The 56,903-nt window shown below is 59.1% G+C and carries 55 protein-coding genes and 1 tRNA gene (1 of these 56 cut by a window edge); 32 read left to right on the forward strand and 24 right to left on the reverse strand.

The features are described from left to right. Positions 1-1,184 carry the 5' portion of a bifunctional 5-dehydro-2-deoxygluconokinase/5-dehydro-2-deoxyphosphogluconate aldolase gene (locus ED655_RS02575; RefSeq protein WP_122048853.1) on the reverse strand. Its footprint begins 742 nt before the window's first position, so 1,184 of the gene's 1,926 nt are visible here — the first part of the coding sequence; it begins with the start codon at positions 1,182-1,184; the stop codon falls past the left edge of the window. Positions 1,185-1,397: 213 nt separating this feature from the next. Here ED655_RS02575 and ED655_RS02580 point away from each other — a divergent pair, with 213 nt between their 5' ends. After that, positions 1,398-2,237 (forward strand): MurR/RpiR family transcriptional regulator, encoded by an 840-nt coding sequence (locus ED655_RS02580; protein ID WP_240993453.1) that lies wholly within the window; start codon positions 1,398-1,400, stop codon positions 2,235-2,237. A gap of 91 nt (positions 2,238-2,328) precedes the next feature. Here ED655_RS02580 and ED655_RS02585 read toward each other — a convergent pair whose 3' ends face one another. The 3 genes from ED655_RS02585 to ED655_RS02595 form a co-directional block, all read right to left on the reverse strand. Then, positions 2,329-3,057 carry a glycosyltransferase family 25 protein gene (locus ED655_RS02585; protein ID WP_162993354.1) on the reverse strand — a complete coding sequence of 243 codons (729 nt, stop codon included), beginning with the start codon at positions 3,055-3,057 and terminating at the stop codon, positions 2,329-2,331. 179 nt (positions 3,058-3,236) lie between these two features. After that, complete coding sequence (locus ED655_RS02590; RefSeq protein ID WP_122048855.1) at positions 3,237-4,187, reverse strand: 2-hydroxyacid dehydrogenase; 951 nt, start codon at positions 4,185-4,187, stop codon at positions 3,237-3,239. A 44-nt stretch (positions 4,188-4,231) separates the two neighbouring features. Next, positions 4,232-5,098, reverse strand: a complete 867-nt coding sequence (locus ED655_RS02595; protein WP_122048856.1) for a dimethylarginine dimethylaminohydrolase family protein — start codon at positions 5,096-5,098, stop codon at positions 4,232-4,234. A 326-nt stretch (positions 5,099-5,424) separates the two neighbouring features. Here ED655_RS02595 and ED655_RS02600 point away from each other — a divergent pair, with 326 nt between their 5' ends. From ED655_RS02600 to ED655_RS02630, 7 genes are all read left to right on the forward strand, one after another. Further along, the gene (locus tag ED655_RS02600) at positions 5,425-6,381 is read left to right on the forward strand and encodes a LysR family transcriptional regulator (RefSeq protein ID WP_122048857.1); all 957 of its coding nucleotides are present in this window, start codon (positions 5,425-5,427) and stop codon (positions 6,379-6,381) included. Continuing rightward, a complete protein-coding gene (locus tag ED655_RS02605; protein WP_122048965.1) occupies positions 6,381-7,982 on the forward strand; it encodes an ABC transporter substrate-binding protein/permease in 1,602 nt (533 codons plus the stop codon). The genes ED655_RS02600 and ED655_RS02605 overlap by 1 nt, the downstream gene beginning before the upstream one ends. Further along, the gene (locus tag ED655_RS02610) at positions 7,972-8,733 is read left to right on the forward strand and encodes an amino acid ABC transporter ATP-binding protein (RefSeq protein WP_122048858.1); all 762 of its coding nucleotides are present in this window, start codon (positions 7,972-7,974) and stop codon (positions 8,731-8,733) included. Before ED655_RS02605 ends, ED655_RS02610 begins: the two co-directional genes overlap by 11 nt. A gap of 266 nt (positions 8,734-8,999) precedes the next feature. Beyond that, positions 9,000-11,231, forward strand: coding sequence for a TonB-dependent receptor (locus tag ED655_RS02615; protein WP_122048966.1), 2,232 nt, complete (start codon positions 9,000-9,002; stop codon positions 11,229-11,231). A 12-nt stretch (positions 11,232-11,243) separates the two neighbouring features. After that, positions 11,244-12,119: a sugar phosphate isomerase/epimerase family protein gene (locus ED655_RS02620; protein WP_240993455.1), complete on the forward strand. Its 876-nt coding sequence runs from the start codon at positions 11,244-11,246 to the stop codon at positions 12,117-12,119. Between the two features lies 1 nt (position 12,120). Next, entirely contained in the window at positions 12,121-13,155 is a 1,035-nt protein-coding gene (locus ED655_RS02625; RefSeq protein WP_122048860.1) for an isopenicillin N synthase family dioxygenase, read from the forward strand. Next, entirely contained in the window at positions 13,152-13,886 is a 735-nt protein-coding gene (locus ED655_RS02630) for a class II aldolase/adducin family protein (RefSeq protein ID WP_122048861.1), read from the forward strand. The genes ED655_RS02625 and ED655_RS02630 overlap by 4 nt, the downstream gene beginning before the upstream one ends. Before the next feature lie 209 nt (positions 13,887-14,095). Here the strand turns inward: ED655_RS02630 and ED655_RS02635 are convergent, their stop codons facing one another. Together ED655_RS02635 and ED655_RS02640 are read right to left on the reverse strand one after the other, a co-directional pair. After that, entirely contained in the window at positions 14,096-17,095 is a 3,000-nt protein-coding gene (locus ED655_RS02635) for a TonB-dependent receptor plug domain-containing protein (RefSeq protein WP_122048967.1), read from the reverse strand. A 497-nt stretch (positions 17,096-17,592) separates the two neighbouring features. Continuing rightward, the gene (locus ED655_RS02640; protein WP_122048862.1) at positions 17,593-18,936 is read right to left on the reverse strand and encodes an MFS transporter; all 1,344 of its coding nucleotides are present in this window, start codon (positions 18,934-18,936) and stop codon (positions 17,593-17,595) included. 530 nt (positions 18,937-19,466) lie between these two features. Between ED655_RS02640 and tkt the strand changes: the two genes are divergently transcribed. Both tkt and ED655_RS02650 read left to right on the forward strand, forming a co-directional pair. Continuing rightward, positions 19,467-21,488: a transketolase gene (gene tkt, locus ED655_RS02645; protein WP_122048863.1), complete on the forward strand. Its 2,022-nt coding sequence runs from the start codon at positions 19,467-19,469 to the stop codon at positions 21,486-21,488. Positions 21,489-21,560: 72 nt separating this feature from the next. Then, positions 21,561-22,328, forward strand: a complete 768-nt coding sequence (locus ED655_RS02650) for an SDR family oxidoreductase (RefSeq protein ID WP_122038623.1) — start codon at positions 21,561-21,563, stop codon at positions 22,326-22,328. A gap of 279 nt (positions 22,329-22,607) precedes the next feature. Here ED655_RS02650 and ED655_RS02655 read toward each other — a convergent pair whose 3' ends face one another. Beyond that, positions 22,608-23,093, reverse strand: a complete 486-nt coding sequence (locus ED655_RS02655; RefSeq protein WP_240993457.1) for an Lrp/AsnC family transcriptional regulator — start codon at positions 23,091-23,093, stop codon at positions 22,608-22,610. A gap of 162 nt (positions 23,094-23,255) precedes the next feature. On the opposite strand from ED655_RS02655, the gene ED655_RS02660 reads away from it, so the two are divergent. Continuing rightward, positions 23,256-24,947, forward strand: coding sequence for a thiamine pyrophosphate-binding protein (locus ED655_RS02660; RefSeq protein WP_122048864.1), 1,692 nt, complete (start codon positions 23,256-23,258; stop codon positions 24,945-24,947). A 61-nt stretch (positions 24,948-25,008) separates the two neighbouring features. Here the strand turns inward: ED655_RS02660 and ED655_RS02665 are convergent, their stop codons facing one another. Then, positions 25,009-25,464 (reverse strand): GNAT family N-acetyltransferase, encoded by a 456-nt coding sequence (locus ED655_RS02665; RefSeq protein ID WP_122048969.1) that lies wholly within the window; start codon positions 25,462-25,464, stop codon positions 25,009-25,011. 454 nt (positions 25,465-25,918) lie between these two features. Between ED655_RS02665 and ED655_RS02670 the strand changes: the two genes are divergently transcribed. Continuing rightward, a complete protein-coding gene (locus ED655_RS02670) occupies positions 25,919-26,317 on the forward strand; it encodes a hypothetical protein (protein WP_162993355.1) in 399 nt (132 codons plus the stop codon). 44 nt (positions 26,318-26,361) lie between these two features. On the opposite strand, the gene ED655_RS02675 is transcribed toward ED655_RS02670, so the two are convergent. Beyond that, a complete protein-coding gene (locus ED655_RS02675; protein WP_122048866.1) occupies positions 26,362-26,808 on the reverse strand; it encodes a lysozyme inhibitor LprI family protein in 447 nt (148 codons plus the stop codon). Continuing rightward, positions 26,805-27,425, reverse strand: coding sequence for a class I SAM-dependent methyltransferase (locus ED655_RS02680; protein WP_122048867.1), 621 nt, complete (start codon positions 27,423-27,425; stop codon positions 26,805-26,807). Before ED655_RS02680 ends, ED655_RS02675 begins: the two co-directional genes overlap by 4 nt. Before the next feature lie 466 nt (positions 27,426-27,891). Here ED655_RS02680 and ED655_RS02685 point away from each other — a divergent pair, with 466 nt between their 5' ends. Then, the gene (locus ED655_RS02685; protein ID WP_240993458.1) at positions 27,892-29,136 is read left to right on the forward strand and encodes a phosphatidylinositol-specific phospholipase C1-like protein; all 1,245 of its coding nucleotides are present in this window, start codon (positions 27,892-27,894) and stop codon (positions 29,134-29,136) included. A 165-nt stretch (positions 29,137-29,301) separates the two neighbouring features. Next, a tRNA-Asp gene (locus ED655_RS02690) sits at positions 29,302-29,378 on the forward strand. Between the two features lie 127 nt (positions 29,379-29,505). On the opposite strand, the gene ED655_RS02695 is transcribed toward ED655_RS02690, so the two are convergent. Together ED655_RS02695 and ED655_RS02700 are read right to left on the reverse strand one after the other, a co-directional pair. Further along, on the reverse strand, positions 29,506-30,270 hold the full coding sequence (locus tag ED655_RS02695; protein ID WP_122048868.1) for an ABC transporter ATP-binding protein: 765 nt from the start codon (positions 30,268-30,270) through the stop codon (positions 29,506-29,508). Positions 30,271-30,272: 2 nt separating this feature from the next. Then, positions 30,273-31,124, reverse strand: coding sequence for an ABC transporter permease (locus ED655_RS02700; protein WP_122048971.1), 852 nt, complete (start codon positions 31,122-31,124; stop codon positions 30,273-30,275). 196 nt (positions 31,125-31,320) lie between these two features. On the opposite strand from ED655_RS02700, the gene ED655_RS15960 reads away from it, so the two are divergent. Next, positions 31,321-31,446 carry a hypothetical protein gene (locus ED655_RS15960; RefSeq protein WP_277302600.1) on the forward strand — a complete coding sequence of 42 codons (126 nt, stop codon included), beginning with the start codon at positions 31,321-31,323 and terminating at the stop codon, positions 31,444-31,446. A gap of 104 nt (positions 31,447-31,550) precedes the next feature. Here ED655_RS15960 and ED655_RS02705 read toward each other — a convergent pair whose 3' ends face one another. Then, a complete protein-coding gene (locus tag ED655_RS02705; protein ID WP_122048972.1) occupies positions 31,551-32,576 on the reverse strand; it encodes an MBL fold metallo-hydrolase in 1,026 nt (341 codons plus the stop codon). 277 nt (positions 32,577-32,853) lie between these two features. Here ED655_RS02705 and ED655_RS02710 point away from each other — a divergent pair, with 277 nt between their 5' ends. From ED655_RS02710 to ED655_RS02725, 4 genes are all read left to right on the forward strand, one after another. After that, positions 32,854-33,870 (forward strand): retropepsin-like aspartic protease, encoded by a 1,017-nt coding sequence (locus ED655_RS02710; protein ID WP_122048869.1) that lies wholly within the window; start codon positions 32,854-32,856, stop codon positions 33,868-33,870. Positions 33,871-33,936: 66 nt separating this feature from the next. Continuing rightward, positions 33,937-34,578, forward strand: coding sequence for a 7-carboxy-7-deazaguanine synthase (queE, locus tag ED655_RS02715; protein WP_122048870.1), 642 nt, complete (start codon positions 33,937-33,939; stop codon positions 34,576-34,578). Beyond that, the gene (queC, locus tag ED655_RS02720) at positions 34,578-35,279 is read left to right on the forward strand and encodes a 7-cyano-7-deazaguanine synthase QueC (protein ID WP_122048871.1); all 702 of its coding nucleotides are present in this window, start codon (positions 34,578-34,580) and stop codon (positions 35,277-35,279) included. The genes queE and queC overlap by 1 nt, the downstream gene beginning before the upstream one ends. Then, a complete protein-coding gene (locus tag ED655_RS02725) occupies positions 35,266-35,814 on the forward strand; it encodes a 6-pyruvoyl trahydropterin synthase family protein (protein ID WP_122048872.1) in 549 nt (182 codons plus the stop codon). The genes queC and ED655_RS02725 overlap by 14 nt, the downstream gene beginning before the upstream one ends. Positions 35,815-35,934: 120 nt before the next feature. On the opposite strand, the gene ED655_RS15440 is transcribed toward ED655_RS02725, so the two are convergent. Then, entirely contained in the window at positions 35,935-36,093 is a 159-nt protein-coding gene (locus tag ED655_RS15440) for a hypothetical protein (protein ID WP_162993357.1), read from the reverse strand. A gap of 239 nt (positions 36,094-36,332) precedes the next feature. Between ED655_RS15440 and ED655_RS02730 the strand changes: the two genes are divergently transcribed. Further along, positions 36,333-36,953, forward strand: a complete 621-nt coding sequence (locus tag ED655_RS02730; RefSeq protein ID WP_122048873.1) for a 3'-5' exonuclease — start codon at positions 36,333-36,335, stop codon at positions 36,951-36,953. 22 nt (positions 36,954-36,975) lie between these two features. Here the strand turns inward: ED655_RS02730 and ED655_RS02735 are convergent, their stop codons facing one another. Then, a complete protein-coding gene (locus tag ED655_RS02735) occupies positions 36,976-39,252 on the reverse strand; it encodes a Hint domain-containing protein (RefSeq protein ID WP_122048874.1) in 2,277 nt (758 codons plus the stop codon). Between the two features lie 295 nt (positions 39,253-39,547). Then, positions 39,548-40,138 carry a hypothetical protein gene (locus ED655_RS02740; protein ID WP_122048875.1) on the reverse strand — a complete coding sequence of 197 codons (591 nt, stop codon included), beginning with the start codon at positions 40,136-40,138 and terminating at the stop codon, positions 39,548-39,550. 98 nt (positions 40,139-40,236) lie between these two features. On the opposite strand from ED655_RS02740, the gene ED655_RS16010 reads away from it, so the two are divergent. The 3 genes from ED655_RS16010 (at position 40,237) to ED655_RS02750 (ending at position 41,856) form a co-directional block, all read left to right on the forward strand. Beyond that, positions 40,237-40,473: an SDR family NAD(P)-dependent oxidoreductase gene (locus ED655_RS16010; protein ID WP_205835970.1), complete on the forward strand. Its 237-nt coding sequence runs from the start codon at positions 40,237-40,239 to the stop codon at positions 40,471-40,473. Next, positions 40,410-41,015, forward strand: a complete 606-nt coding sequence (locus ED655_RS02745) for an SDR family NAD(P)-dependent oxidoreductase (RefSeq protein WP_346773203.1) — start codon at positions 40,410-40,412, stop codon at positions 41,013-41,015. The genes ED655_RS16010 and ED655_RS02745 overlap by 64 nt, the downstream gene beginning before the upstream one ends. Before the next feature lie 124 nt (positions 41,016-41,139). Beyond that, the gene (locus ED655_RS02750) at positions 41,140-41,856 is read left to right on the forward strand and encodes an MgtC/SapB family protein (protein ID WP_122048876.1); all 717 of its coding nucleotides are present in this window, start codon (positions 41,140-41,142) and stop codon (positions 41,854-41,856) included. A gap of 41 nt (positions 41,857-41,897) precedes the next feature. Here the strand turns inward: ED655_RS02750 and ED655_RS02755 are convergent, their stop codons facing one another. The 4 genes from ED655_RS02755 to folP all read right to left on the reverse strand — a co-directional run bounded on the left by ED655_RS02755 (position 41,898) and on the right by folP (position 45,567). Next, complete coding sequence (locus ED655_RS02755) at positions 41,898-43,076, reverse strand: SMP-30/gluconolactonase/LRE family protein (protein ID WP_122048877.1); 1,179 nt, start codon at positions 43,074-43,076, stop codon at positions 41,898-41,900. A gap of 66 nt (positions 43,077-43,142) precedes the next feature. Beyond that, complete coding sequence (gene folE, locus ED655_RS02760; protein ID WP_122038643.1) at positions 43,143-43,799, reverse strand: GTP cyclohydrolase I FolE; 657 nt, start codon at positions 43,797-43,799, stop codon at positions 43,143-43,145. Further along, positions 43,796-44,674: a 2-amino-4-hydroxy-6-hydroxymethyldihydropteridine diphosphokinase gene (gene folK, locus ED655_RS02765; RefSeq protein WP_122048878.1), complete on the reverse strand. Its 879-nt coding sequence runs from the start codon at positions 44,672-44,674 to the stop codon at positions 43,796-43,798. Before folK ends, folE begins: the two co-directional genes overlap by 4 nt. After that, complete coding sequence (gene folP / locus ED655_RS02770; RefSeq protein WP_122048879.1) at positions 44,671-45,567, reverse strand: dihydropteroate synthase; 897 nt, start codon at positions 45,565-45,567, stop codon at positions 44,671-44,673. The genes folK and folP overlap by 4 nt, the downstream gene beginning before the upstream one ends. Before the next feature lie 119 nt (positions 45,568-45,686). On the opposite strand from folP, the gene ED655_RS15685 reads away from it, so the two are divergent. Further along, a complete protein-coding gene (locus ED655_RS15685; RefSeq protein ID WP_062163822.1) occupies positions 45,687-45,998 on the forward strand; it encodes a hypothetical protein in 312 nt (103 codons plus the stop codon). A 141-nt stretch (positions 45,999-46,139) separates the two neighbouring features. Here ED655_RS15685 and ED655_RS02780 read toward each other — a convergent pair whose 3' ends face one another. Then, complete coding sequence (locus ED655_RS02780) at positions 46,140-47,237, reverse strand: branched-chain amino acid aminotransferase (protein WP_122048973.1); 1,098 nt, start codon at positions 47,235-47,237, stop codon at positions 46,140-46,142. A gap of 228 nt (positions 47,238-47,465) precedes the next feature. On the opposite strand from ED655_RS02780, the gene panB reads away from it, so the two are divergent. The 4 genes from panB (at position 47,466) to ED655_RS02800 (ending at position 51,806) form a co-directional block, all read left to right on the forward strand. Continuing rightward, positions 47,466-48,284 (forward strand): 3-methyl-2-oxobutanoate hydroxymethyltransferase, encoded by an 819-nt coding sequence (panB, locus tag ED655_RS02785; protein ID WP_122048880.1) that lies wholly within the window; start codon positions 47,466-47,468, stop codon positions 48,282-48,284. Next, positions 48,281-49,126, forward strand: a complete 846-nt coding sequence (gene panC, locus ED655_RS02790) for a pantoate--beta-alanine ligase (RefSeq protein ID WP_122048881.1) — start codon at positions 48,281-48,283, stop codon at positions 49,124-49,126. Before panB ends, panC begins: the two co-directional genes overlap by 4 nt. Before the next feature lie 110 nt (positions 49,127-49,236). Beyond that, positions 49,237-49,965, forward strand: a complete 729-nt coding sequence (locus tag ED655_RS02795; protein WP_023977913.1) for an SDR family oxidoreductase — start codon at positions 49,237-49,239, stop codon at positions 49,963-49,965. A gap of 611 nt (positions 49,966-50,576) precedes the next feature. Further along, positions 50,577-51,806 carry a PepSY-associated TM helix domain-containing protein gene (locus tag ED655_RS02800; protein ID WP_122048882.1) on the forward strand — a complete coding sequence of 410 codons (1,230 nt, stop codon included), beginning with the start codon at positions 50,577-50,579 and terminating at the stop codon, positions 51,804-51,806. A 54-nt stretch (positions 51,807-51,860) separates the two neighbouring features. Here ED655_RS02800 and ED655_RS02805 read toward each other — a convergent pair whose 3' ends face one another. Continuing rightward, on the reverse strand, positions 51,861-52,184 hold the full coding sequence (locus ED655_RS02805; RefSeq protein WP_162993358.1) for a hypothetical protein: 324 nt from the start codon (positions 52,182-52,184) through the stop codon (positions 51,861-51,863). Between the two features lie 575 nt (positions 52,185-52,759). Here ED655_RS02805 and ED655_RS02810 point away from each other — a divergent pair. From ED655_RS02810 to arsH, 3 genes are all read left to right on the forward strand, one after another. After that, complete coding sequence (locus ED655_RS02810) at positions 52,760-53,620, forward strand: glucose 1-dehydrogenase (protein ID WP_122048884.1); 861 nt, start codon at positions 52,760-52,762, stop codon at positions 53,618-53,620. Positions 53,621-53,736: 116 nt separating this feature from the next. Beyond that, a complete protein-coding gene (locus tag ED655_RS02815) occupies positions 53,737-54,090 on the forward strand; it encodes an ArsR/SmtB family transcription factor (RefSeq protein ID WP_122048885.1) in 354 nt (117 codons plus the stop codon). Between the two features lie 38 nt (positions 54,091-54,128). Continuing rightward, positions 54,129-54,821, forward strand: coding sequence for an arsenical resistance protein ArsH (arsH, locus tag ED655_RS02820; protein WP_122048886.1), 693 nt, complete (start codon positions 54,129-54,131; stop codon positions 54,819-54,821). 6 nt (positions 54,822-54,827) lie between these two features. Here the strand turns inward: arsH and ED655_RS02825 are convergent, their stop codons facing one another. Further along, positions 54,828-55,709, reverse strand: a complete 882-nt coding sequence (locus ED655_RS02825; RefSeq protein WP_122048887.1) for a sugar phosphate isomerase/epimerase family protein — start codon at positions 55,707-55,709, stop codon at positions 54,828-54,830. Next, positions 55,706-56,515 carry an alpha/beta fold hydrolase gene (locus ED655_RS02830; RefSeq protein ID WP_122048974.1) on the reverse strand — a complete coding sequence of 270 codons (810 nt, stop codon included), beginning with the start codon at positions 56,513-56,515 and terminating at the stop codon, positions 55,706-55,708. Before ED655_RS02830 ends, ED655_RS02825 begins: the two co-directional genes overlap by 4 nt. A gap of 175 nt (positions 56,516-56,690) precedes the next feature. Here ED655_RS02830 and ED655_RS02835 point away from each other — a divergent pair, with 175 nt between their 5' ends. Then, positions 56,691-56,882 carry a DUF2256 domain-containing protein gene (locus ED655_RS02835; RefSeq protein ID WP_122048888.1) on the forward strand — a complete coding sequence of 64 codons (192 nt, stop codon included), beginning with the start codon at positions 56,691-56,693 and terminating at the stop codon, positions 56,880-56,882. Positions 56,883-56,903: the final 21 nt, after the last annotated feature.

The raw sequence follows: 56,903 nt of genomic DNA on the forward strand, positions 1-56,903 counted from the left end.
TCGACAGCGAGTTTCTTGAATTTGGGAATACGGTCGAATGAGGCTCCCACCGCCGCGGCAATTTCCTCAAGCTGCAACCGGTGGTCGCATGCAAGCGCCATGATGGGCGTTGTCTGCTGACGGCGCGTCGTGACCCAGTGCAGGTGATTGATGGCAGCGTCCCTACGCAGGGCGCGCTCATTGCTGCCCTTTTCGAGGAAGTAGCTCAGCTCTTCCCATGTCGGAATTTCCGACGAGCACAGAAGGCGCGAGACAGCGAAGGCCCCGCAGGCATTGGCGAAGCGACAGCACTCGGCAATCTTCTCGCCCCTGACCCAGCCGCGCAGGAAGCCCGACATGAAGGCATCGCCCGCCCCAAGTGTATTATAGACCTCAACCGGAAAGCCGGGGCCCGAAATACCGTCTTCAAGCGTATCGGGAATGGCGCCATCGAACACAACACATCCCATCGGGCCACGCTTGCAGACGATCGTGCCACTGGACACAGCCCGGATAGCCCGAATGGCCTCAAGCGTATCCTCGCTGCCCCCGGCAATATGCAGCTCTTCCTCGGTACCGACGATCAGATCGCATTCCGGCAGGATTTCCATGAGATGCCGCGTGACATTCTCGGATTTCACATAGCGCGACTCACCATCGCCAATGCCGGCCAGACCCCACAGATTGGGGCGGTAATCCACATCGAACACCACCTTGCCGCCATGCGCATGCACAAGATCCATTGCCTTGCGCTGCGCCTTGGCCGAAGCCGGGCGTGAAAAATGCGTACCGGTCACGACAACTGCCCTGGTGCGGGCGATCAGTGCGGGATCGATATCGTTTTCGTCCAGCGCTGCATCGGCACAATCGGTGCGATAAAACAGAAGCGGGAAGTTTTCACGATCACGCACCCCCAGAATGGCGAGCGCCGTAAACCGATCGGGATCGACGCGCACGCCGTCGGTGCACACACCCTCACGCTGCAATTGCTCGGTGATGAAGCGCCCGAAATGCTCATGACCCACGCGGGTGATGATGGCCGATTTCAGGCCGAGCCGCGATGTGCCGATGGCGATATTGGCCGGGCAACCACCGACTGCCTTGCTGAAACTGGCCATATCTTCCAGCCGGCCACCAATCTGCTGCCCGTATAGATCGACTGAGGAACGTCCTATGGCGATGATATCGAGATCCTGTCCGCGCATCCCCGACTCCTGCAAGCATGTTACGTTGCGCATGATAAGAACATACATTCTGTTCTTGGTCACGCCATAGAACGTACATTCCCTAATTTTCTTTAACTTCGCACGCTGATGTGATTAACTGCGTGGCAAGGGCGTCATGAGCGACCGGGACACTTCGCCCGGATGCCCGGTTTTGCTATGGAATATCCATTCCCTTTTGCGGATCACCTTGCCTTGACCGATATTGCTGAAGACGCCGTGCCGACCCAGTCCGATTTTGACGCGTTCCACCATCGCCTGCGCCAATGCTATGCGCAGCTTCCCAAGAGGCTGGTCCAGCTTGCCGATTTCGTGACCGAGGATCCCGATGAAGTGGCGCTCGGCACGGTCAGCTCCCTGGCGCGACAGGCTGGCGTGCAGCCCTCGACCGTCGTGCGTTTTGCCCGCACGCTGGGTTTTGGCGGCTTTTCGGACATGCAGGCGGTTTTTCGTGACCGTTTGCGCGTGCGCAACGTGACCTATCGCGAGCGCGTCAATGCGTTGCATCGCGTCGATGGCGAGCCGCTTGAAGCCTCAGTGATCTTCAACGGTTTTTACGAGGCAGCGCATGACTCCCTGCGTGCCTTGCAGGCCCATTTGCTGCCCGAACGGCTGGAGGCTGCTGTCACCACCATGGCGCAGGCCAACTGCCTCTATCTTCTGGGGCTGCGCCGTTCCATGCCGGTCATACGCTATCTGTCCTATCTTCTGGCCAAGCTCGATATTCGCCATCAGATCATCGGGCTCGAAACCGGTATGGAAGAAGAAAGCTTTGCCCATGCCGGTGCAGAGGATGCCGCTCTGGTGCTGAGCTATACGGATTACGCACCCCGCACGATCGAGCTGTTTCAGGCGCTCGAGGCGCGTCATGTGCCGGTTATTGCCATGACGGACAGCGCCGCCAGCCCGGTTATCCCGCAGTCAGGCCTGTGGCTGGAAGTCCATGAAGCCGATTTTCAGGGATTTCGCTCCAACGCGGCCTCGCTGGTGCTCGTTTCAACCCTTGCCGCTGCCATTGCCGAACGACGAGGGTGATTGACCGCCTTATCGCATGCCAGACATCAAGGCCGTGATGGATACGGCATCCGGTCCAGAGAATGATTGCCCCCGGTCCGGCACTGATACGTCACAGAGACGGGCTGATTGTGGAGATTGTCTTGTCATTGGGCGAGAGGGCAATCGGTGGAAAAGCACCATAAGCCTCGAGCCGGGAGAAATAATAGGACGTCACGACGTCGATACCGACATTACGCACCATCCGATCCAGACCGAGTTGCTGATATTCCTGCGCCCGCAGCGGCAGGCAACATTCGAGCAACCGGCGCGCGCCCTTGGGCGACACGACATAGGCGCATAGACCGAACGCCTGAAGCAGACGATAGGCCACGCTTTGTCGATCCTGCGCCACAAACGATGCAGCGTTTTTCTGCATGCGCCGCTCATCAAACGTGATCACGCTGCGTGTTACGCCTGGCAGGGCGTCGATCGTGATCGGGGCATTGAAGTTATAGCCGAGCAGGGCAACGTCCCACTCGGGCGGGAGGGTCGCGATCAATCGTGCGGATTCCGCCTCGAAATTACGGCACAGCAGGGCGTCATCCTCGAAAATCATCAGCGCTTCGTTCTGATGCGCTGCATGGCTCCACAATCCCAGATGGGACAGGGCTGCCCCTATGGCGCCTGGCTTATAGACCAGCCCGGCATCGGCCATGCCACGCTCGACCAGTGAAGCGAGCGGGATATCGCGCCCCTCCGTTCCCTCAACGCGTTCGATATCGGGCATGTGGGCATTGGCAAGCCGAAATGCCTGCAGCCTCTCCGTATCACATGCCCTGTTGATGACGACCCTGCGCATAATACTCCCCTGCCATACCTGCCACCATTGCAGGAAAGCCATTCTAGCATAGTGCCGGGCGACGGGAAAAACGCAGGGGTAAAATCATCCCGGGACACTGACAGACAGCTGCCTTATGGGAAGAGCCACATACCCGTCAGGGCTTGCGCAGACCACCCAGCCGCACATGAGCGAAGCAGTCAGTACCCGCGCTGGTGGTCATAGAGAAGCGACGGTTTTCCCCCGCGTTCCATCTCACGAATGACCTCCGCCACATAACGGACCTGTTCCTCCCGTGAGGCTTCGGAGGCCACGTGGGGGGTCAGCGTGATGGCCGGGTGATCCCATAGCGGCGAATGGGAAGACAGGGGCTCCTCGGCCACCACGTCCAGCACGGCACCGCAGAGATGCCCCGCATCCAGCAGGGCCAGCAGATCAGCCTCTACCAGATGATCGCCACGACCGACATTGATAAGCCCTGCACCGCGCGGCAATTGCGTGAGGGTTGCCTCGTTCAGGAGATGTCGTGTCTGGGGTGTGCTGGGCAGGAGATTGACCAGCAGATCGGCCTGACCGAGAACGTGCTCAAGCCCTTGCGACCCGCTGAAAAGACTGACAGGCCCGTCTGCGGTTTCCCCTTGCGAGCGACGCCAGGCGCAGACTTCAAATCCGGTATGGGCAAGGCTTTGCGCCACCACCGCCCCGATCTGCCCATAACCGAGCACAGCGACGCGGGTACCGGTACTGGTACGAGAGACCAGATTGCGCACCCATTCATGCCGGGCCTGCTGCACGGCCCATGTCCGGGCGTCGCGCAAAAGGGTCATGCACGCCCATAAAACATAATCGGCCATCAGCCGTGCCGTATCACCACCCCCCATGCGCACGAGCGGCACATGACGGGGACAGGCCGAACTCCTGACGAGGTGATTGACGCCTGCACCCGTGCACAAGATACCGCGCAGATGCCCCATGGCGTGCAGATCGTCGTCATCGGCCTCCCAGACCAGCGCATACTGCGCCGCATCGCGGGGCGTGTCAGGGTCGAACCAGGAGAGGATCTCGATATCAGGCGCATGGGTGGCGAAGGAATCGCGCCAGCCTGCAAAGGCTTCCGGCCCATCAGCGCTGATGATCAGACGTGGTGCCATGACTACGCTCTCCTGCCTGCACCAAGAAACATGATGCTGTGTCGTCAGGCCAGACTGGCACGTCTGAGCGGCATCGTCATGCAGTGTATGCTGCCACCGCCTTGTGAAAACTCGTCAAGTTCAGGCTCGAGCACGGTCAGACCATGATCGCGCAACATGGCGTTGACGCGGCGCGAATGTCGGGGGCTCACCACACGCCCCTCACCCAGCGCCAGCACATTGCACGCCATATCGCGCATGGCCTCCTTGTAGGTTACGGGAAGAATACGGATGCCCTGCGCCTCGAACCAGGCAAGGTCTTCATCCTCCAGCACATCCGTCACGCCAATGGCGAGCCCTTCGGTCACCATCGTGAAAATCACATCCAGATGCAGGAAATGCTCGGGGAAATGGACCATGCGGCATGTCCAGCCTGCCGCCTCGAAAGGCTTGAGAAAGGCCTGCGCCCCCTCGACGGTTGTACGGCCGCCACTGACACCCACCACAACCAGGCCGGGACGGATGATATGGATATCACCCCCCTCGACATAACCCTCGGTGCAGTATCCGGTGATCTCATCTTCGGCGTAAAAGGCCTCGATACCCTCCTGCTCGGGCTGGCGTTCGGGGCGCATCAGGCGCGTGACGACCGTACCCCACGGGGTCGTTTGCGACGAATCGCGTGTATAGACCTGATAGGGCTGGCCCTCCCGCGGGGTGAGGAAATGGCAATGAACGCCCGCCTCTTCCAGCACGTGTACCAGCCCGGCAAATTGCGCTTTCAGCTTTGCGGGGTCCGGACGTGCGCCCGTGGCGAGGGTGCGTATGGCGATATCGTTACTCGGGTTCCAGGTGTAGAAATCAGGCGGGCAGAGCAGCACATCCGACAATGTTCCGGTTTCGCTATCAATGAACCAGCGATTGGCAGTCATGCACGGCGCTCCTGTTGAAGGCAGACCCGGCGGGGCAGGTTCTGCCGGCTGCGACCCTGCCTGACGCAAGGCCCGTTGAGGCATCTGGCAGGCCATCAACGCCTGTCAGGTAGGAGCGAGGCTAGAAGCCACCGGATCATTTCTCAATTACAATGAGATGGAGTTTGGTTTGGCGTTTCATAAATTATCGCCTGCGCCCCACCCGGCATACTCCCTGTAACCGACCCGGCTTTTGCCAGAGCCCGACAGAAGGCTGGCAGATGAACGGTTGATCGTGTCGCGAGGGGAGATATCATCACGTGTTTGCTGAAGCAGGATTCCCGCCTTTGTCACGTATCCGCCCCAACGCCACGCCACGACGCCCACCTCGCGCCAGCGGGTTTCAGGGGCGTATCGCCGAGGTCGATCTGCGCCTGCTGCGTGTTTTTGCCTGCGTGGCCCAGCATGGCGGTTTCGCTGCGGCAGAACTGGCGCTGGGCAAGAGCAAATCCTCGATCAGCATTGATATTGCCGCCCTTGAAAACCGGCTGAGCATGGTGTTGTGCCACCGTGGGCGCGCGGGTTTTGCCCTGACGAATGAGGGCCAGGGGGTACTCGATGCCACGACGCGCCTCTTTACCGATATCGATCTGTTCCAGCAGCGCATCAATGATGTCAGCGGAACGCTCTCGGGGCGGTTCTGCCTCTATCTGCCTGACAACATCCAGTTTCATGGCGAAACCGCCCTGTTGCGGGCCATCCAGATCTTTACCAGCCGCTATCCTGCGGTCGAGATGGATGTGCGCTCGGCCTCGACACGCGATGTGGAATTTGCCGTGCGTAACGGGACGGCAACAGCCGGGATTACGCTCTATCCGCATCAGCAGCCGGAAATGGAAGCAACCGCCCTCTTCAGCGAGCGGTCCAATCTTTATTGCGGCGCCCGCCATCCTCTTTTCGACTGCCCGGAAGACACGATCGATATCGCCGCCCTCGCCGAGGCACGCATGATCAGTGTCAGCGATGCCGCATCTTCACCGCGATGGGATGAACTGCGCCCCTCCATGAATTTTGCGGCGCGCGCCGATAATATCGACTCACGCGCCCTGCTGATCCTGTCAGGCATGTATGTCGGTTTTCTGCCCGAGCTGTTCGTCACGCAGATGGTCCAGCAGGAGAGGTTGCGCCATATCGTGTTCAACGACCTGCATCTGGTGAATCATTTCTACTTCTTGATACGTCCCACCCCGGAAAACGGGCTCATGGCCGAAACCTTTCGCGCCATTCTGGAAGAAACATGCTGATGCGCCGCCTCATCGCCTGCCTTGCACTGCTGGTCGCGTTCCTCTCATCCGCCTCCGGCTTTGCCCAGGAACGCCCGGCCTTCATCGAAAACGGAACGCTGCGTATCTGCACCAATCCGACCCTGCCCCCCATGACATTCGTCAACGGGGCAGATCTCTCGGCGCTGGACGGGTTCGATATCGCGCTGGCGCGTGAACTAGGCGCCTATTGGCATGTCCCCGTTCAGTTCGACACGATGGATTTCACAGGGCTTTTCCCGAGCCTCGGGGCGGGGCGGTGCAGTCTGGTCATAAGTGGGGTGCTCAAACAGGCGTCACGCGAGCGGCTGTTTGATGCGGTTGCCTATCTCGAAACATCCCCCGTTGTGGTGGCCCCCAGCCAGATCGCTCCGGTGAGCAGTTTCGACGCTCTTGCGGGGCAGAGCCTCGCCGTTGAATCAGGGACGAGCTATGCCGCCCGTATCGAGGAAATCAACCAGGGTCTGGCTGCACGTGGCAAGGCCCCGATCATGCTTCAGCAATACCCGAGCGAAGATCAGGTAGTGCAGCAGGTTCTGGTTGGACGGTCACAGAATTTTCTGAGTCAGGATGTCGAGCTTTTCTATCGACAGGCCCAGCTGGGCAGCAAGCTACATGTCATCTTCACCCCGTCCCTGCCGGGCTATTCCGAATTCGCGATCTATCTGCGCCGCACCGGGCAGGACAAGGCGCTGCTGGATGGGGCCATCGCCACGCTGAAGCAGCAGGGCAAGATCGCAGCCCTTGAGAAAAAATGGAATGTCGGCCCGGCTGCACGGGCAGCGCTCGGTGTGCAGAGTGAAAGACCGCGCTTCAACACAACCACATTTTTCTCAGCCCTTTTTTCGATGGCATTCCTCAATGGCGCCGTCATGACGCTGGCGATTGCGCTGGCCTCCCATGCGGCGGCCATCGTCATTTCCATTCCCATAGCCCTGAAACTCAATGCCCCGCGCTCGCTCTGGCATCCTTTCCTGCGGGCCTATGTCGCCGTTTTTCGTGGTGCGCCGACATTGCTGCAGCTTCTCTTCATCTGGAATGCGCTGCCGCAATTCTTTCCGGTGTTTCGCGAAAGCTGGTTCTCGCCTTTTCTGGCCACATGGATCTGCCTGTCGATCAATGAGTCGGCCTATCAGGTCGAGATCAATCGGGCGGCGCTGAGCGCCATCGACCCCGGGCAGCTGGCAGGGGGGCAGGCACTGGGCATGAGCCAGGCACAGATCTACCGCCATGTGATCTTCCCCCAGGCCCTGCGCGTGGCGCTGCCGCCCACCATCAATGAGTTCATTTCACTGCTCAAGACAACCTCGCTGGCTTCGGTCATCTCCCTGCAGGAACTGCTGTTCATCACGCAGGTCCAGGTGGCGCGCAGCTTCGAGTTTACCGAATATTACGCTGCGGCGCTGGTCTATTATCTCGTGATGGTGTTCGCCTTCCTGCACCTGCAAAAGCGCATCGAAACACGGTTTGTCTGGGCAAGCCGCGCCAGCAGCGCCGCCAGACCCGGCGTGACCACGGAAAACCCCGCAGGCAGGGCGGCGGCTGGTACCGCAGAGGCGGAGACATTAAACCATGTTGCATAATCTGCCCCCCAACCCTGATTGCGCCCTCAGCCTGCGCAAGCTCAGCAAATTCTATGGCGAGTTTCTCGCGCTGGACCGGGTGAGCCTCGATATCGATCATGGCGAGAAAATTGTCGTTCTGGGGCCATCAGGATCCGGGAAATCGACCTTTATCCGCACACTGAACCGTATCGAGCCCCATGATAGCGGGGTGCTCATGATCGATGGTGAGGTGATCGACAACAAGACAAGCCTGCCCCTGCTGCGCGGGGCAGTGGGGATGGTGTTTCAAAATTATAATCTCTTTCCGCATCTTACCGTGCTTGAAAACTGCACACTTGCCCCGCGGCTTGTCCGCAAGGCCCATCGCGATGCAACGGAATCGCTTGCCCGAGGCTATCTGGAGCAGGTGGGTATCGGCGAACAGGCCGATAAATACCCGATCCAGCTTTCAGGAGGGCAACAGCAGCGTGTCGCGATTGCCCGCGCCCTGTGCATGGCGCCCGATGTCATTCTCTTCGACGAACCTACTGCGGCTCTGGACCCGGAAGCCATCAAGGGTGTGATCAGCATTATCAACGCCCTGGCTGAGCGACGCATCACTACGATCTGCGTCACGCATGAAATGGGGTTTGCGCGCCATATTGCCGACCGTGTGGTATTCATGGACAAGGGCGTCGTGCTGGAGGCTTCCCCCCCGGAGAAGTTTTTCACAGCACCCGATACGCCCCGTGCGCGCCAGTTTCTGGACCAGATGATTCACCACACGTGACAAAGGCGTCTCAAAGCGCATGATCCCGGAAGATTTTCCATAAATTCCATGGATGATGCGATATGGGTAACGATCTGACAAAGTGAGGTTTGGTTTTTTTCAATCGAACATAAGGTCGTTTCGCCTCTTCAATGACAGGGAAGCCACTGACGGGAGTCCTTTTCATGATGACGCGCCTGCCCAAAGGATTTCGCCGCCTCACCAGCACGGCGCTTTCGCTCTCTGCCGGGATCGTTCTGGCTGGCTCGGGATTGGACGGGTCCTGTATGGGCGGTGTGGCCCATGCAGCAGCAAGCCCGTACACCACGACACCCCATCATCCCCTTCATGGCGCTGCCCCATCCCGCGCCATCCATACGCCGCGTAGCAGCACCCATGCCCGACGCCATGCAGCACCCCATTCCGGCCCGGAGGCCATTCAGGTCACGGGCTCACGCGCCCAGCGCTTCCTCACCACGGCAGCCACGGTCAACGTGCTGAGTGGCCGCGAGTTGCAGGAACTGCACATCACCAGCCCCAAGGATATTGCGGCCTACACGCCGGGCCTTACCGCCGTGAATGCGACGTCTGGTAGCACGCCTGTCTTCTCGATCCGAGGCATCGGGCTTGATGACTATACCGGCAACAACATGGGCGGGATCGGCATCTATCAGGATGGCGTTTTTGCCCCCTACCCCGTGTTCTATACAGGGCAGATGTTCGATACCCAGTCTGTCGCCGTCGAGAAAGGGCCACAGGGCTTCGATTACGGGCGCAGCTCCACGGGCGGGAACATCGCGGTCGAGACGGTCAAACCCGACGGAAAATTCGGCGGTTATGTGGATTGGGGCTATAGCAGCTATGGTACCAATACGGCGAGTGCAGCCGTCAATGTGCCGATCACCGACCGTATCCAGAACCGCACCGCCTTTTCCTATATCAATGGCGATGGCTGGCAGCGCGATATCCACACCAACAAACGCTATGGCTCGCAGGATCAGCTGGGCTTGCGCAATCTCACGCGCTTTCTGATCGATGACCGTTCCAGCCTGCTGCTAAACATCCACTATACGCGCGACAAGGGCATTTCAATGTCGCCGCAGGATACGGATGGCGATGCGGTCAATGGTTTTCCGACAGGAACGGTGGGTGTGGGGCCGAATGCATCCTATAACGCAGTCAATGTGGGCACGAACCGCGTAGGCCGTAACGAGAATGGCGGCGGCGTCTCGATCAATTACACCCATGATTTCAACTGGGGGCAGTTCGTCTCGACCACCGCGTTCGACGCCTTCCGTCGCAGCGACTACGATAATTACGATGGTGAATCAATCAATGTCGGTGATTATCACTGGAATGACACGTCCCTCGCCCAGTCCCATGACATGCATATCAAGATGGATCTGGCGAAACGTTTTCACCTGACGGTGGGGGTCTATGAATCCTGGGACAAGATCAACGGTGCCTATACGAGCTACCGTTCCTTTCTGCTCGGCGTGCCCAATGGCAATCTGACGGATCGCTTCGTGCAGCAGAATGTCTCGACGGGGCTCTATATCAACACGGTCACCAATGTGCTGCGTAATCTCGATTTCATCGCCTCGGGCCGTTTCTCCTGGGATGATCGTGGCTTCAATGGCGGGACGATCGATGATGCTGGCGCGCTGACGAGCAAGGGCGCCTATCTCTCACGCCTCGACACCACCCATTCCTATGCCCGCCTGACAGGGCGCGTGGGGCTGCGTTACACCATCATGCCCGGCACACAGGTCTATGCCACCATTTCCAACGGCTACAAGGCGGGCGCCTATTTTGCGGCCCCCGTTTCTGCCCCTCAGGCGCTCGATTATGTGCGTCCTGAAAACATGATCGCTTACGAAGTCGGCGCCAAGACCAGCCTGCTGCACAACCATGTGCAGATCGAAGGCGCACTGTTCGATTACGAATATCACAACCGCCAGACGCTGTTCGTGGCTGAAATGCCCATGAACATCACCTCGCTCAGCCTTGGGCCTATCCCCCGTGCCCGTACCCGCGGCGGCGAATTGTCGAGCACATTGCATGATCTGATCCCCAATCTCGATCTGCGCGGCTCCTTTGCCTATCTCGACGCGCAGGCCACCAATGCGGTGAATGATATCGGCGGTCTGCCGCTGCTTTCCTCGGTCACCGCTCATTCGGTGCTGCCTTTCGCCCCGCGCTTTTCCTGGAATGCCGTGGCACGTTATGGCATCGACCTGCCGCGCGCCTATCGCATGACGCTCCAGACCAGCTACACCTGGAAGGACAATATGCTGGTGGCCTTGGGTGACCCCAATGGCGTGACCGACAAGATCAGCTCTTTCGGGATGCGGATGGAGGTGGGGCCCAAAACCGGCAAATGGACGGCCGCCGTGTATGTGGACAACATGCTCAACAAGCACGGCAATACCTATTCCTTCACAGGCTCGGATAATTCACGCGTGCAGTTCCTTCAGACGCCACGCTGGATCGGCTGCGATCTGCGCTATAATTTCTGATCCGACACAAGCATGACGGGAGACGACACGCCGATGCGCCTCGACAGCTTCCTGACACTCTGGGGCGATACGCGTCCCTGGGTTGAGGCCATCGCCGATGCCCATCGTCGGGGTTATGACGGAATCGAGGCGCGTATTCCGGAACCGGAAAACCTCTCATCCTGTCGCATGGCCCTGCGCGATGCGGATTGCCCCTATATCGCCATCGCCCTGACCGGCGGCGGGGTCATCCCCCGCCAGTGCGCGACGCTGGACGACCATCTGGCCGATCTGGATGAGGCCCTCGGGCGCGCCGTGCTCCTCTCCCCCCGCTTCGTAAACGTGCTGGGCGGCAATGATCGCTGGAATACCGCGCTTCAGGCCGAATTCATCGGTCGTGCCCTGCATCTGGGACGGAAGCACGGGCTGACGCTCAGCTTCGAGACCCATCGTGCCCGGCTCTGCGCCACGCCCTGGATCACGCGCGATGTTATCGCGCAAATACCCGAAGCGCTTTTTACCGCCGATATCAGCCATTGGGTGGTGAGCTGCGAAAGACTGCTCGATGACCCCTGCGATGACTTTAGTGAATTCATCGCGCGTGTGCATCACGTTCAGGCACGCGTAGGCTATGATCAGGGCCCGCAGGTCTCGCATCCGGCGGCACCTGAAAATCGCGCCGCACTCGATTTTCACCGTGATTTCTGGCGCCGAATCTGGGTGTCACAGCGCGCGCGGGGTTACGATGTCACGACGCTGACACCGGAATGTGGCCCCGATGGCTACACCCATACCTTGCCCTTCACCGATCTGCCCCTTGCCGACCGCCATGCCATGAATGACTGGCTCAGGCAGGATCAGGTCAGATCCTTTGCGGGGTGCTTCCCCGCCTCAGCAGGAGAGTCCTGACATGACAGAAGAGACGTTCACGTCCATTCCGGTGATCGATATTGCCGGGCTGTATTCGGCGGACAAGACCGATCGTCAGAAAGTGGCGGCGGCGCTGCACGAAGCGGCCAGCAGGATCGGGTTTTTCTATATTGCCGGTCATCGCGTCGCGCCCGAACTCATCGCCGATCTGCGCCAGGCGGCGAAGGATTTCTTCTCCCAGCCTCTGGAGGAGAAAATGAAGCGCTATATTGGCAGTTCCGCCTCTCATAAGGGCTTCGTTCCGGAAGGGGAGGAAATCTATAACAAATCCCGACCCGACCATAAGGAAGCCTTCGATATCGGCTTTGAAGTTCCTGCCGATCATCCTCTGGTTCAGGCCGGAACGCCGCTTCTCGGTCCTAATAACTGGCCCGAAATCCCGCTGTTCCGCGAGCGGGCGAGCGCCTATTACAAGGCCGTTTTCGAGCTGGGGCGTGTGTTGTTTCGTGGTTTCGCCCTCGCGCTGGGGCTCGATGAACATAGTTTCGACGATGTGGCGCAATTCCCTCCCTCAAAGCTGCGCATGATCCATTATCCCTTCGATGGTGAGGCTCATGATGCACCGGGCATTGGCGCGCATACCGATTATGAGTGCTTCACCATCCTGCTGGCCGATCAGCCGGGTCTGGAAGTGTTGAATGGCAAGGGTGAGTGGATCGACGCACCGCCCATTTCGGGGAGCTTTGTGGTCAATATCGGCGATATGCTCGAAATGATGACGGCGGGGGCTTTTGTCGCCACCGCCCATCGCGTGCGCAGCGTGAAGGAGGAACGCTATTCCTTCCCGCTTTTCTATGCCTGCGATTATCATCACGAAATCCGCCCCCTCCCCGCCTTCGAGAAGGGCGACACCGCCTATGAGGCCGTGAAAATCGGCGATCACATGTGGGCGCAGGCCATGCAGACCTATTCCTACCTCATCGCCAAACGCGAGCGCGGTGAAATTGCCTTGCCTGAGGGAACACGACGCACCAATACATTCGGGCATTTCAGCAAGACCGGAGTGACCGCATGACCGCCCAGACCGAAAAGGAATTGCGCGAGGAACTGGCCGCCGCCTATCGGCTCTACGCGCAGTTCGGCCTGACCGACATGGTCTACACCCATCTCTCCGTGCGTCTGCCCGGAGAGGGGCATCGCTTTCTGGTCAATCCCTACGGGCTGCTTTTCGAGGAGATCACGGCAAGCTCGCTCGTGGTGGTCGATTCAGAAGGGCACCCCCAGCAGGAGACGAGCTGGCCGGTCAATCCGGCTGGGTTCGTGATCCATTCCGCCGTGCACCGGGCCCATCCCGAGGCAGACTGCGTGATGCACAGCCACACGCTCGCGGGCATGGCCATTGCCGCGCAGGAGGAGGGTATCCTGCCCCTGAATCAGATCAATATGGAGTTCTACGGGCGCATCGGCTTTCACCCCTATGAGGGCATTGCGGCAGACGACAATCTAAGCGAGCGCGAGCGTCTGGTGCGCGATCTGGGCGACAATATGGGGCTGATTCTGCAAAATCACGGTCTGCTGACCATTGGAAGCACTGTGGCTCAGGCCTTTTACCGCATGTATTATCTGGAACAGGCCTGCCGCGTGCAGCTGGCCGCGCAATCGACCGGGGCCAGGCTGCATTGCCCGAGCGAGGCCGAGGTGCTGCGTGCGCGCCAGCAATTCGAGACAGACCCCGATCAGGGTCAGATGATCTGGAAGGCCCTGCGCCGCAAGCTGGATCGTGAACAACCGGATTACAAGAACTGAGTCAGGGAACGCGCCCTTTGCAGGGCATAAGGCAACCGCTCGAAAGTTAGTCGCCCTCACAAGACGCCCATCCGGAAGTCCATTCCATGGGGCGCTTCCCATGGCTCTTATCCGGGCCTTGCGCCCGGAGCTTGAGAGCGGCCCAGAATGTAAAAAACCCTCCGGGCCGCGAAGTCCGGAGGGTTTTCCATGTCAGACGAGCGGGAGGATCAGAGAACGACCTTCACGCCGAACTGGAAGGAGCGAAGAACGACACCGTTCTGGGTCCAGGAAGAGTTGTAGAGGTAACCGCCATAGGTGCCGAAATCGTAAGGCGATTTGAAGCCAAGCAGGTTGTAGACGTTGGCATAGGCGCTCCAACGGCGGTTGAACTGATAGTTCACCGTCAGGTCGACATCCCAGAAGCCCTTGACCTTGCACTGACCCAGCGGAACGAAGCTGCTCGACTGGAGCGCATCCGCGCAATTACCTGCCGTGCCAGATCCGGTCTGGTCTTCAGCCGTCGTACGATAGCCGCTGGTGTAATAGACCGTCGGCGTGACAGCCAGCTTGCGCCATGACAGCGTGTTGGACCAGTTGGCGCGCCAGCGGGGCGTTCCCGAGGCCGAAACCGCACCATACGGCCCAAGCGTTCCGGCAAAGCGATAGACCGAGCCATCCGGATTGGTCAGGTTCATGCGACGAACGAAGGTCGCTGTGCCCTTGCTGTACCAGTGGACTTCATGAAACACGCCAGGAAGCTGCGTATTGGCTTCGAAGGACAGGTCGAATCCGTCAGTCACGAGCTTGTTCGTGTTCACGTAGCCCAGATTGATGATGCCGGGGCGCAGCTGGCCTGTGGGGTTCTGCGGATCGGCAATATCCGGCGTAACCGTCACACCTGTCGGGAGGGCTTCGCCTGCGAGATAGGCATTGGCCACGTTGGTGGTGCCAACGGGGTTAGGCGCGATGTAGTGGTTCTTGCGGATATAATAGTAATCCGCCATCAGGGTCAGCCAGCGGGTCGGACGGAAGATCGGCCCACCCGAGAAGTTGGTTGATGTCTCAGGACGCAAATTCGGATTACCGGCTGTGTTCGAGCCAATATAGTAGTTCTGCGCGTAGTTGTTGGGCGTGCCGTTGGCGTTCAGATGCTGGCTGATGAAGTTGGCATTATTGGGCGTGTAGGTGGTGTAGCCCACATTCGACCCGCCTGTTTCAGCAAAGCTGGGGACGCGGAAGCCCTTCTGGAACGTACCACGGAGGGTCAGCTTTTCGGTCGGCTTGAACTGCACACCAAATTTCGGTGAGAAATGGCTGAAGCCTTCGGAATAATGATCGTAACGGCCCGAAGCATCGGCGCTCAGCATCTTCACGATCGGCGCCTCAGCCTGGAAGAAGGCTGATTCAACCCAGCGGCTGCCCTGGGCGTTCACCGGATTGATATAGCCTGTGTACTGGTTAGCGGGATTGGCCGTATCAAGCGGGTTGGCATTCGGATCGTTCAGGGCTTCGTAACGGACGTTGCCGCCGATGGCGAGCTTGGCCATACCACCCGGCAGATGGAACAGCCCCTTGCTGAGCGTGGCTTCGCCTGAATATTCCTGTGTGCGCGCATTGATGACATTGCGCGGCGCGATGGCGTTCAGCACCGATTGCGAATTCTGCGACGGATCCACGAAATTGTAGCTGCCGCTGGTGATCGCGTTCTGAATGCCGGAAATGGTCGGCACGCCCGTGATCGTCTGGTTCAGCAGCGTGTTCATACCAACGAAGTTGACGTCGTAATTCCAGTCCGAACCCCAGCGCGACGGATGCCAGCCATTGTAGCGCACCGAACCACGGAAGTTCTGGCTCGTATCCATGGTGGTCGGAATCAGATCGCCAAAGCGGTAATTGACCTGAGCCTGCTCACCCTGTGCGGCATAGGGGTTGTTCGGGTTGAGCGAGCCATCAGCCAGATAGACAGGTAGATAGGTGTTCTGCGCCGTCGCCAGCTTCGCCTGGCTGTAAGACGTGCTGCCATAGGTCGAATAGGGCGTACCAGTAATGATGGAACGCGCCTGCGACCAGGTGAACATGGCTGTCAGCTGTGAACGCTCGGTGACATTGGCCGTGAAATGAGCCGTGGCACTGACGCGACGCAGATCAGGCGCGACCTGTGCGTATTTCTGTGTGTTCCACGAGCAGGCCTGGCTTATGCCGGTGCTTCCGCCAACAGTTCCCGAGACCAGGCCATCGAGGCCACGGCAGCCTGCCTGCTGGTTCAGAAGCGACCACGGTGCAGTATTCGTGCCACTACCCGAAACAGGGCGGACGATCGCTACGGTCGACGGTGCGAAATTGGTGATCGAGCCACCCGAGACGATGTTATCGTTACCGTTGCTGCCACCAATTCCTGTCAGATCACCATTGTTATACGGTGAATTGAGCTGACGGTAATAGAGCGGATCGTCCTGCTGATATTCCGAGTTGATGTAGAAGTTATAGCCGTCCTTGTGCAGGTCACCATGCCCCCAGGTGGCATAGAGGCGCTGATGCCCCGCATCGCCACGCTGTGTCAGGCCACCTTCGGCGTTACCCTCGAAACCCTTGATTTCCTTGCGGGTAATCATGTTGACCACACCGGCAACGGCGTCAGCACCATAGGTTGCCGAGCCGCCATCCTGCAGCACGTCCACGCCCTGCATGATGGATTGGGGCATCCAGTTGGTGTCGACAAAGTTGCGCTCGCCGTCATCGGCCAGCGGATAGTACGACAGGCGCTGCCCATCCATGAGGACCAGGGTCGAATCCGTGCTGAGACCGCGGAGCGACGGAGCCGATGCACCGGCGGCAAAGCCACCACCCGCCGACCAGGCATTGGTCAGATTACCTGCACCGTTGGAAGACAGAAGCTGCAGCGCATCGGTCACGGTCTTGATGCCGCGCTGCTGCATGTCCTTCATGGTGATGTGCGTGATCGGTGACGCACTGGTCGTGTTCGGATCGCGGAACAGCGAGCCCGTCACCATGATGGTTTCGGGGCGCGAGGTCGCAGGAGCGTCCCCAACCGGTGCGGAAACAGCCCTGGCGCGCGTCGAGCGGCTCTGGGCATTGACCTTCACCTTGCTTTTGGCAGGAGCCTTGGCGGCGTTGGCAGGGATTGTCGATGTTTCAGGGGCCGAAACACTCTGTGCCCGTGCGTCACTGACAAAATGCAACAGAGCGACACAGGCTGTGGCACTCATGAGACCGGCGGCAAGCGGTCGCTTGCGTCGGGTTGACGGGGCGACGAGCGGGTCATGGCGACCCGAATCGTGCGTCTCTCTTGGGAGCAGCGTCATGGAACGTTCCGTCAAAATGGGTTAATTCGCGATATTACGCATCGCAACGTTCCCAAGCCGTAACGGAAGATTGTTAACGCCCGCAAGGCGCGTTACATTTATATTACATAGTTCGAGCAATGCTGTGCAACAAAGTCACACTGCCTGAAGCACCGTTACCAATCAGAAATCATTTTCTGTCAGTTACTTACAACGATCACAGATCATCGGGCTCTCGGGTGGCTCAGCTCTATTTCGAGAAAAACCGAAATTTTTGGGAACCATTAATCTTTAACCATTGACAGGAGCACACATCATTCCCCTGCGCGACCATCAGCATGAATGGGGGTCGCATGAAACAAAAAAGGCGGGGGTTCGCGCCCCGCCTTTTTCTCCTTCGTCTCAAGAAGGAAACCGGTCACTCAGTGGGAGAAACCCTTGGCTGAAGCGCGGGTGGAGTGGAGATGGGCTTCCACTTCCGGGTCCAGCTTCAGGAAGTAGGTCAGAACCGCACTGAGGAAGTAGATGATGGAGTAGACAACCATCACACCAAACACCCCGAAGGCAGGCTCGAAGATGTAGACGATGGCCGGGCCGATCCAGACACTGGCACCTGCACCAAGGTTCAGCAGCGACATGGCGGCTGCCTTGTTCTCGGGAGCGAGGTAAGGCATCAGGGCCGACAGCGGCACATAGCCAGCCAGGGTCATGCCATAGAAGGCGCCGGCGATCATGACGATGAACAGATGGTCAGGGCCCAGCAGCGTCGGGGCGAAATACAGTGCCATGGTGCTCAGCGTCGAGCCGATACCACCCATGATCAGCACCGTGTAGCGCCAGCTCAGCTTGTCACTGATGATACCCAGGAACAGGTTGAAGAAGATGTTGCTGATGAAGATGGCCTGAAGAACAGCCAGCCACTGCCCCATGGTGAAGCCGAGCGTATGGGTGAAGTAGAGCGGCATGAACACCAGGAAGCCGAACTCGGCAGAGGTGTTGATGGCGCGCACAATGCAGCCAATACCCACTTTCGGACGCTGCCAGCCGATGGCCAGCGACATGAACAGGGTCTTGATGGCTCCCTTGTTGCCGGTTTCAACGCGAGGCACGCGGTTCATGCCGAGCAGGGCCAGCGCACCACCGAAGACGACGAAGCTCAGGGCGACCCAGAGAGTTGCATAACCACCGATGATGGGCAGCAGGACACCGGCAATCGTCGTACCCAGCGTGGGCAGACCTGCCGTGAAGCAGAACCAGAACCAGCCAACGGCGGAGCCCAGTTTCTGCACGGGCGCCGTGTTCACAACCCAGACGAGAAAGCCGAAGGCGAAGAGCGGATAGCCAAAGCCACGCAGACCGTAGAACAGCGTGATCAATGTCCAGGACTTGGACGGCAGGGCGAAACCCAGGAACCCGATCTGGAACAGGATCCAGATGGCCAGACCGACAAGCATGACCTTGCGGCTGCCCCACATGTCGGAAAGGGCACCCGAGGCCCAGGCCGACACAGCTGCCGTCAGGCCATAGATGGTGAACAGGCCGGCAACGTCATGCTCCTGAAAGCCGAGCGAGACGAGATAGGGAGAGAGGTAACCACTCTCTACGCCGTCACCGATCATGAAGAGCAGGGTGCCGATAAAGCCCCAGATCATGATCGGTGGAATGCCGGCCCATGAGATGAACCGTCCGAAAGCCGTCTGTGGCTCAATGTCTGGCAAAGTGTCGGTTGCGGACCGTGCCCCGCCGACGAATGTCCCGCCTGCCATTGTGTTTCTCCTGAGTCTCAAAAAAGGCATCTTGCTGCCCTGCAGCGTGCCTGGCCCGTCCTCCTTTGCGCGGGTTGCCCCCCTCCGGCAAATCACAAAAAAGAGTTATAGTTACCAGACGGTCTGTTCGTATGAGACATTCAGGCTGTCAGAATTGGTATGGTAAACGTTTTTTAATGATATCATACGAGAACTTTTGTAGAACGAAATTCGTATTCCAACCACTAAGTGACAGAAATTTGAATTGTCCCCCCATGAAACCCTGTATTACACAGATATAAGATTCACGCTTATACATAGACCACACTCCAACTATCTATCACGTCATCGTGCATGGATTGCACAAAAATCCTATTGTCATAGATTTTTATTCAGTGACTACATTAGTCCAGCAGTATTCGCTTGATGCAACAAAACGGGTATTATTCATGCTTCGTAAAACAAGCTTCATGAACTGAGTTTAATACATATCATTTCATCAGCCGAATCTAACATTTCGGCCACTGGCCGGATCAGACCGAGGGCTTCTCATGACAACCCGCAAGCAACGTGCCAACGCCATCCGTATCCTGGCCATAGATGCCATCTTCAAGGCCCAGTCCGGCCATCCCGGCACGCCAATGGGCATGGCTGATATCTCTGAAGTGCTGTGGCGTGACGTGATGCGCTACAACCCGGCCAACCCTGGCTGGTGCAACCGTGACCGCTTTGTCTATTCCAACGGCCACGGCTCGATGCTGCTCTATGCCCTGCTTCATCTGAGCGGGTTCGACCTGACAATCGAGGATATCAGGCAGTTCCGCCAACTCCATTCCAGAACGCCCGGACACCCCGAGTTCGGCTATGCACCCGGGATCGAAACCACTACCGGCCCGCTGGGCCAGGGCATCGCCAACGCTGTCGGGATGGCGCTGGCAGAAAAGACCCTCGCCGCCCAGTTCAATCGCCCCGGTCTGCCCATCGTCGATCACCATACCTATGCCTATGTGGGCGAAGGTTGCCTGATGGAGGGCATCTCGCATGAAGCCTGCGCTCTGGCGGGCACGCTCGGGCTCGGCAAGCTGATCACCCTCTATGATCGCAATATGGTCACCAATGATGGGCCGATCGACGGGGTTTATACCGATGATACGCGCAAGCGTTTCGAGGCCTATGACTGGCAGGTGATCGGCGAAATTGACGGGCATGACCCCGATGCTGTGCTCGGCGCACTCAACGCAGCGCGCGCCGAAACCACGCGCCCGAGCCTGATCATCTGCCGTACCACCATCGGTCAGGGTTGCTCCGAAGGCTATGCCGGCACCAACAAGGTGCATGGCGGTGTTCTTCCCGCCGATGAAATCGCCAGAATTCGCGAGCGTCTGGATTGGACCAGTCCGGCTTTCGAGATTCCTGACGCCATCTATCGCGATTGGGATCATCGCCCTGCCGGTGAGGTGGCCGAGGCCGCCTGGAACGATCTGTTCTCCCGCTATCGTGATGCCTATCCGGATCTGGCTGCCGAATTCACCCGCCGTCAGACCGGCGCCTTCCCCGCAGACTGGGCAACCCTGTCGCGTGATTTCGTCGCCACCCTGCAGGCAGCCCCGAGGGATATTCCCTCGCGCAAGGCATCGCAGAACGCCATTGAGGCCTTTGCTCCCCATCTGCCCGAAATGTTTGGCGGCTGCGCCGATATAACCCCGAGTTGCCTCACACGCTGGTCAGGGTCTTCCTCTGTCTGCTTCGACGCAGCCGGCAATTACGTCGATTACGGCGTGCGCGAATTCGGCATGGTCGCCATGGCCAATGGCATCGCCCTGCATGGCGGCCTCATTCCCTACACCGCGACCTTCCTGATGTTCATGGAATATGCGCGCAATGCCGTGCGCATGGCAGCGCTCATGAAACAGCGTCAGATTCTGGTCTATACGCATGATTCCATTGGTCTGGGCGAGGACGGGCCCACCCATCAGCCTGTCGAGCAGCTCGCGAGCCTGCGCCAGACACCCAATATGGTAACCTGGCGCCCCTGCGATCAGGTCGAAACGGCCATCGCCTGGGTCAGCGCGCTTGAACGTCGTGACGGACCCACCGCCTTTTCGCTCTCGCGCCTGCCGCTCAAGCAACACAGCCGCAGCGAGGAACAACTGCGCAATGCCTGGCGCGGTGGCTACGTCCTTTCCGACTGCGCGAGCATCCCTGACCTCATCCTGATTGCTACAGGCTCGGAGGTCACACTGGCCATGGAATCCGCCGCCATTCTGCGCAACCGGAATCTCGCGGTCCGCGTGGTCTCCCTGCCCTCACCCGAAACCTTCGATGCCCAGGACGCAGACTATCGCGAAAGCGTCCTGCCCGATGGCGTGCGCACCCGTCTGGCCATCGAGGCCGCAAGCACGATGTACTGGTCGCGTTATGTGGGGCTCGATGGTGATGTCGTGGGCATGACAGGCTTTGGTGAATCCGGCCCGGCACAGGATCTGTTCCGCCATTTCGGCTTCACGACGGCCAATGTCGTCACGCGCGCCGAAGCCCTTCTCACCCGTCACGCCAGACGCCGTAGCGCCTGACAAAACGCCCTTTCCCGGCATTTTTGTGGGCGGCACCCGACCATGCCGCCCCCACCCATACTGGATAAATTCATGGACCTTTTCGATCTCTCCGGCGATGTCGCTTTTGTCACCGGGGCCGGAAGCGGCATCGGGCAACAGATCGCCATCGGCCTTGCCGAAGCCGGTGCTTCGGTTGCCTGTTTCGACCTCCCCGGCTCGCGTCAGGGCCTCGACGAGACTGCCGACCGTATCCGCGGCCTCAAACGTGCCGCGCTGGTCTGCACCGGTGATGCAACCGACGAAACCAGCCTGGCCGATGCCATTGCGGCCACACAGGCCGAACTCGGCCTGCTTTCGGTTGCCGTCAATGCCGCAGGCATCGCCAATGCCGCCCCGGCCGAGGAGATGGGACGCGACCAGTGGCAGCGCGTGCTCGATATCAATACGACAGGCGTCTTTCTCTCCTCTCAGGCCGAGGGGCGCGCCATGCTGGCCAATGGTCGTGGATCGATTGTCAACATCGCCTCCATGTCCGGCGTGATCGTCAATCGCGGCCTGATGCAGGCGCATTACAATGCGTCCAAAGCCGCCGTCATCCATCTGAGCAAAAGCCTTGCAATGGAATGGGCGACGCGCGGCGTACGTGTGAACACCATCAGCCCCGGCTATACTGCTACCCCCATGAACACACGCCCCGAATGGGCCGAGCGTGTGAAAGTGTTCGAGAACGACACCCCCATGAACCGCATTGCCGCCCCGCGCGAAATGGTGGGGCCCGCCATTTTCCTCTCCTCCCGCGCTGCGTCCTTCTGCACCGGGGTCGACCTGCTTGTGGATGGCGGTTTCTGCTGCTGGTAAGAATGCGCAGGGCTCTGCCCTGAGACCTCCAGAGGGGTGGAAGCCTGAGGTGCCTGTTTTGCGTCACCCTGCCTTTCGCCCGTTCCACAGGTCGTCTGCAGATGGGGAAATCTCTGTTGCTGGCACGGCTCTTCAGGGCGCTGCCCTGAGACCCGCAAAGGGGCGTTAGCCCCTTTGATCCCGGATTGTTATGCCGTTCACGCCTTGTCCTGCGTCACTGCGTCCCGTGTCGCAGATGATCTGCGCGCTCGGCCTCGAAAACAGGCTTATTTTCGGCCTTCAGGAGGCGAGACGCTCTATGGGAAGTTCGAGCGTATGCTTGATTTCCGACAGAGCCACCATTGAATTGACCTCCTGTATCCCCGGGATCAGGGCCAGTCTTTTCAGAAAGAACTGCTCGTAGGATTCGATATCCCGCGTCACGATGCGCAGGATGAAATCGACCGAGCCAAGCAGAACATAGCAATCCTGCACCTCAGGGAATTCGCGTATAGCCTCTTCAAACGCAGCCAGATTGGCGCGGGCATGGGCTGTGAGCTTCACCAGAGCATAAACCTGCGCGTTCAGCCCGATCTTGCGCCGATCCACCAGATAGACCTGTTTTTGCAGGATTCCCGACTCCCTGAGGCGCTGTATGCGACGCCAGCATGGCGCCTGCGAAAGCCCGACAGACTCGGCCAGCTCAGCCGTCGGGCGTGATGCATCCTGCTGGAGCAACTGCAGCAGATGGCGGTCAATCGCATCCAGATCCTCAAGCATCTTCATACCTCAAAAATGATCTCTTAACGCATATTTTATGCACTAAAGCCGCATTAATGAAGCTGAAAACGCAATTTTTATCAGAAGATCGCATGATACCGTTCCGGCAAAGGGATATTGGCTCAACTGGCCAACATCCCGCAAAAACGCCCTTACTGGAGCCAGACCATGTCAGCCAGCTTCGCCAAGACAAGCACGCTCGACGCCCGCAGTGGTGCCGATATCCTGCTCGAAATCCTCGCAAGCGAGGGGGTCGAGTATATCTTCGGCAACCCCGGCACGACGGAGCTTCCTCTTATGGACAGTCTGCTGCGCCGGCCCGATATCAGCTACATCCTCGCCCTGCAGGAGGCGAGCGCTGTGGCCATGGCCGATGGCTATGCCCAGGCAGCGGGCCGACCGGGTTTTCTCAACCTGCATACAGCAGGCGGCCTGGGTCATGGCATGGGTAATCTGCTCAACGCCCATGTCTCGCAAACACCTCTTGTCGTCACGGCAGGGCAGCAGGATCTGCGCCACGCCGTTACCGATCCGCTCCTGTTTGGTGATCTTCTGAAAATTGCCGAGCCTGCGGTGAAATGGGGCAAGGAAGTTGCCTCTGCCGAGCAACTTCCCACGCTGGTTCGGCGCGCCTTTCATGACGCCGATGCCGCACCTTCCGGCCCGGTCTTTCTGTCCTTGCCCATGGACGTGATGGAAGAGATGAGCACCGTCAGTGCCGGGGCCCCTTCACGCATCGACCGCAATGCCATTGCCGGCGCCCTGCCAGAACTGGCAAATGCCCTTGCCGCCATTGCGCCCGGGCGCCTTGCCCTGATTGCAGGTGACGAAATCCACACCAGCCGCGCCGCTGCTGAAACGGCCAGCCTGGCCGAGACACTGGGTGCACCCGTCTATGGCTCTTCGTGGCCCTCGCGCGTCCCTTTCCCGACCGCCCATCCGCTATGGCGTGGCAACCTGCCCACCACGGCGCGCGGTATTGCCGAAGTGCTCTCCCAGTATGACGCCATTTTCGCCATTGGCGGCAAATCGCTCATTACCATTCTCTATACGGAAGGCTCGGCGATACCGGAGGGGTGTACCGTCTATCAGCTTTCTGCCGATGTGAACGATCTGGGGCGCACCTATCCCACGGCGCTCTCGACCTGCGGGCATCTGAAAGCATCGCTCAACGTGCTTCAGTCGCTGGTGGAAAACGCCTCGCTTGCCCATGCCCCCGCCTATGACGCCCTGCGCCGCAAAGCGGCCACACAGCGCGCCTCGGAACGCGCCACCCTTCATGGCCGCGCTGATGCGGCCATGAATGAGGCAGTTATCCCACCCATTCTTGCTGCGCGTGAAGCCGTACGGGCCATCGGCCCCGACACTCCCATCGTGGATGAGGCCATTGCAACATCGGGTTTTGTTCGCAGCTTTCTCGAAAGCAGTGATCCGTCCCAATACTCCTTTCTGCGCGGTGGGGCTTTGGGGTGGGGCATGCCCGCTGCCATCGGCTGCTCACTCGGCCTGAAGCGCGAGCCTGTCGTGTGCCTCGTCGGTGATGGCGCGGCGCTTTATTCGCCTCAGGCGCTCTGGACGGCTGCTCACGAAAACCTCCCCATCACCTTCGTTGTCATGAATAACTGCGAATATAATGTGCTGAAAAACTTTATGCGTGGTCAGCAGAATTACACGGCGGCACAGACCGGGCGCTTCATCGCAATGGATATCGTCAACCCCACCATTGATTATCAGGCACTCGCCACCTCCATGGGCCTGCCTGCCCAGCGCCTGACACGCGCTGGCGATATCGCCCCCGCCATTCAGGCTGGTATTGCGAGCGGCAAGGCCAATCTGATCGAGATCATGATCAGCCGCTGAATGTTGCGGCGAGGGTTCTGCCCTCGCCCCCACACGGGGCCTCGCTGCACTAAACCCGCTTTTACAACGCCAGATGGAAGAACTGGTTATGCGCGGTGGCCTTATACGGGCCGAAGGGCGGACCACTCTCGAACCCGTAGCGGCGATAGAGCCTTATCGCAGCCTCGAACGATGGTGACGTCCCGGTTTCGAGGCTCAACCGCATCAGACCACGCGCTCTCGCAGCCTTGATAAGCGTGCCCAGTATGGCCGCTCCAGCGCCACGCCCGAGAAAATCGGGGTGGGTCCGCATGGATTTGACCTCGCCCACACCCTCACCGAACTGCTTCAGCGCCCCAATGGCGGCGACACGCCCCTCGATACGTGCAGTCCATACCGTTACCTCGGGCGCGGTCAGTCCTGAGAGATCAAGGGCAAAGCGAAACGCCTCTGGCGTGCTTTCCGCCATGCCCGACAAATGCAAGGCCAGCAGCGCCCGACTTTCCGCGCTGGAGAGATCGTCGATCCCTATCTCCATGGGCCAATATCCCTTTCCTGTTGCCTGAGCCGCTTCAGAGCGGGAGAAAATGATCGCAAAGTCGTACGCGGCCCCTGCGCTCTCCTGCATTTGCCTGATGATGGGCACACCTTCCCAAGGATCGTTGCCTTTGTCAGCCATTTCCCGCATAGCGTTCTCGATCGGGCCGAGGCGTATCTGGCCTCGCAGCCAATTCAGGGTGGAGGCACCTTGCTCGATGCGTCCGGCGCCGTCCTCTATAGCGATGTCATGACCTTTGTACCGGGTCCGGTCTATTTCCTTGGGCTTAATCCCGAGGGGTGCCCTGATAATAACCGTGACAGGACCACTCGACACGCACTGGCTGCCACCCGGTCAGGGAAAATGCGTTTCTGGACCAGTCATGGGGTGATCCGCCAAAAACCTGCCCTCAGGAGAGGCGCCATTACAGCGCCGTATATGCAAACTATTTACGATGATGAGGCTGGAGACACGCAAAATTGCCGCGAGCAATCTGGTATTCACCCGCTCGCGCAATCTGCGTTTGCATATGAATTTTGAGAACGCCATCGTGCAATGCCGCCCCGTTCATGAATTATTTATCGACGCAATCCAGCTGGAATCAATCCTCACGCACGGCAACCGCGATACATTCAGACAGGGAATACGCCCGCATTTTACCGAAAATCACGCGGCGCATCATGCTGGCTGGAAAATTCATTTGGGAACATGCACGATTGCCGGCCGGAACATTCCTGTAATGAACATGCCTCACCTTTCATTCTGGGCCATCAACGCGGAAACACGAAAAGCCGAGCGACGACGTGCCATTCTTCGCACTCTTTTCAACGAATATGGTTTTCCACCACGATAACCCGCCATCAATGACGCGCTCCGCAATCAGAGCCATTCGCCTGTTCAAGGCACGTCAAATTTGGTTAGAAGCCAGCCATAGCCAGCCAACAGATCCTCGTGATGCCGGCGAGTCAGTGCGGCCAGACAGGCGACATGCTCGAGGGGCCCCGCTGTTCCACCGCCATAGAGCCCATATTCGGCATGGCAGAGTTGGTCCCGGTAAACCAGCCACGCGCGCTCAGCCTGCCTCAGCGCGTCACGATCATTTAATCGCGGCTGATCACTACGCTGAAAAAGGGCAATAATTCGTTGATAATCCCTGTTGAGCGCAGCGTCCTCCTGTCGTCTGACCTTTTCAAAACAGTCATAAGTTCCAGCCTGTCCCATTTGCCCATCCTGGCTCCTACAGGCTGCCATGAGCGGCTTGTCCTTGTTCATCCTCTGGGCATGGGCGCCAGGGGAAATGCCGCAAAGAACAGCGACGGCGAACTGGCGTACGATCTTCTTCATTGTTCATGATTTCTTGAGAAAACATTGAACTGAAACGCCTGAGTCGTGCCGTTCGGCGTTTCATGTAAGTGATCGACCGTTCGGAGCAGGGTGAAATCACTCCCCAGCAAAGCACACAACGATGCGCTGTCATGACGCATGACAGGCAGGCCGGAACAGCGACGGGGCCCATCCGGGGAAAAACCGCCTATGACTGCAATACCACCGGGTACGAGAGCTGATCGCAAGGCGGCAACGTAGCGTGCCTGATCGGCGGCTCCTGTCAGGAAATGCAGCGCCGCGCGGTCGTGCCAGACCGTGTAGTGCCTGTCCGGCGACCATGCCGTGACATCGGCGACGATCACATAATACCGCGTGCCGAAAGGTGCGAGGCGTCTGGCAACACCAGACAGGGCGACAGCAGAAAGATCGAGGCTCGTGACCTCGGCAAATCCGGCATCGAGAAGCCTGTCCGGCAAGAATGAGGCCCCGCCCCCGATATCGATCACCAGCCCCTTCCCGGGGGCAGCTTCCATAATCAGGTCAAGCGACAGGGTCGGAGAGGGTTCGTACCAGCTACAGCCTGTCCAGGGTTTGTCCGTATAGACCCTGTCCCAGTAATCCTGACGACGCTCCATGCTCTCTTGCCCTTCATACTGCCCGCGGCTCCCTGCTCTGCCGACCGGCGCCATAAAACCCCGGCATCCGGTTCTGTCCGATACCCTGAACATGCGCGACGATCCACTTTCTCGCCTGCCAGCCTTGATGGGCCTATACAGACCGCGCCAAAGACACCCCATCCTGCGGGATGATCATCCCTACCAAGTTCCTGCACGGCCCCTCGGACTCTCGTTGTGCATCCGCAAGAACGCTGATTGTGAAAGTGCTAATCCAAGCTCTCCCCTACCTTTCAGTCCGCAACAATAAGCGTTCTCGCGGTTCCGGACAAAATGGTATCCCTGAATTTATCCGTATAGAGCCGACATATATGTCGAATATACTTCGGTTTTATGAATTCTTCATGACCGATGTATTTTGATTGGTGGGATATTATTTGTCGATCTCTAATACAAAGAATCACTCCCTGCTTTTCAGGAATTGTCGATGCGACTTCACCATATACTTCATTCATTTACCATTCTCAGCGTCACCATGCTTGCTGCAGGACTTGCCTCGTCCTCCACATCATGGGCGCAGGATACCGCCTCCTCAGCAACACACGATGTCTCAAAAACCTTCGACGAGACGGTTCACCTCAACCAGATTCAGATAATTGGCACCCATAATTCCTATCGTGCCGCCATGTCGCCCGTCACCATGCAGTGGCTTTCCAAGGTCGCTCCGGAAGCCGCGATCACACTTGACTATCATCATGCGCCGCTTGCTGTGCAGCTCGATCACGGAGTCAGGCAAGTCGAGCTCGACCTCTATGCTGACATGCAGGGCGGTCGTTACGCCCATCCCAAGGGCCCGGACTGGCTACGCAAGGCAGGCCTCACCCCGGAAACCGATCCTGTCGATCCAGCGATCATGCAAGGCAATGACTTCAAGGTCATGCATATCGTCGATATCGACCAGCGTTCGACCTGTCAGCCGCTCAAGGCCTGTCTTTCCATCATTCGCAACTGGTCGGACGCCCATCCTGGGCATTTGCCGATCTTCATTGATCTGGAGACGAAGCAATCGGCGCCACCAGGAAAAGCCCCGTTCACGCAGCCTGAGATCTTTACCCCTGCCACCTATGACCGACTGGACGCTGAACTGCTGGATGTCTTCGGGCGAAACCGTATTCTGACGCCGGACGATGTCCGTGGCGACGCCCCTGACCTGAACACGGCCATACGCAGCAAGGGCTGGCCCAGCCTTGCCAGGGCCCGGGGCAAGATCGTCCTTGTATTCGAGCGCCCCCATGACACTGCGCGCTATCTGGTAGGGCACCCGGCGCTCAAGGGACGGCTGATCTTTCCCAATGGCAGGCCGGGCGAGCCGACATGTGCCTTTACTGAAATCAATGAAGGTTTTGTGGGCAAGAAGATCGGTGAGTTCGAAGCAGTGGATAATGCCAAGGCGGCAAAGATCGTCCCCGATCTGGTCCGACAGGGTTATCTCATCCGGACCCGTGCAGATGGAGACACGCTCGAAGCGCGTCATAACGACCTTGCGCGTCGTCAGACGGCGTTCGAAGATGGCGCGCAGCTGATCAGCACGGATTATCCGCTCTATGCCCCTGCCCGCTGGCACGATTACAGCGTGTCCTTTCCAGGCGGGGCCATGATGCGATGCAATCCGGTCAACGCCCCCGACGCCTGCCGCGATTCGGCGCTGGAACCCACGACACCCAAACTGTGAGCGCTGTCCTGGAGCACAAGAAAACAGGGGCAAGTGGAAGAAAATACAAAATTCTTTCTTTCCCCCTGTTGCCAAACACAATGAGGACTGGTAGTTCCCCCTTCACCGAAGACGAGGTCGCCACAAGCCTCCTCCGATGCGGTCGCCGGAGCGGAAACGCTCCATGCGGGTGTAGCTCAGTTGGTTAGAGCGCCGGCCTGTCACGCCGGAGGTCGCGGGTTCGAGCCCCGTCACTCGCGCCACTTTCCCATAAAAAATATGAGAAACTGGTGCGCTGCGCCGCGATAATGCGCATATCATCCTTTGATCGACTTATCTTGCCGGGCCGAGGCTCCTCGCCCCTGCCCTGAGCCTTCCCACGGTTTTGCCTCAGGTCGCGAGATAGGCATCCAGCACCGTGCTGGACGGTCCATCAAGACGAATACGTCCCTGCTCAAGCCATATCAGGCGCGTACACCATTTACGCATCACGTCGGGCTGATGGGACGACATGACAAGCACATCGGCATCCTGCACGAGTGCTTCCAGCCGCATCTTTGCCTTTTCCATGAAGGTGATATCACCCGCCATGAACCACTCATCCATCAGCAGCACATCAGGCGTGATTGCCGTGGCGAGGCCGAAAGCAAGGCGGACCAGCATACCACTGCTATAGGTCTTGACCGGCAGGGCAATGAAGTCGCCCAATTCTGCGAATTCCGACACGTTCTCCAGCACGGATTTCGTGTCAGCGCGGCTCATGCCATGAGACAGGCAGCGCAGACGCACGTTTTCCATGCCTGTCAGTTCCATGTTCATGCCAAGCTGGGTATCGAGAAGTGTCCCGATCGTACCTCTTATGCGTACCCGACCGGCAACAGGCTCATAAATGCCCGCCAGAGCCCGCAGAAGAGTGGTCTTGCCGGCTCCATTACCGCCAATCAGGCCAAGTCTCTCACCGCTTTGCAAACTGAAGCTGATATCCCTGAGCACGTCTACCGTAACACGATGACGGTCATCCTCGATCAAGGCGCTTCCTGCGCGATTGACCGAACGGCTGGCCACAGCACGCGCCATGGAGCGCTTCAGGGTACGGCTATCGGCATGATAGACCGGAAAGCTGAGCGAGAGGCCATCTACAAGAATTCTGCTCATGATCAGACCCAGTACGCGATACGTGCGCGAAAGCGTGTAAAGACGAAAATCGCAAACCCGATCAGAACAGCACTATGGGCCAGCGCAACCTCCCAAAGGGCAAGCGGCGTCGGTTCACCCAGCAGCGGCGTACGCATGATGGCAATCAGCGAATAGAACGGATCGAGCAATATCCAGTGCTGCAACGTTCCCACCAGTTCCGGACGCCAGATGATCGGGGTAATGAAAAAGAACACCTGAAGCAGGGACTGCACGATAGGCGGGATATCGCGAAACCGTGCGCCAAGCAGGCCCAGACAGAGCATGAGCGCAAAGCTGTCCACCAGCCACAAGGCCAATGCTGGTACGACCAGCCAGATATGCAGGGGTGTCACATGAAAAATGAGAAACACGACAAGGACGACCACCGCGTTATGCAGCAGCACGAGAATATTGCGTGTGATGGCCTGCAACGCAAAAACACTGAAAGGCATGCGGGCCGCCTGGATCATGCGGCTTTCCTGCGAGAATACTGTCGTGCTTTCGGCAATCAATGTTGAGATATATCCCCACAGGACCATCGAAAGCGCGAGAAATGGCAGGTAATCCTTGATGACCATATTGAAGAGTTCGGCATAGAGAACACCGAGCGCCGCCACCATGACCGCCGTCGTGATGGTCAGCCAGAACGGGCCCAGCATCGAGCCGCGATATCGCATCTTGATATCGAGCCAGCCAAGAGTCATCGCGAGGGGCAGTAGCCGCAGGCCGGCGCGCACGTCTGCCAGTGATGCCCGGAAACGCCCTGCAACGTTAAGGGGAAACAGATCGAGGATGGGTTCCCGCTGACCTGACTCTGCCTTGATTGTATTCATGCTTCTTGCTCTTCGCTGGATCAGGAGAAAATCTCTACCTGCTCCGCGCCCTTCCTCCAAGAGCAGGGAAGATGAAGCCTGCATCGTCCCGGACAGAAACCGGCGTTTCGACATGCGCTGATGCAGCACGATTATGGATTCACCTCCATGGATCCGTCTATGATCAATGCCCATTGCGCAGGACAAGCACTCAGGAATGAATAGCGGCGATTACTTCATGATCGGTTTCGTCTTTGCGTCATACGCGATCGGCCCCCTTCTGGCTGCCTTTCTGGTAAGACGCATCAATCGCTCCGGCCTGTTCGGAGAGCGGGACGACTAGGCCCTTCATGGCCCTCCATGGCCCTTCTGACCACAAAACCTGGCCCGGATTGCTTGCAAACAGGGACAGGCACGCGCTCTGCATCATGATTTCCATATTGGCTTTCACATACGTATCGTCAGGCCCTGTCTTGCCAGAATGAAACGAAATCCCAGCTTGTTCCCCCTGCTCAATTCATCGCCGATACGCTTTTGTGCCGTTGCACCAGCTTCCAGCAGCGGCTTGATATGCGAGACCACAACCGGGAACCCCGTCATTGATACACCCGCCTGTCCCTGAAGCGCAGCGAGTTCAGACAACAGCCATCTTGGCGTGAGGTGACCGAAGAGCTGCCGGTCCGTCCGGCTGTTATCATACGAACACTCAATGATAATCCCATGCAGATGCCCTGCCCTTATCAGCGGTGCCACCACCTGCCACAGCGCGGCCAGCCGCCCTCCCGGTTCAATGGCATCAGGACCCGTATCTCCCAGATAGAGAAGGGCATCCTGTCCTGAGTGAAGGAGGAATGCCGTCGATTCCACCCCACCATGACTTAGTGGATAGGCAGTAACGCTCAACTGGGTGCCGGCAAGCCCTGTCATGTGACCCGGTATGAGGTCATGATAATGAAGTAATCCGAAGGCAGGCTTCACCCCCCGATCTCCCAGATTGGGCCAGACGCGGTGATTGAACAGGTCATCCTCCAGCACCGACAGAACCGAGGGGAGCGCATAGACAGGCTTGCCCGGATCCTCGGGGGAAATGGCAACCAGACCTGCCACATGATCAAGATGGGCGTGGCTTAGAAGATACCCCTTGATCATATGATGCAGGATCGCTCCGCTGCGCGAGGCCGACGGGTTCTGGCCAATCTCGATGCCATCGAATGCGTGTGCTGCATCGGCCTTCTCGATACCGTTGAGAACCGTGCCGGCATCGAGAAGCACGCCAGATGATGCTCCGGCTTCACGCACCAGATAGGCACTCAGATTGCCATCTTCGAGCCCACCAGCCGCCCCCAATATGGTCACGTCGAATTCATGTGCCTGAACGACGGTCGGGGCCAGCAGGGCCAGGAGCAGAAAAGATCTGATCAGGCACCGCGGCAACAAGGGTGAAAGAAGGGCGGACAGTCGGGAACGGGTCATCGGGCCTCCAGCATCATACATACCTTTTAACATGACGGGCTCTCGTGAGGCGAGGGAACGGGATAACCCAAAGCGAGGCACAGACCATTGCGAGATGGATCGATAACGGAGCGATGAAACGTGAAAGACCAGGAAAAGGGAGGAGTCGCAGCATCCCATGGTCACCCGCCCAAAGGCGGTCCATATCCGTATCTGAAGCCTTGATCTCGACTGCAACTGGCAAAAGACCGCACCGCGTGTAACATTCAGGCCCAAAGCCCCGTTAGAGAGCGTCAGGATGTCCTGCAAAAAACCCCTTATGCGCGTTTTTCCATTTATGATTGGTCTTGTGCTGCTGACAGGCTGCGATGACCAGCCGCCGCTCCAGCCTGGCCAGTGTGAGATCCGGACGCTGGGCCGCCTGAGGCTGCGCAGCTTCGACGCCATTCCGGTCGTCGAGGCCAGAATTGATGGAAAGCCCGTCTTGTTCATGGTCGATACCGGCGCTTTCAACTCAGTCATCTTCAAGAAAAATGCCAGCATGCTCAGCCTGAACTACATAGGCGCGACAGCTCAGGTGAGGGGTGTGCATGGCATGGAAAGCAGCGCCGTTGTCCGCGTCGACAGGCTCGATCTGGGCTCCGGTGCCACAACCGACCATGCGTTTGTCCTCACAGAGTCGATGGCGCCCCGTACGCCCAAAGGGTTACCCCCCATTGTCGGCCTGCTCGGCGCGGAGCTGCTGATGGCGTCCGATCTGGTGATCGATATGCCGCATCATGCGATGTACATGCTCGACATGCGCCGGTGCCCCTATATCACCCCCTACTGGCAGGGAACGGTTCACAAGATACCGATTGAACGGGACTGGGACGACAACAAGGTTCGCCTGACATTCACCATCAATGGCAGCAAACCGATCCCGGCTATTTTCGACACAGGCTCATCGAACGTTCTGCTGCCCTACCCTCTTGCGCATGACAAACTGGGAATTACCCGCCGCGACCTCCGAAAAGACCCTTCGAGCACGGACAGCATGGCAGTAGGTGAGGATAAGGTCACAAGCTATCATCAGCAATTCGATCATCTTGATCTGGGGGATTTCCGTATCAACAATGCCTGGGTGACCATTGATGATGCGGATAATATTGACCATGCCCTGTTCGGAGCGCGATTCCTGCATCACACCCGCATCTGGCTGACCACGAAGGATGTGATGTATGTGCAGCATGTTTCGGAAATGAAAGATGCGCCGCCCATTCCCATCACCCCGGTCGCAACACCCACCGCTGGCGCTACACCGGTGACGAAATAGCCCGACCGCCCCTTATTCGTTGTTTTTTCACTTGCATATACAGCCCGCCTCGCCGACATGCGGAGCATGCCATACGCTGTGAAGGAAATGTTTGCGACATTGCAGGGAGAAGGCGCCCATACCGGGCGCGCCTCCGTGTTCTGCCGCTTTACCGGATGCAATCTCTGGTCGGGCCGTGAGGAAGATCGCCACAAGGCGGCCTGTCAGTTCTGTGATACCGATTTCATCGGAACGGACGGTGAAGGTGGCGGGCGTTTCGCAACAGCCGACGCTCTGGCTGAGGCGCTCGTGCAATGCTGGCAGAGCGAGGCGGGCGACAGGGCGGGACGCTATGTCGTGTTCACAGGCGGCGAACCGCTCTTGCAGATCGATCCCGCGCTGATCGCTGCTGTCAAGGCAGCGGACTTTGAGATTGCAATCGAGAGCAATGGCACGATCAACGCCCCGCAGGGGATCGACTGGATCTGCGTGAGTCCCAAGCCGTCCAGCACTGTCACGCAACAGACCGGGCAGGAACTCAAACTGGTTTTTCCGCAGGAAAGCCTGCCGCCCGAGCTGTTTGAGGGCTGGGATTTCGAGCATTTCTGGCTGCAGCCCATGGATGGGCCGGATCGCATCGCCAATACCGCTAAGGCCGTCGACTATTGCCTGAAGCACCCGCGCTGGCGTCTGTCCCTGCAAACCCACAAGCTGATCGGGATTCCCTGATGCTCTCTGATGACACGGCCATCGTTCTTTTTTCAGGTGGGCAGGATTCGGCGACCTGTCTTGCCTGGGCACTCGACCGCTTTGCCCATGTCGAGACTCTCGGTTTCGCCTATGGCCAGCGTCATGCGATCGAACTGGAATGCCGCGATACCTTGCGCGATGCCATGACGCGTCAGAACCCGCAATGGCATGAGCGTCTTGGACCTGACCATACGCTTGATCTCTCGGTGCTGGGGCAGATCTCGGAAACGGCCCTGACACGCGAAGCGGCGATCGAGATGAATGAGAACGGCTTGCCCTCGACCTTTGTGCCGGGGCGCAATCTGCTTTTCCTGAGCTTCGCCGCGACACTCGGCGTTCGGCGCAACGCCCGCCATATCGTGACAGGCGTGTGCGAAACCGACTATTCCGGTTATCCTGATTGCCGCGATGACACCATCAAGGCCCTGCAAGTCGCGCTCAATCTGGGCATGGAAACACGCTTTGTGCTGCATACGCCCCTGATGTGGCTCGACAAGGCCGAAACCTGGCGTCTGGCCGAGCGTATCGGGGGTGACGGGCTGGTGGCGCTCATCAATCGTGAGAGCCATAGCTGCTATATGGGCGACCGCGCCCATCTGCATGACTGGGGCTATGGCTGTGGCACCTGCCCCGCCTGCGAGCTACGAGCCAAGGGATGGACCAGTTATGTCAGCGCTTGAGCTAAGCTTCACACGGCGGTTCAGTATGGGGCACCGGTTGATCGCCGGGAGTTCCGAGCGCTGTGCCATCCCCCATGGTCACAATGAATTCGTGACCGTCACGTTGCAGGCGCGAGAACCTGCACGGTTGGACGGCACAAGGAACATGGTCGTCCCGTTTGCTGACGCGAAACGGCGATGGCACGATTTTATCGATACACGCCTCGACCATGCCTTTCAGATTTCTTCATCAGATCCATTGCTGGGCTGGTTTCTCACCAATGAGCCTGCCCGGGCAGACAGACTGGTCGTGACACCGGGGGATCCCACCACGGAGATGATGGCCGCGCTGCTGTATGCGAAGCTCCAGGCCTTCCTGCGCGCTGATGGTGATCTGCTGTGCTGCACCAGCCTGTCGCTCGAGGAAACACCGACCAACACGGTCTGCCTGACCGGCGGCCCTGAATTCTACCTGCCGGTGACAGAGGCTCCCCCAGAGTCCTGTTGGTGGAACCGTGCGGACGATGCGATTTCCGATCTTCCGACGCAAAGCTGAGGACACGGCTGACTCGTCAAGTCCAAGCCCTCTGTATCTGCTCCAGGAGAAGCAGGCCAGCAGATTGCACTCCTGATCGCCGAGGGGGGCACCGGTTACGGTCGGGTCAGGCGCCGGTTATCAATGCGTCTGGGACCACTCATGACCGAGCAGCTGCACATGGACGCGAAAAGCGCCATGGTCATCGGATTTGATATCACGCGTCGATACTGCTCCCAGCTTGGCGGGCTCGCTGCTAGCGGGCAGTTCAGTCTGAGGCAGGGTTACCGTCTTGCTCATGACCATCTCCTTCACTGGAACGACAACAAGGGAACGTGGCACCAATCTGGCATTGCCATGAAAGAATGGGGCATGAGCCGATCGATTTGTTCCCGTGGATCACTAACGCCCGATGCCCTGAGCGGTTCTGAATCATGGATGGATCGAAGGATTTAATTTCTTGACGTTACGGGAGGCAGATCAAGAAACCAGGCATTCGGGACTCGCGCTCCATCAGAAAAACAGGTCTAAACAGAGCCATGAGACTGCGCGTTATTGATCTTGAAACATCCGGGGCTCACCCCACCGCCTCTGAGGTCATCGAGTTCGGCTCGGTCGATCTTGTCCTGCAGGGCGATACATGGCTGATCGAGCCTGTCCACACGCAGCTCTTCAAACCGAAAGCGCCGCTGACACCCGAGACACAGGCCGTTCACCATCTGATGGACGAGGATTTTACCGATGAATTGCCCACAGCCACGCCGGAAACCCTGAGTGCGCTGGTGCGGCGCAATCCCGTGCCTGACATGCTTTGCGCCCATCATATCGCTTTCGAGCGGCATTTTCTGACCGACACGATTACGGAAGGTCTGCCCTGGCTCTGCACGCTGCGTATCGGTCAGAAACTCTGGCCCGACGCCCCGCGCCATACAAACCAGATCCTGCGCTACTGGCTCAAGCTCGATCTGGATCGTGCAAGTGCCTCACCCGCCCACCGGGCAGGACCCGATGCCTATGTCACCGCCCATATTCTACAACGACAGCTTGCCCTGGCCGACCCCGAGGCGCTGCTGCGGCTCACACAGGCGCGTCACACCCGCCGTGGCGCGGCCCTGCGTGCCGGGCGCGACATGCAGCGTCAGGAACAGCTTTTTACCTGACGCCCCATCGTGATCCCGCGCCTCAGGCAGCCGCGCCGTAGCGCGCTGTCGCCTTGATGGTCAGGCCAAGCACACCCGGCGTTCCAGCCCGGCGCATCCCCAGAGGCAGCCGCGCATCACCACCCGTCCAGCGCATCGGGACCGCTTCAAGCCCGTTCCAGCCTTCAAGAGACGCATCACTCAGATGGGTGTCGATACGCGCCATGCCGCAGCTATCCCAGAAATGAACATCGCCCACCAGCACACCCAGATGACGCCTGTCATCCACAAACGGCCCCTCGGCCATGTCTGGACGGGCTGCACGCGAGCGTATGCGGACTTCTTCAAGTTCGGACGGGATCTGGAAGATCACCATATCTTCAATCCGCCTGACCGGTTTGATGATCTGCCCGTCGTCACTCACGAGATGCAGATCAGCATCTTCATGATCCGTCGCGCCGCCCCCTTCCTGCGTTCTGGATGACGACAGACCTGCACGATCGGCCAGCGAACGGTGCAGGGGCTCGACAAAGCTGCGCGCGACACACAAAGGCGCTGCCCGTTTGTCTTCTGCACTAGCGGAAGCGACCGGCAGGCCATCACCCACGATCTCTCTCTGCGCGACACCTATCTCCGCCGAAATCGTGGATATCCGAGCCTCATGGGGCTTCAGGCCCATGATCTCGCCATGGTCGAGGAGGGTCTCTGTCGGCATGTTGTTCGACCAGACGATCGCATGCGTCCCGGTACGAAAATGATAGATCCTGAATCGCGTCCGAGTACGGTCATAGGCAATGCTGTGACCATTGACGAGCATGCGCGCTGGCACCAGAGCCCCTTCAATATAGACGCAGTGCTCGGGGGTGATGAAGAGATCACGATCTGGAACGCCATGACCCAAAGCCCCGGCCTGGAATCGGACAGGGTATCCCGCCACATCATCCGAACGTGTCGGGTCGACAACGATCTCGGCCGAACCGATCCATTCTATGCGCTGAATGCCCGTCCCATTCACCGAGACGAGATCACCGATATGCAGCGTCTCCACCGCTCGTTCGCCCTCAGGCGTACGAATCATGGTGCCAGCCAGAAAGCACTTGTCATAGACAAGCTCGGTACTGCCATCGCTATCAGCCTCCAGATGGAAATCACCCGCCTTGTAGGAGCCGGTAAGCGCCGTGGACCAGCTCGCACCGTCCGAGTAGGAGACTGTCAGGATACCGTTGCTGACGGTGATCTTGCCGCCCGGTTTGTAAGCCAGCCCCTCGATATCAATACGTCCGCGCCACCCGACGCTCAGATTGGTGAGAACAGCCCCGGGTGAGACTGTCAGCAATCCCGCGGCCCCCGTGCTGGATGTTGCACCAGTCACCACCAGGCCAGCGATGGTCGCCCCAGAGGCCACGATCATGGAACCACCGGCCGAGATGACAGCCTTCTGGACCGTCGCCCCTGAGGACACGTTCTGTGTTCCACCCGAGAGAATGGTCGCACCGCTTACCACCCCGCCGGAAAGGACTGTCTCCGACCCACCGGACGCGATTGTTGCACCACTGACCACGCCGCCAGATGATACGACAGCCAGACCGCGTGCGGCGACAAGCTGATTGACGACAAGACCACCCGACAATGTCAGCCCAGTGCCGCCACTCCCGATCGTCAGGCCACTGATCGTGCCCCCACTTCCTGCAACAACCGTTCCACCGGCAGAAACAACCGAACTCGACGCCAGACCACCCTGCACCAGCTGTACGCCCGCACTGAAGATACCCTTGATCGCCAGAGCACCTGACGAAACAATCTGCGTACCGCCAAAGATACCGCCGATATCCGTTCCACCGCTTGCCAGCTGCTCGGTCGAGCCGATCTCGAAAGTACCCCCCGAGATAACGCCAGATCCATTGAAAGTCTGACCTTTGGCCGTGAAGCCGCCGCCGACAATCGCCTGACCGCCATTGAGCACGTGAGGGGCGATGGCACTGGCCTGCGCATTCTGATAGCCGGAAAGATTACCTACCGCGAGGCCAGCGCGTGACGTGATAGTGGCGCTGATGACCACACCCTGATTGAGCGCGGCAAATGATCCGCTTTCATAAGCCGTACCACCATAAGTCGTGCCACTGGCGGCAGCGGCAATCACACCACCAGAAAGCGCGGTAGCCCCTGATATGATGCCACCCGAGGCCAGATCGACTGCCGGATAGTCAGTGCCACCATTAAGGCCGTAAACAAGATCGCCCGACGTCACCTGACCACCAGCGACATAATTGGTCGACCCGCTCGTGATGGTGGCGCCACTTGTTGTACGGCGAATAGTCAAGGCTGCTCCTTAACGATAATTAATGAATATCGACTAAGATATCCCAAAATATGGGATGATATTCTGACATTTAACGATAGCAGTGCCGTGATAGAGGATTATGTCGCAATGTGACAAGTGATTTCACATCATGTGGGTCGATTTCAGCTCATTTGTTCTGATCGTGAACAAGGTGAAGCGGTCCGGATGGTCGAATGCGATATCCGCAAGATCATGATAACTGACCGTAATGATCTTTTGATTGTCAGCCTGGCCGTATTTATTTCAGGAATTTCACCTGCTCGTTTTCAGGTGATCACGACCGGAGATATTCACTCTCTATCGTCCGGCACGCCTTGCAGGCAATGGCGCTCAGGATACGGTGCCTGATCAGACCACTGACAGGACGTATGATAGCCCAGTAGAGCGCCATTTTTCGCCGCTCCGCATCGTCTGGACAGGAAATGAGAGTGCGGGTCATCAGATATGTGATGCCGCGACCATGTGGACGCGTTTCGAACTCCAGCAGGAGACGGGTCTGGCCACACGCCGCCTGCCACGCCTCTGGCGTGCGCATCCCACTTTCGGAGAGACCGTAATCCGCACGCCAGAATTGCCCGCTGAGCCCATAACGCAGGAACCTGTCCCCTTCCCGACCGAGAAAGACGAAGCTCTTCTTGCTGAAACGATGAGCCTTTCGTCCCTTGAGCAGCCTGCCGGGCAGATCGCGCAAGACGAGGCAAATCCTGATCAGCCAGTCCTGATCGATCTCAAAAGCCTCGACAGCGTCCAGACAGGATTTCGCATCAGCTTCGATGACACGCGCATGCTCCTCCCGAAAATCCGCATGTCCCAGGATGAAATTCTCCGTATTCCCGCGCGACCACTGCGTTCGCAGCCCTGTCATCCAACCCACCCCTGTTTGTTTACGCCCGTTCTGACGGGAGCCTGTATGATCCAGCCGGGAAACAACCGGAACATAGATCCGGAGAGCAGGAGAAAACCATGCGCCGTCTCGAAAACAAAACCGCTGTCATCACCGGGGCGGCCCGCGGCATCGGACTGGCCATCGCCCGGCATTTTCGTGACGAAGGCTGCACGGTGATCATGACTGATATGGACAAGGAATACGGGAAGAATCTGCCGAGGCGCTGTCATGTCGTTTCATACCGCTCGATGTGCGGCACGAGGCTGACTGGCTTGCGCTCGAAACCCTTTGTCCCGCACCTGATATCGTTGTGAATAACGCGGGAATTACCGGCTTCGAGCAGGGCATGGTGGCGCATAACCCCGAACATGCCACCCTTGCCGACTGGCATGCCGTCCATGCCACTAATCTGGATGGTACCTTTCTGGGGTGTAGTTACGCCCTGCGCCAGATGGGCGGCAGGGGCACAGGCTCCATCATCAACATTTCATCGCGCTCCGGGCTCGTCGGGATACCCGCCGCTGCAGCCTATGCCTCATCCAAGGCCGCCATACGCAATCACAGCAAGACGGTCGCACTCTATGCCGCGCAGAAAGGCTGGGTGATACGCTGCAACTCCGTACACCCGGCTGCCATTCTGACCCCGATATGGGATGCCATGCTGGGAGAGGGCCCTGACCGCGAAACGCGTATGGCAGCGCTGGTTGCCGATACGCCACTCAAGCGCTTCGGAACGGTCGATGAGGTGGCTTCACTCTGTGTCATGCTGGCTTCCGATGAATCGCGCTACATAACGGGGTCGGAGTTCTCGATTGATGGCGGTCTGCTTGCTGGTTCTGCCGCCCAGCCAGGCTGAGAGCACGAGAACATCCAGGACAGATATCAGCCAGCGTCACAAAGCGCGCTGACAGATATTCCCCTTGCCTTGCTCCCTGTTCTAGACAGGCCGGACCAGCCCATGACCAAGACTGGAGCGCCCGATGCGCTTTATCGAAACGTTCGACCTTCATTCCTTCACTGATTCGAGCATCAGCCTGCTCAGCGCCTTCGTGTTCGGCACCCTGATCGGTGCCGAGCGGCAATACCGACAGCGAACAGCCGGTGTGCGCACCAATGCGCTGGTGGCGCTTGGGGGCGCGGCTTTCGTCGATCTGGCACAGCGTATTGCCGGCGATGTCGAATCCCTGCGGGTTATTGCCTATGTCGTGTCAGGCATCGGTTTTCTGGGGGCCGGTGCGATCATCAAGGAAGGGGCGAATGTACGCGGCATGAACACGGCCGCCACGCTCTGGTGTTCGGCAGCGGTCGGGGCGTGTGTGGGCAGTGATATGCTAGCAGAAGGGTTCCTGCTCACCTTCTTCATCATCGCAGGCAATACCCTCCTGAGACCGATCGTTAGAGCGATTGATCGTATTCCCTTGCAGGCCAAGACCATGGAGACGGGCTACGCCCTGCGCATCGTCACCTATGCGCTCGACATCCAGACGATGACAGCCCTGATCAAGGAACGTCTGGAAGAAGCCGATTATACGATCGGCAAACTGGCGCTCAGCGACGAGAAAGACGATCAGACTGCCATCGCCATTGCCCTCATGGTGTCGTCAAACGGCCCCGCTGCGCTGGAACAGCTTGTCGCAAGCCTGATGACTGACAGCCGTGTCACAGCCGCCTCGTGGTCGCTCAACACCGATAACTGAGCGACTTCACACGGCTGTAAGCGGTCCAGCCCGTAACGTTCTCAGGGTGCCGGGGATGGCAGGGTGATCTTGACCACAAGCCAGGGGCGCTGCTCCTGGTTTACCCCATTATGGAAAGCAGGCTGACGCGACCATTGGCCAATCGTCGCATAGAGCGCGTTGCCCTGATAGGCCAGACCATCAGGGGCGATCAGTCTCGGGTCGTGGGCAACAACGGAAATCGTGCCATCCGGCGCTCTTTGCAGAATACCGTGACGCTCGATATCGGTCAGGAAAAGACGTCCATCGGGGGCGGTGGCCATGCCATCACCCATGCCTGCCTCGCCCTCATCCTTCACGCTGAACTCGATTTCGGTTTCGGTCGCCCGTGGGTCTGCCAGAACGGCTGTCGGGGCTGAATAGAGTTCACGGCTGGTCAGAGGCTGCCAGAAAAGCGTCTGCTGATCGGCACTTAGCCCGATCCCGTTGGCGCCTGCCTGCGCCATTGTCGGCTTGTCCGGGTTGTAGCGCGAGGCCTTGCCATCGAGCACGGCCATGAAGCCATGACGGGGCATGACCGGCTCTGTATCAGCCAGAAGGCGACGCTGATGGCCGGTGGCAATATCGACCACGATCAGCGCAGGATGCACGGTCAGGGAAGAATCGGTAATGAACGCCGTCCCCCGATCGCCATGCGTCAGATCGATGCGAACATCGTTGGGATGGCTGTCAGATCGCAATGCCGGCGCCGTGAGCGCAATCTCTTCCACAATCCGGCCCGCCACCGGGTCGATATGAAACAGACGCGCAGCCCCCGGCACGGTGCCCTTCTCTGCCAAAATACCCTCATCCAGCACCCAGAGCTGCCCGCTGGCATCAACGGTCATGCCCAACGGCGACACAAACCGTCCCTGGCTCTCGGCATCAGGGAAAGGCGTGAGTTGGCCATGACTGTAAAGGGCAAGACGGGGGCCATCATGATCGTGCAGGCTGCGGGGAAAGCCCAGCACCATGCGATGATCGGACAGGATGGCGATGCCGGAGGGCTGGGCATCGTGGAACCGGCCGATGACCGTCACATTGCCGCTGGGCTTGTAGCCGGCGTCGATACTGTCGGCAGGCGCATCGCCCATGCCGGTCATATCCGGCATGGAGGCATCGTCAGCCCCGTATGAGGGCGGCGCAACAAGTGTGGCTGCGAGAGACAGCGCAAGGGTACACAGGGTCAGACGTGTTTTCATATTCCCTCTTCCTGTCCGTCATCAAGGCGATCAGGGCTCTCGCGTCAAACCACAGCAGCGTGACGTTCAGCCCTTGAGCAAGGACATGATCTCGGCACGTAACGCCGCATCACGCTGCCAGGTGCCACGCACAACCGTCGTAACCGTACGACTGCCGACATTGCGTATGCCGCGCATGGCCATGCACATGTGCTCGGCCTCGACCAGCACCATGACTGCCTTGGGTTCGAGAACCTCGATGATGGACGCGGCAATCTGGTCCGTCAGGCGCTCCTGCAACTGGGGGCGACGGGCCAGAACATTGACCGTGCGCGCAATCTTGCTCAGCCCGGTCAGGCGCCCGCCCTCAGGCAGATAGGCCACATGAGCCTTGCCGAAAAACGGCAGGAGATGGTGCTCGCACATCGAATGAAAGCCGATATCGCGCACGATAACCGCCCCTTCATGCTGGTCCGCCAGAAACTGCTTGTGCAGATGGTCGCGCGGGTCCTCATGCAGGCCACCCAGCACGTCCAGATACATGCGCGCCACACGACCCGGCGTCTCGAACAGCCCTTCCCGGTCAGGATCCTCACCAAGAGCCTCAAGAATTTCGCGCACGGCACCGGCGATGCGTGTCTCGGCATCATCCGGTCTGGCAATCGGTGCGATGGGGCGCTCGCCACCCTGCCCCTTGTGGCGGGCGGCATCCAGCGCCACGAGATCGGCAGTCGGTTTGGTCATTTCTGGTCCTCGGCAATGCAAGACGGGTCTTCCGCGCAGGGGACAACGTCATCAGCCTCGCGGGGGAGCCTGTCCAACATGTCCGAAACCGAAAGTCCACTGATTTTCTGTTCCGATGCGATTTCTGCAAGGGGAACGAGCACAAAAGCCCGCTGCGCGATACCGGGATGCGGCAGGGTCAGAACGGGATTGCTGATTTCCTGCGTCCCCAGATAAAGCAGATCGACATCCATCGCGCGCTGCCCCCAGCGCACCGAAGGCACCCGCCCGAGACGGGTCTCGATGTCCTTGCAGACGCGCAAGAGCGCTATCGCATCGAGACTGCTGCGACCCGTGACGCAGAGATTATAGAAATCGGGCTGCTCAACCCCACCCCATGGCGCCGTACGATAAAGGCCTGACACCGCGGTGATTTCAAGACCCGGCGTAAGGCCAAGCCATGTGACCGCAAGCGCGAGGGCACTCTGCCGATCCCCCATATTGCACCCAAGCGAAAATCCGACCGGCAGGGTTCGCTCTCTGGTTGTCTCGACACTCACCATGCCGAATGGATGGGCGATGGGTGCACCCGGCTTGCTGACCCGCACGGTCAGGCGCGCAATGGTAGGGAAATGCGCCAGCAGATCCTGCGCGATGCGGTCGGCCAGTGTCTCGATCAGCTGCACCGGCTCACCCGCGGCAAGCGTCACCACATGGTCGCACAATGCTGCATAACAGACCGCGTGACGATAATCGTCATCGGCCGTCGCCTGGGCGGTATCGGCCGTGACAACCAGATCGATCAGGAATTTCTGCCCGAGCCGTGTTTCTTCAGGCAGTACGCCGTGCCGGGCAAAGACCTGTATGCCGTCAAGGCGAATGACCGACTGGGTCATGACAGGGGGGACCTCTCGGGTTGCGGGCGGAAGGTGCCCAGCATTGCAGCAATACGCACCGCATCGACATGCGGGGCCACATCATGAACACGCAAAATGGCCGCGCCCTGTGCCAGACCGCCAAGATTGGCGACCAGGGTACCCGCCAGACGTTCATTCACGTCGCGGCCAAGCAGGCGACCGAACAGCGATTTGCGCGACAGGCCCAGCAGCACCGGCACGCCATATGTCTCACGCAGGAAACCGATCAGCCGGATACTCTCAAGATTTTGCGGGTCCGTCTTGCCAAACCCGACACCGGGGTCGAGCACGATATGCTCGCGCCTGATGCCGGCACGCAGCGCCTGCGTCAGGATGGCATCGAAACAGCGCCGGAATTCGTCACGCAGGTCCAGTCCGGGGTCGATGGTCTCGCGATTATGCATCAGCACGGCCACTGCCCCGGTTTCGGCCATCACCGACGCCATGGCGGGGTCGCGCTGCATGCCCCATACATCGTTGATCATGACTGCCCCGGCACGCACTGCTTCGCGCGCCACACTGGCCTTGTAGGTATCGATGGACAGGAAACAGGGTTGGTCGCGCAATGCCAACATGACAGGGCGTGTGCGCATGATCTCTTCAGATGCGGGGACAAAAGCCGCGCCGGGCCGTGTGGATTCACCCCCGACATCGATCAGGGCCGCCCCTTCGGCAATCAGCTGGCGCGCATGGCCGATGGCAAGGTCCGGGGCGTCATGCAACCCGCCATCGGAGAACGAATCAGGCGTCGCATTGACGATACCCATGATCAGCGGTTCATGCGCCTCATGCGCACCCCATATCGCGGCTTTGAGCGCATCGCGCCTGTCCTGCCACTGGGCCTTGTGAACCGCGGAGCCGACCGCTTCCATAACATCCATTCATGTCGGGACTAAGGGAACCACGCTCTTAGAGTATGGGAGCGGACAGGTCCAGAAAAACGAACCGGCCCCTTCGCCCGCTGTTCTATCCTGCGAGAAGGAGACGCATCATGGCCAACGACCAGTTCGACACCCCCGTATTCGATGGGGAAGACAACAAGCATCACAGCGCCCGCGCCCTTGCAGAGGCCGCCCTGCGCGCCGAGGAGGAAGGCGAACAGGAAAAAGCGGAGCAGCTTTTCCGTCAGGCAGAAGCCGCTGATCCGTCAGCGCTTGAGAGCGTCCTGCTTGAACGACGCAGCGAGCATCCCGGCTTCAGCCCGCAGCCAGCCTCGAAAGACGAGGAAGTTGCGGCCATGAGCCGTACTATCGAACCCGAGCGTCATGCCCCGCCCCCGGAGGCCATGGACGAAAACTACTGATCACGTAACGCAGGTCAGAACGGGACAGGGCCGGTCGGGTATCATCCTGACCGGCCCTGACCGCATAAAATGCGCCATTGGTGGGCCCTGTCATGACAGGGCCCTACCTTGACAGGGCCTCTGGGCGACCCTGGAAATGGTTCAGGTGATGGCGTGGATCCAGCCATGCGCATCATTGGTCTTGCCAGCCTGGATGTCGGTCAAGGCTTTCTTGATCGCCAGCGAGACCTCACCCGGCGTCTTGCCGTCGCCAAAGACAGCCTCGCCACCCGTGCGACGCAGGGCGCCGATCGGGCTGATGACGGCAGCCGTTCCGCAGGCAAAGGCCTCCTTGTAGCGGCCAGAAGCGGCACCGGCGAAAATCTCGTCGATCTCGAGCGGGGTCTGCTCGATTTTCAGACCGCGATCCTTCGCAAGCTGCAGGATGGCATCGCGCGTAATGCCTGGCAGGATGGTGCCCGTCAGTGGAGGCGTGACCAGCGTGTTGTCATCACGCAGGAACATGACATTCATGCCCCCCATCTCCTCGACAAAACGCTGCTCGCGGCTATCGAGGAACAGCACCTGATCGCAGCCATGCGTTTTGGAATCGCGCTGGGCCACAAGGCTTGCTGCGTAATTGCCACCACACTTGGCAGCCCCCGTGCCACCCGGTGCGGCACGCGTGTAGTCTTCCGACACCCACACGGACACGCAGCCGGAACCGAAATAGGCGCCCACAGGACAGGCAATGACGATGAACAGATATTCGGATGCAGGCTTGACGCCAAGGAACACTTCCGTCGCGATCATGAAAGGCCGCAGATAGAGGCTCTTGCCCTCGCCGGTCGGCACCCAGTCCTGATCGATCTTCACGAGCTCATCGACGGCCTGCATGAAAATTTCCTGCGGCAGATCGGCCATGGCCATACGCTCTGCCGAAGCCCGGAAGCGCCTGGCATTCTCCTCGGGACGGAACGTCGCAATACCCCCCCCTTCGGTGCGGTAGGCCTTCATGCCCTCGAAAATTTCCTGCGCATAATGCAGAACCGAAGCCGCCGGATCGAGGGTGAGCGGCTTGCGCGCGGTGATGCGCGCATCGTGCCAGCCGCGGCCCTCGGTGTATTTCACAATGGCCATATGGTCGGTGAAGACACGTCCGAAAGCGGGATTGGCAATAAGATCCGCACGGTGATCCGCAGGAGTCGGATTGCTGGTGGGCTCGATGGTGAAATGCAGGGCTGCGCTCTCGGAAACCATGGTCTGATCCATTTTCGTGTCAACAGTCAGCGCACTCTATCCCGTTCGCTGCATCTTGACACCCTTTGATAGGGAGAGAGAAGAACAGCCCCTCGCCTGACGCTTTCGTGAGCCTTTCCTGCCACCCGGCAAGGTGCAGGGCCATGCTGGCGGAAATTCACTAAACCGATCAGGCAAACGGACCATAGACAGGCCTGTGACAGAGGCTGATGAGCAGAAGGGCGTATCATGAGCGCATCGACCCCCATCCGGACCCTCACCCCCCAGGCCGTGAAAGCGCAAAAAGGTGGCGCGCCCCTTGTGTGCCTTACCGCCTATACGACACCGGTAGCACGCCTTGCCGATGCGGCCTGCGATATCGTTCTGGTGGGCGACAGCGTCGGTATGGTCCTGCATGGCCTGCCCTCCACGCTGGGTGTCACCATGGAGATGATGATCCTGCACGGGCAGGCCGTCATGCGCGGCATCACACGTGCCCTGTGCGTGGTGGACATGCCCTTCGGCTCCTATGAGGAAAGCCCGGCCCAGGCCTTTCGCAACGCGTCGCGCCTGCTGGCCCAGACCGGCGCGAGCGCGGTCAAGCTCGAAGGCGGCGTGCATATGAAGGAGACGATTGCCTTTCTGGTGGCGCGCGGCATTCCGGTCATGGGCCATGTAGGACTTACCCCGCAGGCCGTACATGCTCTGGGCGGCTACAAGGTTCAGGGCCGCGATGAGGATGCACAGCGCGTGATGGACGATGCCAAGGCTGTGCAGGAGGCGGGCGCTTTTGCCGTCGTGCTCGAAAAACTGCCCCGCATGCTCGGTGAATCCATCACGCAGGCTCTGACGATCCCGACGATCGGTATTGGCGCCGGGCCTGAATGTGACGGCCAGATCCTCGTCATCGACGACATGCTCGGGCTTTTTGCCGATTTCAAACCGAAATTCGTCAAGCGTTATGCCCATCTTGCCGAGCAGGCCGAACAGGCTCTTGCCGCCTATGCGCAGGACGTTCGAGCACGCGCCTTTCCGGGGCCCGAGCACAGCTTTGGAGAGCGCTCATGATCATTCGCGATATCGCGACACTGCGCCAGACCATCCGGCGCTGGAAAGAAGCTGAAGAAACGACAGGGCTCGTTCCCACGATGGGCGCCTTGCACGAAGGCCATCTAAGCCTCGTCAAACAGGCGCGCGAGCAGGCCGCCCGGGTCATCGTCTCGATTTTCGTCAACCCGACGCAATTCAACAACCCGACGGATCTCGCGACCTATCCCCGTACGGAAGAGGCCGATATCGCCCTTCTGGGCGATGCGGATGCGATTTTCATCCCCTCGGTCGACACCATGTATCCGGCGGGGTTCAACAGCCGTGTGCAGGTCATGACCATGACGGAAACGCTGGAGGGCGCCCACAGGCCGGGCCATTTCGATGGCATGGCGACCGTGGTGACCAAGCTCTTCGGCATTACGCAGGCGGATATCGCTTTTTTTGGTGAAAAGGACTGGCAGCAGCTTCAGATCATCCGCCGCTTCGTTCAGGATCTGAATATACCGATCGACATTGTGGCGTGCCCGACCCTGCGTGAAGCCGATGGTTTGGCAATGTCCTCGCGCAACCGTCGGCTCTCCCCGCAAGCGCGTGCCATCGCACCCGAACTGCATGCCACGTTGCAGGAAACTGCCGCGCAACTGCGAGCAGGCACCCCTGTCACCGAGGCACTGGCTCAGGCCAGAGCGAGGCTTGCCCGGTCCGGTTTTCAGCCGGTTGATTATCTCGCCTGCTGCGAGGCCGAGAGCCTGACTTCCATCAATGATGTATTCGCAACAAAATATGACCGGGGATCGCTCCGATTACTGGTAGCCGCCGCTCTCGATTCTGTGCGCCTTATTGACAATATCGTTATTTAGTTCTGCGGCGGGGCCGTGCCATGATACCCGCATATTGAGGCGCGACCCGAATGTCGGGCCTCCGGTGCCCTCCTGCCGGAAGGCACCGATGCACAAGAAGGTATGCAAGCATGTCGCTTCCGCTACAGGACAAGGTCGCCGCCGTTACGGGTGGTGCTTCCGGCATCGGTCTGGAATGCGTTCGTCATCTCATCAAGGCTGGCGCTATCGTCTATGTCCTCGACCGCGACAAGGCGGCCATGGAAAAGGCCCGCGAAGAGCTCGGTGAAAAGCTGCACGGCGTCGAGGTCGACCTCTTCCGTCATGCCAGCATCCAGCAGGCTGTCGATACCGTACTGGCCGAGCAGGGCCGTCTGGACATCATGTTCGCCAATGCTGGCTCCTATGTCGGTGGCAACGCCTGGGAAGGCGACCCGGATGTGTGGGACCGTATGCTGAACCTCAACATCAATGCGGCATTCCACTCGGCGCGCGTTGCCATGGTGCCCATGATCAAGCAGGGCAGCGGCGATATCATCATCACCAGCTCGGTGGCAGGCGTGGTGCCGATCGTGGCTGAGCCGATCTATACCGGCTCCAAATATGCCGTGCAGGCTTTCACCCATACCTGCCGTCGCCAGCTGGCACCGCATGGCGTTCGCGTCGGCGCGATCCAGCCCGGCCCGGTTGTCACGCCGCTGATCAATGACTGGGATCCCGAGCGCCGCAAGGCTGCTCTCGAAGGCGGCGGCATGATGCAGCCTTCCGACGTGGCCGAAGCACTGATCTTCATGCTGACGCGCCGCAAGGGCACGGTCGTTCGTGACCTGGTCCTGCTGCCGAACGGCTTTGACGTCTGATTTAGAGATCAAGGGCGTCCGGGCTCGCCAAGCCCGAGCGCCTGCGAGACTCTATTGGACAAGAGCATGACCCCGCCCATGAGGCGGGGTTTTGTTTTACAGATAACCCCGCTAGTGCGGCACGCATGGCCCCACAGGACAATCGCTCACCCTGTGCTCGCCTGATCTCTCTGTGGCATTGATCTCTGTCGCACCAATCAGCCCTGTCGATTGCGGCTTCTGCCCCCGAGCGACGCGCCCTTCCCCTCCGAAGGAGCCTTCAGGCATTTCCCCATAACCGCAAGACCGCTTTCTGCACTGCGTTCCCGCGACGTAATATCCGCCATGATTGTCGGACGACGGCCTCATGCTCCCGGTCCGGTCTGACCTTGATAGCAGCCCCTGCGCAGTCATTCGGACAGATTGTGCCAGCTTCCCCCGCGCCATGAACCTTTGCGCTGACGCCTGCACCTCATAGCCACGCAAAGTTTCAGGGCACCCCATATTGCGATTGACTATTACTTGCGCGGTCGCTAGCGAGTAATGAGATCAAGCATTTGTGACTGACACGACCCCATTCCCAGCGTGCCAGCCCCTGTCGGCCATGCGCCACTCCCACAAACGGGCAGGATATGAACCTAGACCGTTTTCTTTGGCCATTACGTCCCACCCGCGCCACGCTGCTGGTTCTGCATCGTTATCTAGGGCTTGCCCTCGCGCCTCTCCTTGTTGTGCTGGGGCTTACTGGGAGCGTAAGCGTGTTTCGTGTCGAACTGGACGGCTTGCTCAACCCAGATCTGTTCACCACCCGGCACCTCGACAATCATCTGCCCCCATCCAGCCTGATCAAGGCAATCGAGACGCGACATCCCGGCCAGTCCCTCATCCTGCTCGATTACCGTCCTGCCCGCTTCGAGACGATCCACGCCTATCTCTCACCGCGCGAAGACGCTCCGGGCAAACCTGTCTGGGACGAAATCTTTATCGATCCTTCCGACGGTCATGAACTGGGTGGGCGTCTCAGCGAAGGATGTTGCCTTGGGCGCCGCGCTCTTTTGCCCTTCATCTACAGGCTGCATTATTCATTGGCTATCGGCCAGACCGGCCTATGGATCGTGGGCCTTGCAGCCTTGATCTGGAGCCTCGATTGCCTCAACGGGCTGCTTCTCACCCTGCCACCCGCCATTGCACCCTGGCGACGGCGCTTCTGGCACGGCTGGCGAAAATCCTGGATGATCGCAGCGCCACGCAACGCCCTGCGACTGCTTTTCGACCTGCATCGCGCTGCGGGATTATGGTTATGGCTACTATTCCTTGGCATGGCGATCAGTGGGGTGGCGCTGGCTCTCGGCCCTCAGATCTTTCAACCCGTGGTCCGCACGATCTTTCCTCTCGCCCCACCCCAACCCGAAATACCCCTGCCCGGCGGTCCTCGGATACTCACTATCGAACAGGCTGAAAGCCGCGCTCATGACTGGGTGACGACGCATGGATGGCAGGCCAGGCCGGCAGCCCTGATGCTGACACATGCCCCTGATACCGTGATGTTCTACCTCTTCAGCGAGACGGATCGCTTTCCCGCCGGGTTCGGCAGTCCGCTTGTCACGGTAGACCTGCAAAGCGGTGCAACAAAACTGGCCTCGATGCCCCCCCATGGCCGGCTTGGTGACATGATCCTGCAAATACAGGATCCTTTTCATAGCGGACGGATCGCAGGTCTGCCGGGACGTATCCTCGTCTGTCTGAGTGGCATCGTGACGGCCATTCTGGCCATGACGGGCGTTCTCATCTGGTCCGGCAAACGACGCGCCCGAGCCCAATCTGCGGCGCAGGATGTTCGTCAGAAACGTGTCCTCAGGTAACCGCCCTTCGCTCAGGAAACCTGTTTGATGTGCGATGCAGGCGCATCATCCACATCACGCTTCGTCGGCATCATAGGTTTCATCTGACAATATTTCTATCGAGAGCACCCCGGGATTCAGGCTTTCCTGTTCACCCAGTGACAGAAGGGCGTTCCCCGAAGTCCAGCGTACCGCCGCAGAGGGCATTTCGCACCATCCTGCCTGATCCAGGCTATCGAGATGATGAGTGATCCGGGTCGTCCGGTTGGAATCGAAAAAGGTGATCGTGCCAACAAGGACACCGCGCGACGGCCCGGTTTCACTTTCTTTAGCCCAGGCAGGCTGACAGAGTCGGGATACCAGCCGTACGGCCGCAACCTGAGCCGGCACCATGAACACCCATACTCTACCGTTCCTTCGGGCAACTCTGATGCGTCGTCCTCTTTCATCTACCAGATGAAGACCAGGATCATCGGAACAAGTCAGGACCAGGCTCCCTGAACAGATTGAAGCCACGCGACACAGTGCATACGGAACGGCTTTCAGTATCCGGTACACACATCCTGACGATCATGCGGGTGCTCAACCGCTCGTTCGTGAAGATGTAACACAAAGCGAACTCTCTACTCGTTAAAATCCGTATGGGCCATACCCCGGCGGCAAGCTTTGAACGACAAATAGAGGCGAAAGGTCTGTCCGTAAGCCGGTCATGAATGAATGATGCCTGCGCTGTGATGAATGAAGACGGAATAATCTGATGATCGCCGGTCTGACGTGTCATCAGGCCTGAAACCGGGGTTCTCTGGATTGACCATGGAGAAAGCCCGACAGGAAGCGTGATCGATCCAGCACAGAGATACGTTCACAAACGATTGAGCGCCCCGTTTTTCAAGGAACAACGGAGGGGGGTTCGGAATTTCATCACGGACCCGTGAAAACAGAACGACGGTCGTTCGACATCAAGGAGCCAGACCATGCCAGAGCAGATCCCTCCCCAATCTCAATCCCATCAGCCCGGTATAGAGCGCGACATGCGCCCCCTCGCCATCCATATCCGCGAGGGTTATCGTGGCAGTGGCAAGCTTTCGGGCAAGACAGCGCTGATCAGCGGGGCTGACAGCGGCATCGGCCGTGCTGCCGCGCTGCATTTCGCCCGCGAAGGGGCCAATGTCGTCATCCTTTACCTTGAGGAACATGAAGACGCGCAGGAGACCGTCAGCCTGATCGAGAAAGAAGGGACCAAGGCGCTTGCCATCGCCGGTGACATACGCTCCAGCGCCTTCTGCAATGACGCTGTGAAACAGACGATCGAGCAATTCGGCAAACTGGATATTCTCGTGAACAATGCTGGCTGGCAGGTGGTCAACCAGGACAGTGCCACCATCACTGATGATGAATGGCAGCGTCATATGGACACCAACATCAACGGCTATTTCTATCTGACGCGCGCGGCCCTTGCCCATCTGGGCGAAGGCAGCGCCATCATCAATACCTCGTCCATCAATGCCTATCGCGGTAGTGCAGGATTGCTGGCCTATTCCACGACGAAGGCCGCTGAGATGGGTTTCACCCGCGCCCTGGCACTCGAACTCGTTTCCAAGGGCATAAGGGTCAATGCGGTCGCGCCAGGACCGGTCTGGACACCACTGCAGCCGGCAAGCTGGGGACCTGTCGACCCGCAGGAAGTCTCCGGGCTGGCCAACTCCGTGCCGATGGACCGATGCGGCGACCCGGCTGAGCTTGGGCCAGCCTATGTCTATCTGGCCAGTGCTGACTCATCCTTCGTGACAGGCCAGACGCTGCATGTGAATGGCGGGACGATCATCAACGGCTGATTTTTCTCCCGAGGGCACGGTGCCTTGGTCGCGCCATGCCCTCACACACGCGGGCTTGATTGGTCGATAACCCTTCCCGTGTTGTGCTGGCGTTTTATATCAATTAATCCAGATATATGGAAACGTCAGAAGCCCTCGCAGCTTTCGCTGCGCTGTCGCAGGCCACGCGCCTTAAGATCATACGTCTGCTCGTGCGTCACGAGCCGGACGGCCTGCGTGTCGGCGAAATTGCGACCCAGCTTGAGCAACCGCAAAACACGATATCAACCCATCTGGCCATTTTGCAGCGTGCGGAGCTCCTCACATCAGAGCGACAAAGCCGTGCGGTCATCTACCGGGCAGCCGTGGGGCAGCTTGCAGAGCTGATGTCGTTTCTGCTGTCGGAATGCTGCACGGGCCACCCTGATCTCGCTTCTCCAGTATTATCCGGGCTGCATCTCTGCACGATGGGCGCGAAGCCAAAAGGCTAAACCCCTCCCCCGATTGCCACCGCACAGGATCTCTTCCCATGCCGGATGCACCGCTCTACGATCCCCGTCATCTCCATCCTGTCGACCAGGACAGGCTTGAGCCTCGTAGCGGCACCACGCACCGGCCGCGCATCCTGCTGCTTTACGGTTCGCTGCGCCAGCGCTCGTTCAGCCGTTTACTTGTGATCGAGGCCTCTCGTATCCTGGAAGCGCTCGGGGCGGAAACGCGGATTTTCGATCCGGCAGAGCTCCCCATGGTCGATTCCGTGACGGATGACCATCCCAAGGTACAGGAATTGCGCCGCCTTTCCCTGTGGTCGGAAGGTCAGGTCTGGTGCAGCCCCGAACGCCACGGCACATTGACGGCTGTTTTCAAGAACCAGATTGACTGGCTCCCGCTCGAAGCCGGTTCCATACGCCCGACACAGGGACGAACACTCGCTGTCATGCAGGTTTGCGGCGGTTCGCAGAGCTTCAACACAGTCAATGCCCTACGCATTCTGGGCCGCTGGATGCGTATGATCACCATACCCAATCAATCCAGCGTTCCCATGGCCTATAAACAGTTCGACGAGAATGACCGGATGATCCCCTCGTCATTCCATGACCGGCTGGTTGATGTCATGGATGAACTCGTCAAGTTCACCCTGCTGACCCGCGACCGTGCCGATTATCTCGTTGACCGCTATAGTGAACGCAAGGCCGCCTTCGAACTACCGCGCAGCCTGTAATGGGCTTCACTCCATCCGGCGGGGCGACCCGTCACAGCCTTGGCTCTTCTCCCAGGCAGCAAGCAACCCTTCGTGACTCTGCCCGATGACGGAGGCCAGATCACGGTCGTACAGACTGTCTTCAACGTCGGAAGAGAAGATTTCGACCGTGCAGGCACCGCGATAGCCGGCGTCATAGGTTGCCTGCATCAGCGCCCCAATCGGAATGGCCCCCTGACCGGGAATGAGACGGTCCATACCGGAACGGGGCGTGCGCCAGTCACTGGCCTGCACAACCAGGATTGCCGTGCCTGCCCGTCTGATTGCTCCGGCACAATCGGGCTGTTGCCAGATGTTCCAGTAATCCAGGCAGAGCCCACATGAGGGATGCCCAACGGCCTCTATAACGTCCAACGCCTGATCAATGGTCCAGATGGCCGTCTCGACATTGATCGAGACGGGGTTGAGTGGCTCGATGGCGAGTTTGACTCCCAGATCGGCCGCGAGCGGAGCGAGGGTGCGCAGATGTTTTTGCGTCTCGTCCAGGCAGCGTTGCATATCGCCTTTGGGTGGTGCGCCGGTATTCATGACAAATGACGCACCCTCGGCATAGGGTGCGAGGCGCTTCAGACTCTCCGCAAAGGCCGCCACACGCGCCTGTGTCGCCTGCGGCTCAGGTGCCATCTGACTGCCGAAAAACGTGCGTATCGCCGGTTGCACAGCACTGATGGCAAGCCCGGCTGCCTTCGCCATTTCCATTTGTCGGGGGGCGTTATCCGCATCGAGCTTGGCTTCGCAGATCTCGATCGCTTGAACGCCAAGGCGCGCATAAGTCTCGACATCCTGTTCGAATGACCACGGCTGGGTGGTGAATTGATTCATGCCGAAGGCGAAAGGGAAAGGGCTCATCGGTCGAGAAACTCCAGCACGGCCTGATTGAATTTCTCTGTTTCATCAATGAAGAGCATATGAGAGCTGTTCTCGAAATGGAGCACGTCACAATTCGGCATGTTCTCCGCCACCCAGGCAGGGCCTTCGGGCACGAGTACGGCATCCTTGCGGGCGACCATCATCAGCGCAGGCAGATCGATATGGGGCAAAAGGTCGCGCCAGTCATGCACTGTGTGGTCCGCCATCATTGCGGCGCGCGCATGAGCAGGGCTTTTGGCCATTTCAGCCAGGAGCATGGTGCGCTCGTCATGCGACAAGCTGGTGGCCAGACAATCCGCAAGATTTTGCTGGTCAAACGCCTCTGGCGTCAGGGTCAGTTTCTGGATCGTTTCAGCCAGTCCGGCCTGATCGTAACAGGCGGCATGACCGTATTTCCATTCAGCGGAGAAATACTGACGCGGCGTTTGCTGCACAAAAATGGCGTTACGAAGATGCGCCTTGCCGAATAGCTCGAGATACGACCAGATGATCGGGCAGCCTATGGACCAGCCCAGAACCGTTACATCATCAAGCTCAAGCTGCGCGATCAGGTCGCGCAGATCCGCTGCGAGGCGGGGGATACGGTAGGAGTGGTCCGGCTTGCCAGACTCGCCATGCCCGCGCAGGTCGAGTGTGATGACACGGGCTTTTTCAGCCAGTGCCGGAATATTGCGATGAAAGAACCGACCCGAAAATGTCCAGCCATGAATCATGATCAGCGGGCGCCCGCTGCCCTGTTCCTCATAATGAAGGGTCGTTCCGTCACTGGCAGTAATTTTGGGCAAAGGCCGTTTCTCCGGATGAGGCGGCATACAGAATACCGCCATTGCTTCGAACTCACATGGCTGGGCAAGCGTCTGGAGACGGGATCAGGTTTCATGAAACGATCGTCACGCAACAGCACGAAAACCTGCACGTTCCCACGCGTTCTGATGGATCGCTCATCGAAGGAAAAACGTCATGGCCCGTGGAAAGGGGCGCATTCCTCCCCGGCCAGACAAGGCAGATCTGCCTGAGAAAATATGCCCCATGTGCCACCGTCCTTTCTCTTGGCGCAAGAAATGGGCTCGTGACTGGGATCAGGTGCGTTATTGTTCGGAACGCTGCCGTCGCAATGACGGCAACGGGTCACCTGACATACGCCCTGAGTGATGCCATTCCTGGACGTCAGTG

Origin of the sequence: Asaia bogorensis (genome assembly GCF_900465345.1) — a bacterium.
GTDB classification, from domain to species: Bacteria; Pseudomonadota; Alphaproteobacteria; order Acetobacterales; family Acetobacteraceae; genus Asaia; species Asaia bogorensis_A.

Excerpts from the sequence above, each read along its gene's own strand:
- ED655_RS02585 (WP_162993354.1), bottom strand. The coding sequence starts at position 3,057 with ATGCGCAGGGTCGTCATCAACAGGGCATGTGATACGGAGAGGCTGCAG.
- ED655_RS02590 (WP_122048855.1), bottom strand. The coding sequence starts at position 4,187 with ATGGCACCACGTCTGATCATCAGCGCTGATGGGCCGGAAGCCTTTGCA.
- ED655_RS02595 (WP_122048856.1), bottom strand. The coding sequence starts at position 5,098 with ATGACTGCCAATCGCTGGTTCATTGATAGCGAAACCGGAACATTGTCG.
- ED655_RS02605 (WP_122048965.1), top strand. The coding sequence starts at position 6,381 with ATGCGCCGCCTCATCGCCTGCCTTGCACTGCTGGTCGCGTTCCTCTCA.
- ED655_RS02610 (WP_122048858.1), top strand. The coding sequence starts at position 7,972 with ATGTTGCATAATCTGCCCCCCAACCCTGATTGCGCCCTCAGCCTGCGC.
- ED655_RS02615 (WP_122048966.1), top strand. The coding sequence starts at position 9,000 with ATGGGCGGTGTGGCCCATGCAGCAGCAAGCCCGTACACCACGACACCC.
- ED655_RS02620 (WP_240993455.1), top strand. The coding sequence starts at position 11,244 with ATGACGGGAGACGACACGCCGATGCGCCTCGACAGCTTCCTGACACTC.
- ED655_RS02625 (WP_122048860.1), top strand. The coding sequence starts at position 12,121 with ATGACAGAAGAGACGTTCACGTCCATTCCGGTGATCGATATTGCCGGG.
- ED655_RS02630 (WP_122048861.1), top strand. The coding sequence starts at position 13,152 with ATGACCGCCCAGACCGAAAAGGAATTGCGCGAGGAACTGGCCGCCGCC.
- ED655_RS02635 (WP_122048967.1), bottom strand. The coding sequence starts at position 17,095 with ATGAGTGCCACAGCCTGTGTCGCTCTGTTGCATTTTGTCAGTGACGCA.
- ED655_RS02640 (WP_122048862.1), bottom strand. The coding sequence starts at position 18,936 with ATGGCAGGCGGGACATTCGTCGGCGGGGCACGGTCCGCAACCGACACT.
- tkt (WP_122048863.1), top strand. The coding sequence starts at position 19,467 with ATGACAACCCGCAAGCAACGTGCCAACGCCATCCGTATCCTGGCCATA.
- ED655_RS02650 (WP_122038623.1), top strand. The coding sequence starts at position 21,561 with ATGGACCTTTTCGATCTCTCCGGCGATGTCGCTTTTGTCACCGGGGCC.
- ED655_RS02655 (WP_240993457.1), bottom strand. The coding sequence starts at position 23,093 with ATGAAGATGCTTGAGGATCTGGATGCGATTGACCGCCATCTGCTGCAG.
- ED655_RS02660 (WP_122048864.1), top strand. The coding sequence starts at position 23,256 with ATGTCAGCCAGCTTCGCCAAGACAAGCACGCTCGACGCCCGCAGTGGT.
- ED655_RS02665 (WP_122048969.1), bottom strand. The coding sequence starts at position 25,464 with ATGGAGATAGGGATCGACGATCTCTCCAGCGCGGAAAGTCGGGCGCTG.
- ED655_RS02670 (WP_162993355.1), top strand. The coding sequence starts at position 25,919 with ATGATGAGGCTGGAGACACGCAAAATTGCCGCGAGCAATCTGGTATTC.
- ED655_RS02675 (WP_122048866.1), bottom strand. The coding sequence starts at position 26,808 with ATGAAGAAGATCGTACGCCAGTTCGCCGTCGCTGTTCTTTGCGGCATT.
- ED655_RS02680 (WP_122048867.1), bottom strand. The coding sequence starts at position 27,425 with ATGGAGCGTCGTCAGGATTACTGGGACAGGGTCTATACGGACAAACCC.
- ED655_RS02685 (WP_240993458.1), top strand. The coding sequence starts at position 27,892 with ATGCGACTTCACCATATACTTCATTCATTTACCATTCTCAGCGTCACC.
- ED655_RS02695 (WP_122048868.1), bottom strand. The coding sequence starts at position 30,270 with ATGAGCAGAATTCTTGTAGATGGCCTCTCGCTCAGCTTTCCGGTCTAT.
- ED655_RS02700 (WP_122048971.1), bottom strand. The coding sequence starts at position 31,124 with ATGAATACAATCAAGGCAGAGTCAGGTCAGCGGGAACCCATCCTCGAT.
- ED655_RS15960 (WP_277302600.1), top strand. The coding sequence starts at position 31,321 with ATGAATAGCGGCGATTACTTCATGATCGGTTTCGTCTTTGCGTCATAC.
- ED655_RS02705 (WP_122048972.1), bottom strand. The coding sequence starts at position 32,576 with ATGACCCGTTCCCGACTGTCCGCCCTTCTTTCACCCTTGTTGCCGCGG.
- ED655_RS02710 (WP_122048869.1), top strand. The coding sequence starts at position 32,854 with ATGTCCTGCAAAAAACCCCTTATGCGCGTTTTTCCATTTATGATTGGT.
- queE (WP_122048870.1), top strand. The coding sequence starts at position 33,937 with ATGCCATACGCTGTGAAGGAAATGTTTGCGACATTGCAGGGAGAAGGC.
- queC (WP_122048871.1), top strand. The coding sequence starts at position 34,578 with ATGCTCTCTGATGACACGGCCATCGTTCTTTTTTCAGGTGGGCAGGAT.
- ED655_RS02725 (WP_122048872.1), top strand. The coding sequence starts at position 35,266 with ATGTCAGCGCTTGAGCTAAGCTTCACACGGCGGTTCAGTATGGGGCAC.
- ED655_RS15440 (WP_162993357.1), bottom strand. The coding sequence starts at position 36,093 with ATGAGCAAGACGGTAACCCTGCCTCAGACTGAACTGCCCGCTAGCAGC.
- ED655_RS02730 (WP_122048873.1), top strand. The coding sequence starts at position 36,333 with ATGAGACTGCGCGTTATTGATCTTGAAACATCCGGGGCTCACCCCACC.
- ED655_RS02740 (WP_122048875.1), bottom strand. The coding sequence starts at position 40,138 with ATGACAGGGCTGCGAACGCAGTGGTCGCGCGGGAATACGGAGAATTTC.
- ED655_RS16010 (WP_205835970.1), top strand. The coding sequence starts at position 40,237 with ATGCGCCGTCTCGAAAACAAAACCGCTGTCATCACCGGGGCGGCCCGC.
- ED655_RS02750 (WP_122048876.1), top strand. The coding sequence starts at position 41,140 with ATGCGCTTTATCGAAACGTTCGACCTTCATTCCTTCACTGATTCGAGC.
- ED655_RS02755 (WP_122048877.1), bottom strand. The coding sequence starts at position 43,076 with ATGAAAACACGTCTGACCCTGTGTACCCTTGCGCTGTCTCTCGCAGCC.
- folE (WP_122038643.1), bottom strand. The coding sequence starts at position 43,799 with ATGACCAAACCGACTGCCGATCTCGTGGCGCTGGATGCCGCCCGCCAC.
- folK (WP_122048878.1), bottom strand. The coding sequence starts at position 44,674 with ATGACCCAGTCGGTCATTCGCCTTGACGGCATACAGGTCTTTGCCCGG.
- folP (WP_122048879.1), bottom strand. The coding sequence starts at position 45,567 with ATGGAAGCGGTCGGCTCCGCGGTTCACAAGGCCCAGTGGCAGGACAGG.
- ED655_RS15685 (WP_062163822.1), top strand. The coding sequence starts at position 45,687 with ATGGCCAACGACCAGTTCGACACCCCCGTATTCGATGGGGAAGACAAC.
- ED655_RS02780 (WP_122048973.1), bottom strand. The coding sequence starts at position 47,237 with ATGGTTTCCGAGAGCGCAGCCCTGCATTTCACCATCGAGCCCACCAGC.
- panB (WP_122048880.1), top strand. The coding sequence starts at position 47,466 with ATGAGCGCATCGACCCCCATCCGGACCCTCACCCCCCAGGCCGTGAAA.
- panC (WP_122048881.1), top strand. The coding sequence starts at position 48,281 with ATGATCATTCGCGATATCGCGACACTGCGCCAGACCATCCGGCGCTGG.
- ED655_RS02795 (WP_023977913.1), top strand. The coding sequence starts at position 49,237 with ATGTCGCTTCCGCTACAGGACAAGGTCGCCGCCGTTACGGGTGGTGCT.
- ED655_RS02800 (WP_122048882.1), top strand. The coding sequence starts at position 50,577 with ATGAACCTAGACCGTTTTCTTTGGCCATTACGTCCCACCCGCGCCACG.
- ED655_RS02810 (WP_122048884.1), top strand. The coding sequence starts at position 52,760 with ATGCCAGAGCAGATCCCTCCCCAATCTCAATCCCATCAGCCCGGTATA.
- ED655_RS02815 (WP_122048885.1), top strand. The coding sequence starts at position 53,737 with ATGGAAACGTCAGAAGCCCTCGCAGCTTTCGCTGCGCTGTCGCAGGCC.
- arsH (WP_122048886.1), top strand. The coding sequence starts at position 54,129 with ATGCCGGATGCACCGCTCTACGATCCCCGTCATCTCCATCCTGTCGAC.
- ED655_RS02825 (WP_122048887.1), bottom strand. The coding sequence starts at position 55,709 with ATGAGCCCTTTCCCTTTCGCCTTCGGCATGAATCAATTCACCACCCAG.
- ED655_RS02835 (WP_122048888.1), top strand. The coding sequence starts at position 56,691 with ATGGCCCGTGGAAAGGGGCGCATTCCTCCCCGGCCAGACAAGGCAGAT.